The 56,642-nt window shown below is 66.3% G+C and carries 51 protein-coding genes and 1 pseudogene (1 of these 52 only partly in view); 29 read left to right on the plus strand and 23 right to left on the minus strand.

Annotated elements, in window-relative coordinates; translation table 11 throughout:
* Positions 1–258 precede the first annotated feature (258 nt).
* From ABD243_RS08815 to ABD243_RS08830, 4 genes are all read right to left on the minus strand, one after another.
* Positions 259–1,026, minus strand: a complete 768-nt coding sequence (locus ABD243_RS08815) for a YqjF family protein (protein WP_344364430.1) — start codon at positions 1,024–1,026, stop codon at positions 259–261.
* 102 nt (positions 1,027–1,128) lie between these two features.
* Positions 1,129–1,518, minus strand: coding sequence for a DUF1622 domain-containing protein (locus ABD243_RS08820; protein ID WP_344364432.1), 390 nt, complete (start codon positions 1,516–1,518; stop codon positions 1,129–1,131).
* Between the two features lie 51 nt (positions 1,519–1,569).
* A complete protein-coding gene (locus ABD243_RS08825; protein WP_344364435.1) occupies positions 1,570–2,481 on the minus strand; it encodes an SDR family oxidoreductase in 912 nt (303 codons plus the stop codon).
* 162 nt (positions 2,482–2,643) lie between these two features.
* Positions 2,644–3,537, minus strand: coding sequence for an MSMEG_6728 family protein (locus ABD243_RS08830; protein WP_344364438.1), 894 nt, complete (start codon positions 3,535–3,537; stop codon positions 2,644–2,646).
* Positions 3,538–3,682: 145 nt separating this feature from the next.
* On the opposite strand from ABD243_RS08830, the gene ABD243_RS08835 reads away from it, so the two are divergent.
* Positions 3,683–4,255, plus strand: coding sequence for a hypothetical protein (locus ABD243_RS08835; RefSeq protein ID WP_344364441.1), 573 nt, complete (start codon positions 3,683–3,685; stop codon positions 4,253–4,255).
* 114 nt (positions 4,256–4,369) lie between these two features.
* On the opposite strand, the gene ABD243_RS08840 is transcribed toward ABD243_RS08835, so the two are convergent.
* Entirely contained in the window at positions 4,370–5,023 is a 654-nt protein-coding gene (locus ABD243_RS08840) for a LysM peptidoglycan-binding domain-containing protein (RefSeq protein WP_344364443.1), read from the minus strand.
* Between the two features lie 256 nt (positions 5,024–5,279).
* Positions 5,280–7,910, minus strand: coding sequence for an excinuclease ABC subunit UvrA (locus ABD243_RS08845; RefSeq protein ID WP_344364445.1), 2,631 nt, complete (start codon positions 7,908–7,910; stop codon positions 5,280–5,282).
* 78 nt (positions 7,911–7,988) lie between these two features.
* On the opposite strand from ABD243_RS08845, the gene ABD243_RS08850 reads away from it, so the two are divergent.
* The gene (locus ABD243_RS08850; RefSeq protein ID WP_344364448.1) at positions 7,989–9,110 is read left to right on the plus strand and encodes an adenosine deaminase; all 1,122 of its coding nucleotides are present in this window, start codon (positions 7,989–7,991) and stop codon (positions 9,108–9,110) included.
* Between the two features lie 79 nt (positions 9,111–9,189).
* On the opposite strand, the gene ABD243_RS08855 is transcribed toward ABD243_RS08850, so the two are convergent.
* On the minus strand, positions 9,190–10,164 hold the full coding sequence (locus ABD243_RS08855; RefSeq protein ID WP_344364451.1) for an aldo/keto reductase: 975 nt from the start codon (positions 10,162–10,164) through the stop codon (positions 9,190–9,192).
* Between the two features lie 206 nt (positions 10,165–10,370).
* Between ABD243_RS08855 and ABD243_RS08860 the strand changes: the two genes are divergently transcribed.
* From ABD243_RS08860 to ABD243_RS08870, 3 genes are all read left to right on the plus strand, one after another.
* The gene (locus tag ABD243_RS08860) at positions 10,371–12,104 is read left to right on the plus strand and encodes a SulP family inorganic anion transporter (RefSeq protein WP_116768093.1); all 1,734 of its coding nucleotides are present in this window, start codon (positions 10,371–10,373) and stop codon (positions 12,102–12,104) included.
* Between the two features lie 177 nt (positions 12,105–12,281).
* Positions 12,282–13,211 (plus strand): pullulanase X25 domain-containing protein, encoded by a 930-nt coding sequence (locus tag ABD243_RS08865; protein WP_344364456.1) that lies wholly within the window; start codon positions 12,282–12,284, stop codon positions 13,209–13,211.
* Positions 13,212–13,354: 143 nt separating this feature from the next.
* Positions 13,355–14,149 (plus strand): alpha/beta fold hydrolase, encoded by a 795-nt coding sequence (locus ABD243_RS08870; RefSeq protein ID WP_344364458.1) that lies wholly within the window; start codon positions 13,355–13,357, stop codon positions 14,147–14,149.
* 366 nt (positions 14,150–14,515) lie between these two features.
* Here the strand turns inward: ABD243_RS08870 and ABD243_RS08875 are convergent, their stop codons facing one another.
* Complete coding sequence (locus ABD243_RS08875) at positions 14,516–16,315, minus strand: glycoside hydrolase family 13 protein (RefSeq protein WP_344364459.1); 1,800 nt, start codon at positions 16,313–16,315, stop codon at positions 14,516–14,518.
* A 124-nt stretch (positions 16,316–16,439) separates the two neighbouring features.
* Complete coding sequence (locus ABD243_RS08880; protein ID WP_344364461.1) at positions 16,440–17,708, minus strand: mechanosensitive ion channel family protein; 1,269 nt, start codon at positions 17,706–17,708, stop codon at positions 16,440–16,442.
* Between the two features lie 255 nt (positions 17,709–17,963).
* Between ABD243_RS08880 and ABD243_RS08885 the strand changes: the two genes are divergently transcribed.
* Positions 17,964–18,719 (plus strand): hypothetical protein, encoded by a 756-nt coding sequence (locus tag ABD243_RS08885; RefSeq protein WP_344364463.1) that lies wholly within the window; start codon positions 17,964–17,966, stop codon positions 18,717–18,719.
* 386 nt (positions 18,720–19,105) lie between these two features.
* Positions 19,106–19,705, plus strand: a complete 600-nt coding sequence (locus ABD243_RS08890; RefSeq protein ID WP_344364465.1) for a hypothetical protein — start codon at positions 19,106–19,108, stop codon at positions 19,703–19,705.
* 5 nt (positions 19,706–19,710) lie between these two features.
* Here ABD243_RS08890 and ABD243_RS08895 read toward each other — a convergent pair whose 3' ends face one another.
* A complete protein-coding gene (locus tag ABD243_RS08895) occupies positions 19,711–19,974 on the minus strand; it encodes a YegP family protein (RefSeq protein WP_344364467.1) in 264 nt (87 codons plus the stop codon).
* 222 nt (positions 19,975–20,196) lie between these two features.
* Here ABD243_RS08895 and ABD243_RS08900 point away from each other — a divergent pair, with 222 nt between their 5' ends.
* Complete coding sequence (locus ABD243_RS08900; RefSeq protein ID WP_344364469.1) at positions 20,197–20,514, plus strand: acylphosphatase; 318 nt, start codon at positions 20,197–20,199, stop codon at positions 20,512–20,514.
* Here the strand turns inward: ABD243_RS08900 and ABD243_RS08905 are convergent.
* On the minus strand, positions 20,492–22,312 hold the full coding sequence (locus ABD243_RS08905; protein ID WP_344364710.1) for a RecQ family ATP-dependent DNA helicase: 1,821 nt from the start codon (positions 22,310–22,312) through the stop codon (positions 20,492–20,494). The two genes, ABD243_RS08900 and ABD243_RS08905, sit on opposite strands and share 23 nt — an antisense overlap.
* A 270-nt stretch (positions 22,313–22,582) precedes the next feature.
* Here ABD243_RS08905 and ABD243_RS08910 point away from each other — a divergent pair, with 270 nt between their 5' ends.
* The 7 genes from ABD243_RS08910 (at position 22,583) to ABD243_RS08940 (ending at position 29,841) form a co-directional block, all read left to right on the plus strand.
* On the plus strand, positions 22,583–22,918 hold the full coding sequence (locus tag ABD243_RS08910) for a cupin domain-containing protein (protein ID WP_344364471.1): 336 nt from the start codon (positions 22,583–22,585) through the stop codon (positions 22,916–22,918).
* Between the two features lie 66 nt (positions 22,919–22,984).
* On the plus strand, positions 22,985–24,352 hold the full coding sequence (locus ABD243_RS08915) for a diacylglycerol/lipid kinase family protein (protein WP_344364473.1): 1,368 nt from the start codon (positions 22,985–22,987) through the stop codon (positions 24,350–24,352).
* A 74-nt stretch (positions 24,353–24,426) separates the two neighbouring features.
* Complete coding sequence (locus ABD243_RS08920) at positions 24,427–25,650, plus strand: alpha-hydroxy acid oxidase (RefSeq protein WP_344364475.1); 1,224 nt, start codon at positions 24,427–24,429, stop codon at positions 25,648–25,650.
* Between the two features lie 204 nt (positions 25,651–25,854).
* Positions 25,855–26,634 carry an ABC transporter substrate-binding protein gene (locus ABD243_RS08925; RefSeq protein ID WP_344364477.1) on the plus strand — a complete coding sequence of 260 codons (780 nt, stop codon included), beginning with the start codon at positions 25,855–25,857 and terminating at the stop codon, positions 26,632–26,634.
* Positions 26,635–26,640: 6 nt separating this feature from the next.
* Positions 26,641–27,663 (plus strand): amino acid ABC transporter permease, encoded by a 1,023-nt coding sequence (locus ABD243_RS08930; RefSeq protein WP_344364479.1) that lies wholly within the window; start codon positions 26,641–26,643, stop codon positions 27,661–27,663.
* Positions 27,660–28,427 carry an amino acid ABC transporter ATP-binding protein gene (locus ABD243_RS08935; protein ID WP_344364482.1) on the plus strand — a complete coding sequence of 256 codons (768 nt, stop codon included), beginning with the start codon at positions 27,660–27,662 and terminating at the stop codon, positions 28,425–28,427. The genes ABD243_RS08930 and ABD243_RS08935 overlap by 4 nt, the downstream gene beginning before the upstream one ends.
* Positions 28,428–28,476: 49 nt before the next feature.
* The gene (locus ABD243_RS08940) at positions 28,477–29,841 is read left to right on the plus strand and encodes an MFS transporter (RefSeq protein WP_344364485.1); all 1,365 of its coding nucleotides are present in this window, start codon (positions 28,477–28,479) and stop codon (positions 29,839–29,841) included.
* On the opposite strand, the gene ABD243_RS08945 is transcribed toward ABD243_RS08940, so the two are convergent.
* Complete coding sequence (locus ABD243_RS08945; protein WP_344364488.1) at positions 29,774–30,931, minus strand: sigma-70 family RNA polymerase sigma factor; 1,158 nt, start codon at positions 30,929–30,931, stop codon at positions 29,774–29,776. The genes ABD243_RS08940 and ABD243_RS08945 overlap by 68 nt on opposite strands.
* Positions 30,932–31,640: 709 nt before the next feature.
* On the opposite strand from ABD243_RS08945, the gene ABD243_RS08950 reads away from it, so the two are divergent.
* The 8 genes from ABD243_RS08950 (at position 31,641) to ABD243_RS08985 (ending at position 39,796) form a co-directional block, all read left to right on the plus strand.
* Entirely contained in the window at positions 31,641–33,164 is a 1,524-nt protein-coding gene (locus ABD243_RS08950; protein WP_344364490.1) for an APC family permease, read from the plus strand.
* 111 nt (positions 33,165–33,275) lie between these two features.
* The gene (locus ABD243_RS08955) at positions 33,276–34,472 is read left to right on the plus strand and encodes a cytochrome P450 (RefSeq protein ID WP_344364492.1); all 1,197 of its coding nucleotides are present in this window, start codon (positions 33,276–33,278) and stop codon (positions 34,470–34,472) included.
* Positions 34,473–34,542: 70 nt separating this feature from the next.
* The gene (locus tag ABD243_RS08960; protein ID WP_344364495.1) at positions 34,543–34,734 is read left to right on the plus strand and encodes a ferredoxin; all 192 of its coding nucleotides are present in this window, start codon (positions 34,543–34,545) and stop codon (positions 34,732–34,734) included.
* A gap of 2 nt (positions 34,735–34,736) precedes the next feature.
* Positions 34,737–36,002 carry an NAD(P)/FAD-dependent oxidoreductase gene (locus ABD243_RS08965; protein WP_344364498.1) on the plus strand — a complete coding sequence of 422 codons (1,266 nt, stop codon included), beginning with the start codon at positions 34,737–34,739 and terminating at the stop codon, positions 36,000–36,002.
* A 26-nt stretch (positions 36,003–36,028) separates the two neighbouring features.
* A complete protein-coding gene (locus ABD243_RS08970; protein ID WP_344364500.1) occupies positions 36,029–37,435 on the plus strand; it encodes a glutamine synthetase family protein in 1,407 nt (468 codons plus the stop codon).
* On the plus strand, positions 37,435–38,163 hold the full coding sequence (locus ABD243_RS08975) for an ABC transporter substrate-binding protein (protein WP_344364503.1): 729 nt from the start codon (positions 37,435–37,437) through the stop codon (positions 38,161–38,163). Before ABD243_RS08970 ends, ABD243_RS08975 begins: the two co-directional genes overlap by 1 nt.
* Positions 38,160–38,924 carry a gamma-glutamyl-gamma-aminobutyrate hydrolase family protein gene (locus ABD243_RS08980; RefSeq protein WP_344364505.1) on the plus strand — a complete coding sequence of 255 codons (765 nt, stop codon included), beginning with the start codon at positions 38,160–38,162 and terminating at the stop codon, positions 38,922–38,924. Before ABD243_RS08975 ends, ABD243_RS08980 begins: the two co-directional genes overlap by 4 nt.
* A complete protein-coding gene (locus ABD243_RS08985; RefSeq protein ID WP_344364507.1) occupies positions 38,924–39,796 on the plus strand; it encodes a gamma-glutamyl-gamma-aminobutyrate hydrolase family protein in 873 nt (290 codons plus the stop codon). The genes ABD243_RS08980 and ABD243_RS08985 overlap by 1 nt, the downstream gene beginning before the upstream one ends.
* Before the next feature lie 49 nt (positions 39,797–39,845).
* On the opposite strand, the gene ABD243_RS08990 is transcribed toward ABD243_RS08985, so the two are convergent.
* Both ABD243_RS08990 and ABD243_RS08995 read right to left on the minus strand, forming a co-directional pair.
* Entirely contained in the window at positions 39,846–40,547 is a 702-nt protein-coding gene (locus ABD243_RS08990) for a cache domain-containing protein (RefSeq protein WP_344364509.1), read from the minus strand.
* Positions 40,544–41,305 (minus strand): FadR/GntR family transcriptional regulator, encoded by a 762-nt coding sequence (locus tag ABD243_RS08995; protein ID WP_116768112.1) that lies wholly within the window; start codon positions 41,303–41,305, stop codon positions 40,544–40,546. Before ABD243_RS08995 ends, ABD243_RS08990 begins: the two co-directional genes overlap by 4 nt.
* 152 nt (positions 41,306–41,457) lie before the next feature.
* Here ABD243_RS08995 and ABD243_RS09000 point away from each other — a divergent pair, with 152 nt between their 5' ends.
* A complete protein-coding gene (locus ABD243_RS09000) occupies positions 41,458–42,831 on the plus strand; it encodes an NAD-dependent succinate-semialdehyde dehydrogenase (RefSeq protein ID WP_344364514.1) in 1,374 nt (457 codons plus the stop codon).
* A gap of 2 nt (positions 42,832–42,833) precedes the next feature.
* Here the strand turns inward: ABD243_RS09000 and ABD243_RS09005 are convergent, their stop codons facing one another.
* Together ABD243_RS09005 and ABD243_RS09010 are read right to left on the minus strand one after the other, a co-directional pair.
* Positions 42,834–43,577: a YoaK family protein gene (locus ABD243_RS09005; RefSeq protein ID WP_344364517.1), complete on the minus strand. Its 744-nt coding sequence runs from the start codon at positions 43,575–43,577 to the stop codon at positions 42,834–42,836.
* Positions 43,578–43,599: 22 nt separating this feature from the next.
* Positions 43,600–44,184 carry a histidine phosphatase family protein gene (locus ABD243_RS09010; protein ID WP_344364519.1) on the minus strand — a complete coding sequence of 195 codons (585 nt, stop codon included), beginning with the start codon at positions 44,182–44,184 and terminating at the stop codon, positions 43,600–43,602.
* Between the two features lie 538 nt (positions 44,185–44,722).
* Here ABD243_RS09010 and ABD243_RS09015 point away from each other — a divergent pair.
* Positions 44,723–45,142 carry an ester cyclase gene (locus tag ABD243_RS09015; RefSeq protein WP_344364522.1) on the plus strand — a complete coding sequence of 140 codons (420 nt, stop codon included), beginning with the start codon at positions 44,723–44,725 and terminating at the stop codon, positions 45,140–45,142.
* A 259-nt stretch (positions 45,143–45,401) separates the two neighbouring features.
* On the opposite strand, the gene ABD243_RS09020 is transcribed toward ABD243_RS09015, so the two are convergent.
* Positions 45,402–46,259 carry a PhzF family phenazine biosynthesis protein gene (locus ABD243_RS09020; RefSeq protein WP_344364524.1) on the minus strand — a complete coding sequence of 286 codons (858 nt, stop codon included), beginning with the start codon at positions 46,257–46,259 and terminating at the stop codon, positions 45,402–45,404.
* 65 nt (positions 46,260–46,324) lie between these two features.
* Positions 46,325–46,615 (minus strand): SRPBCC family protein, encoded by a 291-nt coding sequence (locus ABD243_RS09025; protein WP_344364526.1) that lies wholly within the window; start codon positions 46,613–46,615, stop codon positions 46,325–46,327.
* Positions 46,616–46,845: 230 nt separating this feature from the next.
* Here ABD243_RS09025 and ABD243_RS09030 point away from each other — a divergent pair, with 230 nt between their 5' ends.
* Positions 46,846–47,226 (plus strand): VOC family protein, encoded by a 381-nt coding sequence (locus ABD243_RS09030; RefSeq protein WP_344364528.1) that lies wholly within the window; start codon positions 46,846–46,848, stop codon positions 47,224–47,226.
* A gap of 185 nt (positions 47,227–47,411) precedes the next feature.
* Here ABD243_RS09030 and ABD243_RS09035 read toward each other — a convergent pair whose 3' ends face one another.
* A complete protein-coding gene (locus ABD243_RS09035) occupies positions 47,412–48,305 on the minus strand; it encodes a potassium channel family protein (protein WP_344364531.1) in 894 nt (297 codons plus the stop codon).
* A gap of 406 nt (positions 48,306–48,711) precedes the next feature.
* Here ABD243_RS09035 and ABD243_RS09040 point away from each other — a divergent pair, with 406 nt between their 5' ends.
* Complete coding sequence (locus ABD243_RS09040) at positions 48,712–49,788, plus strand: methyltransferase (protein ID WP_425547164.1); 1,077 nt, start codon at positions 48,712–48,714, stop codon at positions 49,786–49,788.
* On the opposite strand, the pseudogene ABD243_RS09045 reads toward ABD243_RS09040, so the two are convergent.
* Positions 49,785–51,463, minus strand: a pseudogene (locus tag ABD243_RS09045) (thiamine pyrophosphate-binding protein). The gene ABD243_RS09040 and the pseudogene ABD243_RS09045 overlap by 4 nt on opposite strands.
* A 120-nt stretch (positions 51,464–51,583) precedes the next feature.
* Positions 51,584–52,087, minus strand: a complete 504-nt coding sequence (locus ABD243_RS09050) for an Lrp/AsnC family transcriptional regulator (RefSeq protein WP_344364536.1) — start codon at positions 52,085–52,087, stop codon at positions 51,584–51,586.
* Positions 52,088–52,180: 93 nt separating this feature from the next.
* Between ABD243_RS09050 and hisC the strand changes: the two genes are divergently transcribed.
* Both hisC and ABD243_RS09060 read left to right on the plus strand, forming a co-directional pair.
* Positions 52,181–53,278: a histidinol-phosphate transaminase gene (gene hisC / locus ABD243_RS09055; RefSeq protein WP_344364538.1), complete on the plus strand. Its 1,098-nt coding sequence runs from the start codon at positions 52,181–52,183 to the stop codon at positions 53,276–53,278.
* A 55-nt stretch (positions 53,279–53,333) separates the two neighbouring features.
* Positions 53,334–54,746, plus strand: a complete 1,413-nt coding sequence (locus ABD243_RS09060) for an amino acid permease (protein ID WP_344364541.1) — start codon at positions 53,334–53,336, stop codon at positions 54,744–54,746.
* Positions 54,747–55,241: 495 nt separating this feature from the next.
* Here the strand turns inward: ABD243_RS09060 and ABD243_RS09065 are convergent, their stop codons facing one another.
* Positions 55,242–56,087: an HAD family hydrolase gene (locus tag ABD243_RS09065; protein WP_344364543.1), complete on the minus strand. Its 846-nt coding sequence runs from the start codon at positions 56,085–56,087 to the stop codon at positions 55,242–55,244.
* Positions 56,084–56,642 carry the 3' portion of a phosphoribosyltransferase domain-containing protein gene (locus ABD243_RS09070; protein ID WP_344364545.1) on the minus strand. Its footprint extends 2,093 nt past the window's final position, so 559 of the gene's 2,652 nt are visible here — the last part of the coding sequence; the start codon falls outside the window, past its right edge; it ends in the stop codon at positions 56,084–56,086. Before ABD243_RS09070 ends, ABD243_RS09065 begins: the two co-directional genes overlap by 4 nt.

The following is a 56,642-nucleotide window of genomic DNA, read 5'->3' on the forward strand; positions in this document are numbered from 1 at the left end:
CCGCCCGGCCAGGTCCATGCCGCCGCCTGCGCCGCGGCCGGTGCCGGGATCCGCGCCGCAGCCTGCAGCGCGACCGGTGCACCGATCCGTGCCCTGCCTGTCGTCCCCGAATGGAATGAAACCCCTGGCGGTTTCCATGACACCAGTCTCCTCCGGGGGTCTGACAGTTTTAGCGGGGGCCGTGTGCGAGCCCACTGCCGCCGCGGAGCGGTTGCCCGGCCGCCAGGATTTCAGGGCACTCGGGTCAAAGCGCGCGGGTCAGGGTGCGCGGGTCAGGACCCGCGGCCGGCCAAACTGCGTGCGCACTCCGGGCGAGAAGAGCACGGACTCCGGTGCCCCGGTGACTTCAATGCCGGCAGCGCGCACCAACTGATCCTCCAGCCGGGTCACGTGCGCCTGGTACAGCGGCCACGCGCTGTGCTCGTTGGGAACATAGAGGGTCTTGCCCCTAAACCGGGAATGCAGGCCGAACCGGGCCGTCAGGTGTACTGATAACGAGTCGGTCGCTTCGACGTCGAACTCCGGGACGACGGCGAAATCGCTCCGAGCGCCTCCCCGGAAACGCCGCACCAAGTAACCGCTCTGGGGCCCCGCCATGCCGGCGGCTCCAAGCTCCTCAGGTGGCACGGCATCCCCACCGGCGAAGCTCGCGCGAGACCAGACATAGGGAATCCCGGCGGCCCGCGCAGCGAGCACCACCGCCAACCGCGACGCATCCAGACTGAGGAAGACTACTCCCCGGGTGCCGTCCGGTTCCCGGGAGTAGAGGCGCACGTTGATCTCGGTGAAGCTTCCGAAATACGGGATACCGGGTCCGCGGCCCAGACCGGCGCCTTGCATTCGAAAACCGATGAGCCCCACCCAGGCGGATCCGTCAAAGCTGTCCGGGACAACTCCCGGAGGCATGAACGACGCCGCCACCGGCTCAGGAATTCGCCAGTGCAGGAAGACAGCATCGGTCCAGCGTTGATCCATGATGATCGGGCGCGGCAGCTCGGGTGCGGCGGGCCAAGGATCTATGTTCATGTGAATTTTCCTTCCTGCAAGCTCCGTAGTTCAGCGCCCCCACCTCGAACGTCGGCTCAGTTCAGATGTCGCCTCAGTTCGGCGGCGACGTCTGGAATGGCTTTAGCCGGTCACTGAGGAGGCCGATGGACCTCCGCGCTGGCTCTGCCAGGGCCAGCGTCCGGTGATTTCCAGCTCGAGCGAGAAGCTCAGGAAGGTCCGAATGAGCACAATAATGCCCAGCACGCCGACACCCTCGAAGGTCGGAGTGACGGCGACCGACCGGATGATGTCGGCGGCGACCAGCAGCTCCAGACCCAACAGGATGGACCGGCCCAGCAGTTGCCGGTAGGAACGGTAGACGGTCAGCGGCGCGGAGCCCGCCGGGCGCCGTTCCGGCTGATATCCCCGCAGCGCCAGGGGGATGGATATGACCGCGCCGATCACCATGACGGCCACTCCCGCGAAGTCCATGAAACTGCCGACCGTCTCAATAGTGTGCTGAAGATCCATGGGTCCCCTCAATGAAGGTGGTAGTGAAGTGTGCGGTGATCAAAGCAGGCCCTAAGGGTGTCGGACGCCGACCCCGGCAAGAATGGCCCGGTAGCCTTCGCGGAAACTCGGGTACTGAAACTCGAAGCCGGTGCTGCGGAGCAGGGCGTTGCTCGCCCGCTTGTTGCCACCCCGTGACGGTTCCCCGCCCGACGGCGAAGTCCCGCCCGACGGCGAAGCCGCGCCCGATGCGTCCGCCGACTCCGACGCCGGCTGGGGGAGTCCCAGCTCGGCCGCCAGGAAGCCCAGCACGTCACCGAGCTCGGCCGGTTCGTTGTCGACGCCTATGTACACGGGCCCGGGGACCGCATCCATGGTGCACAAGTGGACGATTGCCGCGGCGGCGTCGTCCCGGTGAATACGGTTGGTAAAGCGCGACGTCGCCGGAAAAACGGCCGTTCCGCCGCGCACCTGGTCGATCAGTCGGGTCCGGCCGGGACCGTAGATGCCGCCCAGCCGCAGCACGACGGGGGTGATGCCGGTGCCGCTCAAACGGCGGTAGAGGAGTTCCTCTGCTTCGCGGATGATGCGGCCAGAAAACCCGCCGGGTTCCGGCGTCGTGCGTTCATCGATCCAGCCGCCGCCGGCGTCACCGTAGACCGCGGTCGAGGACACAAACAGGACCCGGCGGACGGTGGCTCCGGACGCCAGCACTGCGTCCAGCACGTGTGCGAGACCATCTACATATGCACTCCGGTAGGCATCTTCCGTGGGGGAATCGGCGGCAATCGCGACGACGACGGCGGTAGTGTCCGTCGGGACGGCCGGCAGCTCGCTCGAACTCAGGTCCGCGGCGACCCCCTCAATCGCAGCCGGAAGCTTGCCCGGCGAGCGACGCCAGCCCACCACACGGTGTCCGGCGGCCGCGAAACGCAGCCCGGCCTCAGTGCCCAAATCGCCGCAACCGGCCAAAAGTACAGTCATAGGGCCAGTCTGCCAGCCTTCACGGAGCGCTGCGCACAGGCCCGGGCAAAACTTGAACTGAACTTGTGGCCCACTGAACCAGCGGACCCGACGCCAGACCCCGACGCCAGGCACCGCCCGACGTCGGACCCCGCCCGACGTCGTTCGGCTGCAGCCGCTCGGCTACCTCGCCGGAATCGGGAAGAAGGCCCGCGGGTCCTGCAGCAGGGCCGGGTAATCGAAGGCCGAGCGGTCCACGATCTCGTCGACCTGGAAGTTGCGCGCGAACTGGCCGTCCACGGTGATCGGACGGCCCAGGACCTTGCCGATGGCGAAGGAGGTGCCGCCGTTGACCGGGATGGCGACCACGGAGTTGCCCGGAAGGGTGGTGAACGCATCTTCTTGCTGCTGGCGCTTGCGGGTGGGCTTCTTGACGAGCTGCTTCGGCGGCAGTTTGCGTACCTTGGGGCGGCGGGAGCCCGAATCTGCGTAGACGAACTGGTAGTCGTCATCGGCCGCGGGCTTGGCGCGTCCCACGGGCGGCAGGCTGACAGTCTTCAGCTGCTCCGGTTCGGTGTCGCCGAGCGGCAGGCGCAGGACCCACATCCGCTCCCCGGCAGGATCCTCGGGCACGAGCTCGAGCCTGGGCTCCGGCCAGACATACTCCAGGTCCGGGTCCGCGCCCGGGAAGACCTTGGCATAGAACCGCGGATCCTTGGCGATCAGCCGGGACCGGTGGCTGAGGTGGAAATCCGGCTCGCCAAGCCACGGCGGCATCGGAATCTTGGCGGCGTAGTCGGGGTGGGCCGCCTGCGGGGCAAATTCCATGATCTTCTCGCGCGTGGTGTCCTCGCCGCCGCGGGCCGTCCATTCATCCACCACGGCCAGGCCGTACATCGTCAATGCGGGGACGTACCCCATCCACATCCGGATCGCCGGGTGCGACTGCCAGCCATACTCCGGGATCACCAGCGCACGCAGAATCTGCAGCGCTTCAACGCGCTGCTTGCCGAGCCGCTCGCGGTCCAAAACCGCGGCGCTCTGCTGGAAATCGGGGAAGGGGAGGAAAGTCTGCATCTCTCCAGTTTGAGGCCACGCGACGAATCCGCCAATTGCACAGGACCGCGCGTGCGCATGTTCACATTTTGGAATGAAGCAGACAGCTCATTACGAAGGGGCGTAATATAGCAGGACCCCATCAATGCCGCCCGGAGGACACGCCATGAATCCAGCCCCTGTTATGCCGTTTGTGCCGAAATACGGCCAGCTGCTCGACCCGGAAGCGAACGGCATTGTGGTGCTGGAGGAGGTCATTCTTGACCCCGTGGCAGCCCGTAAGGAACAGCATGGGTTCCGCGCCGCAATGGCATCGGTAGCGCTGACCATGCGGCGGATTCTGGCGCTTCGCCTCTTCATCGCCGTCGTGGCGATCGCCAACCTGCCCCTCTTCTTGCTCAACACGGGCTGGTGGATTTACGTCGTCTCACTAGCCCTGGTGGTTGGCGTCCACGCCGCAGTGTCCTGGCTGAACCGGAACGAGCCGCGGATCAAGCAGCGCCGCATGCTGGAACTGCACCTGCACCGCGAGCGGAGCGACAACTACCGCAAGGTCCGCGACGCTGTGAAGTACGTCATCGACGCCCCTGCGCGCGTGAACGAAAACCTCTACCTGGAACTGCTCGCCGCGAAGCGGGTGGCACTGCACCTGGCTATGGGCACCGTGGCCCTGCTGGACACGAGCGACGACGCCGCGTGGAAACTTCAGATTGTCCGCGAAATCCCGCAGGCCGCCTAGCCGGCACCGACCACCCGAGAAGCACGGGTCACTCACGCACCACGACGCCGGAGCGTTCCCTCGAGGGATTGCTCCGGCGTCGTGCTGTAACGGCGTCGTGCTGTAGCGGGTGGCCTATCCGGGAAGCTGCAGCACCTGGCCCGGGAACACCACATGGGGGTTGCTGATGGTCGCCGCGTTCGCGTCGGCCAGCAAGCGCCAGCCTCCGGCAATGTTGAGCTTCTCGGCGATCGTACTCAAGGTTTCGCCGCTCCGGATGGTGTAGGTCTGGCCACTGACTGATACCGGTGCAACGTGGCGGGGTGCCGGGACGGCTGCCTTGAGCGCTACATTCCGCACAGGCACCCTGGCTGGGGCTGCAACCGCGGCGGGCTGTCGTGACGTTGTTGCGCTCTGCGGAGCCCCGGCGCCTCCGTGCAGGCCCAGCTTCGCGGCGCAGGCGGGCCATGCGCTCCAACCCTGGGCGGCCTGCACTTTCTGGGCGACGGCGATCTGTTGCTCACGGCTGGCATTGGCCGCAGAGCCTGTTCCGCCGTAAGCGGCCCAGGTGCCGGGGCTGAACTGCAGCCCGCCCCCGTAACCGTTTCCGGTGTTGGTGCCCCAGTTGCCGCCACTTTCGCATTGGGCCAGGGAGTCCCACGTGGAGGCGGGGGCTGTGGCCGGGGCGGCCGCGTTGGCTGCCGAGGCCGACAATGCGACGCCTGCAATCGAGACAGCCGCCAGAGTGATGCCGCGGCGCGCGGCAGTGCCATAGGTGGATTTCTTCATGGTTCAGATGCTCCTGAGGGCCACCGGCGCTCGGTCCGTCCCCGGACGTTGTCGCGCCACTGCCCGCCCCTGACATTAGAGGTCATTACGGTGTCTACCGGTCGGGCAGTATCTGGTGGTGGCAGCACCGGGCATTCAATACCCGGTTGCCGGGCATGCAAACCACATTAAGGCAGGGCCCGTCCGTTATCAAGACGTTATTTTTCTCGCTTCTGCCGTTATCATCCCGCCGCTGGCTCACGCGAACATGTTCGCGTCAGCCCCCAAGCATGGTGGCCAGGTACGGCGCCGTCCGGCTCGTCCCGGAGCGCGCGACGGCGGCGGGCGTCCCGGTTGCCACGATCTGACCGCCGGCGTCGCCGCCAGCCGGGCCCAGATCGATCACCCAGTCCGCGGCGGCCACCACATCCATGTCGTGCTCGACCACGATGACGGTGTTGCCGGCGTCCACGAGCCGGTGAAGCTGGGCCATGAGGAGTTGGACATCGGCCGGGTGCAGGCCGGTGGTGGGCTCGTCCAGCAGGTAAAGGGAGTGGCCGCGCTGGGCCCGCTGCAGTTCGGTGGCGAGCTTGATGCGCTGGGCCTCACCGCCGGAGAGCTCGGTGGCCGGCTGGCCGAGGCGCAGATAGCCCAGCCCCACCTCGCGCAGCGTCTCCAGGCTGCGTGCCGCCGCAGGTACCCCGGCGAGGAACTCCGCGGCGGCGTTGACGGTCATGCCCAGGACCTCGGCGACGTTCTTGCCGCGGTAGGTGACCTCAAGGGTCTCCGGGTTGTAGCGCGAGCCGTGGCATTCCGGGCACGGGCCGTAACTGCCGGGCAGGAACAAGAGTTCCACGGCCACAAAGCCTTCACCCTGGCAGGTCTCGCAACGGCCCCCGGCAACGTTGAAGGAGAAGCGTCCGGCGCCGAAGCCCCGGGCCCTGGCCTGATCCGTGGCCGCAAATTCCTTGCGGACCGCGTCGAAGAGTCCGGTGTAGGTGGCGAGGTTCGAGCGCGGGGTACGGCCGATCGGCTTCTGGTCCACCTTGACCAGCCGGTCCAACCGGTCCAGCCCGGTGACCGGACCAACACTGAGCGGCTCGGCGGACTCGCCGGCCTCGGACTCCAGGTCCTCGGGGGCTTTCGCCGCTGCACCGGCCTCCGGATGGAGCCGGGCGCCTACGACGTCGGCGAGGACCTGGCTGACCAGCGTGGACTTGCCGGAACCGGAGACGCCCGTGACTGCGGTTAGCACGCCCAGCGGGAAGTTGGCGTCGAGGTCGCGCAGGTTGTGCCTGCTGATGTCCCGCAGTTCCAGCCAGCCCTCGGCTTCCCGGCGGGCGCCGCCAGCCGTGCCAGCGTCAGCCGAGCGGCCGCCGTCGTCGTCCCTCGTGTCAGGGCCGCCGGCGGAACCTGCCGAACCATCCGGGAACAGGAACGGCCGGGTGACCGACGCGTCCACCTCGGCGAGACCGGCCACGGGACCGCTGTAGAGCACTTCGCCGCCGCCCTCACCGGCGTGCGGACCCACATCCACCAGCCAGTCGGCGCGGCGAACAATGTCCATGTTGTGCTCCACTACGAACACCGAGTTGCCGGAAGACTTGAGCTGGTCCAGGACCGAGAGCAGGGGCTCGGCGTCGGCGGGGTGCAGCCCGGCGGAAGGCTCGTCCAGTACGTAAATCACGCCAAAAAGGCCGGAGCGGAGCTGGGTGGCGATCCGCAGCCGCTGCATTTCGCCGGGGGAGAGGGTGGGGGTGGAGCGGCCGAGGGCGAGGTAGCCCAGGCCGAGGTCCAGCAACACGGTGAAGCGCTGCAGGAGGTCCCGGGTGATCGCGACGGCCACCTCGTTGCCCTCGGCGGAGGACTGTTTGCCGGGGGTCTGTTTGCGTGAGGCGGTTCCGGCCTGTGTGAGCTCGGTGGTAGGGCGAATGATGTCTGCCAGCTCCGTCATCGGGACCGCGTTGAGCTCGGCAATCGTGCGGCCCGCGAAGGTCACGGCCAGGGCGGCGGGCGTCAGGCCGCTGCCGCCACATCGCGGGCACGGGCCGGTTTCCATGAAGCGCAGCACCCGGTCGCGCATCGTGGTGCTCTTGGAATCGGCCAGGGTGTGCAGCACGTAGCTCTTGGCGCTCCAGAACCGTCCCTTGTAGGGCTTGGCGACGCGGTCGCGCTGCGGCGTCACCTCCACCACGGGCTGTTCCTCGGTGAACAGGATCCAATCGCGGTCCTTCTTGGGCAGGTTCCGCCAGGGCGTGTCGACGTCGTAGCCCAGGTGGGTGAGGATGTCGCGCAGGTTCTTGCCCTGCCAAGCGCCGGGCCACGCGGCGATGGCGCCGTCGCGTATGGTGAGCGAGGTGTCCGGGACCAGGGAGGTTTCGGTCACGGTGTGCGCGATCCCCAGGCCGTGGCACTCCGGGCAGGCTCCGGCGGCGGTGTTCGGCGAGAACGCGTCCGAGTCCAGCGGTGCGGCGCCGTCCGGGTAGCTGCCGGCGCGGGAGAAGAGCATGCGCAGCGAGTTGGACAGCGTGGTGAGCGTGCCCACGGTGGAGCGCGAACTCGGGGTGCCGCGGCGTTGTTGAAGCGCGACGGCGGGCGGCAGCCCGGTGATCATCTCCACTTTGGGGTTGTGCCCCTGCTGGATGAGCCGGCGGGCGTAGGGGGCCACGGATTCGAAGTAGCGGCGCTGGGCCTCGGCGTAGATGGTGCCGAAGGCGAGGGACGACTTGCCGGAGCCGGAGACGCCGGTGAAGGCGACGATCGCGTCGCGGGGCACATCCACATCCACGTTGCGCAGGTTGTTCTCCCGTGCGCCGCGCACCCGCACAAAACCGTCCGTGGGGCTCCCCGGAGTCAGGTCCGGAACGGTGGGGCCGGGCAGTTCGGAAGCATGCTGTTTACTTTGCATTGATTCGACTCTATCGGTGTCGGAGGGGTGCGGGCGTATCGGTGCGGGCATATAGGAGCGCAGGCATATCCTTACCGAATGGAAACAAACGACGCCGGCACGGGCACCGGCACCGAAACCGCCGCCGGCACTGATGCGGCCGCGACTGGCCCTGACAGCGGCGAAGCCCCGGAACTCACCGAGGCGCCCGAACTTGCCGAGATCCCCGTGGAAGCCCACATACTGCCGGTCGCTGAACTGCACTTGCACATTGAGGGAACGCTCGAGCCGGAGCTGATCTTCGCGCTCGCCGAGCGCAACGGGATCAAGCTGCCGTATGCGGACCTGGACGAGTTGCGTTCCCGGTATGAGTTCACCGACCTGCAGTCCTTCCTGGACCTGTACTACGCCAACATGGCTGTGCTGCGGACCGAACAGGACTTCGCGGACATGACGCGGGCCTACTTGAGCCGGGCGGCGCTCGCCGGGGTGCGGCATGCCGAGATCATGCTGGACCCGCAGGCGCACCTGTCGCGCGGGGTATCGCTGGAGACATGTGTCAACGGCGTCGCCTCGGTACTGGCGGGATCCCAGGAGGAGTTCGGCATTTCCACCCTGCTGATCGCGGCCTTCCTCCGCGACCTCTCCGAGGACTCTGCCCTCGAGGTGCTGGAGCAACTGCTCGCTTTGGACGCCCCGATTGCCGGCATCGGCCTGGACTCCGCCGAGGTGGGGAACCCCCCGGCGAAGTTCCAGCGGCTCTTCGCCCGGGCCAAGGACGCTGGCCTGCACCGGATCGCGCACGCCGGCGAGGAGGGACCGCCGTCGTACATCATCGATGCGCTGGACCTGCTGGACGTGGAGCGAATCGATCACGGCATCCGGTGCATGGAAGATCCTGATCTCGTGGAACGGCTGGTTGACGAGCTCATGCCGCTGACCGTGTGCCCGCTGTCCAATGTCCGGCTCCGCGCGGTGGACACCCTAGCCGAGCACCCGCTGCCGGCGATGCTCGCGGCGGGCCTGAACGTCAGCGTGAACTCGGACGATCCCGCGTATTTCGGTGGCTACGTGGACGACAACTTCGCCCAGCTGAAGTCGGTGATCGGCCTGTCCGAGTTCGACTGCGTCAGGATGGCCGCGAACTCAATCCGCTCCTCTTTCGCCACCGACGAGCGCAAAGCCGAGCTGCTGGCCGAACTGGCGGCGTCCGGCGTCTAACACCACGGTTGCCCTATCACTTATGGTCGCTAAAACGGCCGGATAGGAGCCATAAGTGATAGGGCAACGGCGGTGGCGCTTAGACGTCGATCGTGCCCATGTTCGGGTAGCGTGCGCCGGCGGCGACGCCGGCCGGAGCGAGCTCATCCAGACGGTTGAGGTCTTCGGCGGAGAGTTCGACGTCGACGGCCCCCAGGTTCTCCCGCAGGCGGTCGCGCTTCTTGGTGCCCGGGATCGGAACGATATGCGCGCCCTGGGCCAGCAGCCAGGCCAGCGCCAGCTGCGCCGGGGTGCAGCCCTTCGCGTCGGCCAGTTCCTTGACCCGATCCACGAGCTGCAGGTTCCGGGCAAAGTTCTCGCCTTGGAAACGCGGGGAGTGCCGGCGGAAATCGTCCGCCGCAAAGTCATCGGGGCTGCGGAATTGTCCGCTCAGGAAGCCTCGGCCCAGCGGGCTGTACGGGACGAAGCCGATGCCCAGCTCGGCGAGCACCGGGAACACCTTCGTCTCCGGCTCGCGTTCCCAGAGCGAGTATTCGGTCTGCAAGGCGGTGATGGGGTGCACCGCATGGGCCCGGCGGACGGTGTCGGCGCTGGCCTCGGACAGGCCAAGGTGCCGGACCTTGCCGGCCTGGACCAGCTCTGCCATGGCTCCGACGGTGTCCTCGATGGGGACGGTCTTGTCCACCCGGTGCTGGTAGTACAGATCGATGTGGTCCACGCCCAGCCGCTGCAGGCTTGCGTCGCAGGCGGCGCGCACGTAATCGGGGGAGCCGTTGATGCCCACCCAGGATCCGTCGGCCCGGCGTTCGTTGCCGAATTTGGTGGCCAGGACGACGTCGTCCCGTCGGCCGGCGATGGCCCGGCCGACGAGGGTTTCGTTGGTGAAGGGGCCGTACATGTCCGCGGTGTCGAGCAGGCTTCCGCCGGCGTCGAGGAAGGCTTGGATGGTGGCGATGGACTCGTTGTCGTCGCCGTGGCCGTAGAACTCGCTCATGCCCATGCAGCCCAAACCCAGGGCTGAGACGGTGAGCGAACCGAGTGTGCGGGTTTCCATGGAAATCTCCTCAAAAAGAACGGCGGGGGCGGCCTCCGGCACCTGATCCGGCACCGATCGGGCATCTGACAGGGCGGCCGGACGGCGCGCAGTGGGCAGACCGCCACTCTAGGCCCATCGGGCGAGCGGCACAACGGAACAGCGGCCGGCCCGGTTCACCCTCGCCGGAGGATGCGCCGGGCGGCGCCGAACGGCAGAGTGCACGTATGACGAAGACTGGACAGCGGCGCGTCGGATGGCTGCGCGGGGTGATGCCTGGGCTCGACGTCCCCGCCACGTACCAGAGAGAGTGGTTCGGCAAGGACATCATCGCTGGAGTCGTCCTGGCGACGTTGCTCGTTCCCCAGGGCATGGCCTATGCGGAGCTGGCAGGACTGCCGACGATCACCGGCCTGTACACCACCATCCTCTGCCTGCTCGCTTATGCGGTCTTCGGCCCGTCCCGCATCCTGGTGCTGGGACCGGACTCTGCGCTCGGTCCAATGATTGCCGCGACAGTCCTGCCGCTCATCGCCTCCGACGGCGACCCGCAGAAGGCGGTGGCACTCGCGTCGATGCTCGCGCTCATGGTCGGCCTCATCATGGTCCTGGCGTCCGTGGCCAAGTTCGGCTTCATCGCCGACCTCATCTCCAAACCCACCATGATCGGCTACATGAACGGCCTCGCAATCACCATCCTGGTGGGCCAGCTTCCGAAGCTCTTCGGTTTCAAAGTGGACAGCGATACCTTCGTCGGTGACTTCGTGGGCTTTGTTCAGGGCGTGGCCAACGGCGAGACAGTGGTCGCGGCCGCAGCAGTCGGCATCGCCGGGATCGTGCTGATACTTGCCCTGCAGCAGTGGCTGCCCAAGGTCCCTGCCGTGCTCGTCATGGTGGTCCTTGCCATTGTGGCGACCACCGTCTTTGATCTGGCCAGCCGGGGCGTCTCCCTTGTCGGGGAACTCCCGCGAGGCTTCCCGCCGTTCACCATTCCCCGCGTGGAGCTCTCGGATATCGGACTGATGTTCGCCGGGGCCCTGGGCATTGCGCTGGTGTCCCTGACGGACACGATCTCGAATTCGTCGGCGTTCGCGGCACGCTCAGGCCAAGAAGTTCATGGCAACCAGGAGATGATCGGCATCGGTGCCGCGAACCTGGCCGCGGGCTTCTTCCAGGGCTTTCCGGTGAGCACGAGCGGCTCCCGGACAGCGGTCGCGGAACGTTCCGGGGCCAAGACCCAGCTCACGGGTGTGACGGGTGCCGTGCTGGTGCTCCTCATGCTGGTGCTGCTTCCCGGGCTGTTCCGGAACCTGCCACAGCCGGCTCTGGCGGCCGTGGTGATCACGGCGTCCGTGTCTCTGGCCGACATCCCCGGCACCGTGCGTCTGTGGCGCCAAAGCAAGGCCGAATTCAGCTTGTCGCTTGCTGCCTTCCTCGGGGTTGCGTTCCTGGGTGTGCTGCCCGGCATCGGCATCGCCGTCGGGCTGTCCATTCTCAACATCTTCCGCCGGGCATGGTGGCCCTATGAGACGGTGATCGGGCGGGTTCCGGGATACGAGGGATTTCACGATGTGAACTTCCACCCCGACGCGAAGCATCTGCCCGGACTGGTGATCTACCGCTGGGACGCGCCGGTGTTCTTCGCCAACGTCAAACCATTCCGCGACAACATCCGTCAGTTGGCCCGGACCGAACCCAAGCCGCGGTGGATCCTGCTCGCGGCCGAACCGATCACGGATGTGGACACCACCGCCGCGGACGTGCTGATCGAGCTGGACCGCGAACTCGACGCGCAGGGCACGTCCCTGGTGTTTGCCGAGCTCAAACACCGGGTCAAGGACAAGATCGAACTCTACGGGCTCAAACAGGAAATCGATCCGCACCACTTCTACCCCACCCTCGACGCTGCGGTGGCGGCTTACGTGGCTCTCACGGGGGCTACGTGGAGCACGGAGGACTGAGCGTGGACTGACCCGCATTGCTTTGCTACTGGCGGGTACTGGTGAGTTGATCCCCCGCGCGCCCCGGTTGGCGCTGTCATAGTGGGTCACGACACATAGAGTTAACAGATCCCGCTCGCAAAAACCAACGTTTCCTTGGCAAAATGCAGGTGGATCAATTGCTTCTAAAGGAGACCCATGGGCGCGAACACCGCGGAAAACACCAACCTTCGGCTAAAGGCCGTGCTGGATGTCCTGTCAGAGGAGGTATGGACCGGCGAAAAACTGAACGCCGGAGCCGTCCTGGGCGAGGCCATCGTGCGGGTGCCCCTCAATGACCACGAACGTGAACTGCTGAGCGGCGGCATTCCCCGCGGCCACAAGACGCTGACCTCTGCCACGGCCAAGCTGGTCAAGGCCGGCTGGCTGGTCAAGGGCCGCTCCGGCTGGTCCATCACTGACGACGGCCAGCGCGCCACGGTTGCTTTCGCCGAGCCCGGCGCCTTCGCCGAAGCGCTCGACGGCGGTACTCCGGTTCCGGCCGGCACCCCGCTGCCGTCTGCGCCGGCAGAAAAGCCCGCCGCGAAGTCTCCGGCCAAGACTGCTGCGAAGGCCACAGCAAAGACCGCAGCGAAGGCCGAGAAGGCGCCGTCGACAGCCGGTAAGGTCGCTGACAAGGCCGCCAAGCTCGTCGAGGAGGCCGTTGCGCCCGTCGCCAAGGCGGTGCGGAAGCGCAAGCCCGCTGCCAAGGCCCCTGCGGCAGAAGCCCCGACGGCCGTTTCGGCAGCCCCGGCGGCAGAAGCGCCGGCCGTCAGCACCGAAACCATCGAACAGCCGGAGGCCGTTGCGGTTGCCGGCGACTTCAACATCCTGCTGGGCGCCCCGGCCAACTGGGCGCCGCAGTATGACGAAGTACAGATGGAACTGGACCTGGTGGACCAGCTGTGGAAGATCGCCGCGGACATTCCCGCCGGCTTCTACACCTTCAAGATCGCCCTGAACCGCTCGTGGGACGAAAACTACGGCGCGTTCGGCACCTTCGACGGCCCCAACCACGAGGTCCACCACGACGGCGGCGTCCTGGTCATTCAGTACGACCACCGCACCCGGGACATCGTTCTGCCGTAGGCTCTGACACCCTATTTCCCGGCTGACGCGCAAATGACCCTTCGATGCCTGAATTCCGGCATCGAAGGGTCATTTGCGCGTCGCGGGCGGAATTGTGCATCCTGAGCCTGCCCCGGGACCCCGGACCGGCCTAGCATTGCCTCGTGGAGACCGTCGAGCTCGCGGGCCTGCGAATCCGGTACCAGCGTGCGGGCCAGGGGCCGCCGCTGGTCCTGCTGCACGGTGCTTACGAAGACAGCCGGATCTGGCGGCGGCAGCTCGACGCGCTCTCGGATGAATTCACGGTTTTCGCCTGGGACGCCCCCGGGTGCGGAGGCTCCGACGACCCGCCACCGGACTTCACCGGAAAGGACTTGGGCGACGCCCTGGCCGGATTTCTGCGCGAAGCAGTGCCCGGCAGGCCGCACGTCCTCGGACTGTCCATGGGCTCCGGCATTGCCCTGGAGCTCTACCGGACACACCCGTCAGCCCCTGCGTCGCTGCTGCTGGTCTCGGCGTACGCAGGCTGGGCGGGATCCCTGCCGCCCGAGGAAGTGGAGCGCCGCTACGCGCAGGTGCTGGCCGAACTTGAGCAGCCGCCGGAACAATTCATCCCCGTGTGGCTGCCCACGTTGTTCACCGACCGTGCCGATCCCGCGGTGGTGCAAGAAGTCAGCGCCATCATGGCCGACTTCCATCCCAGCGGCATGCGGGCACTCCTAAACGCGAACGCACACGCCGACTATCGCGATGTCCTGCCAACCATAGAGGTGCCCACGCTGCTGCTGTACGGCACGGAGGACGTCCGCTCGCCGCTCAGCGTGGCCCGCGAAATGAACCAGCGGATCCCGGGCTCGACGCTCGTGACGATTCCCGACGTCGGGCACATGGCCGCCGCCGAGGCGCCGGACGCCTTCAATAGGGAAGTGCGGAACTTCCTGCACGGGATTGCCGGGTGAGCCATGCCGAGGATTGACGCTAGAGCCCGGTGATGCCCATCAGAACCGGGTTGGGTCCGGCCGCGGCGGCATCGGGCCTGGATCCGGAATCGGGAGGGGATTGGGCGTCGGGAACGGACCCGGTGCCGGTGATGGCGTGGGCGCCGGTCCTGGCATCGGCTCGGGCCCCGGCTCAGGCCCAGGAACCGGCGGCGGCGTGATCGGACCGGGTTCGGGCGGGAACGGATCCCCGGGCTCCGGCGGCGGCGTCGTGGGTCCCGGTTCCGGCGGAAACGGATCGGGTTCTGGTGTCGGAGGAATTGTCATGTCAGGCTCCCTCAGTCTCTGCGGATGGTGTGTGTTGCGCCGGACTTCCGGTCCGGTGGTCTATCGAGCCGGCCGCCCTGCTCCGGCGCGCAGGACCTTCAGCTCCCAGGGCCGGAGATGCAGTAGGGGCGCCGCGGCATCTGCAGGGTAGTTTCCCAGGACCAGTTCCGCGCTGTCCCAACCAGCTGGAACATCACCAACCGCAACGTCGGCGTCGTCGAGCGTCACCTTCTGGTCCTGACCGGAAAAGTTGCCGAGCACCAGGAACGTGGTATCCGGCAGCGACCGCGTGAACGCGTAGACGTGGGGGTCATCCGGCAGGAGCATCGTGAAGGTCCCGTGCGAGACCACCGGCTCCGCATGCCGCAGCGCAATCACCTTGCGGTAGAAGCTGAAGACCGAGTCCGGGTCATCCACCTGGGCGGCGGCGTTGATGTGGTTGGCGTTCGGGTTCACCGCGATCCAGGGCGCGCCGGTGGTGAAGCCCGCGTGCCGGGAGGCGTCCCACTGGACCGGGGTGCGCGCGTTGTCCCGGTTGAGGGGCGCGAGGGCGGCGAGGACCTCGGCGTCGGTGTGGCCGAGGTGCGTGGTGGCCTCACGGTGGTGGTTGAGGACTTCGATGTCGCGGTAGTCGCTGATCGCACCGAAGGTCATATTGGTCATGCCGAGTTCTTCGCCCTGGTAAACGTAGGGCGTGCCGCGGTGCAGGTGCAGGATGCCCGCCAGCATCTTGGCGGACAGCTCACGGTACGTACCGTCGTCGCCGAAGCGGGACACGGCCCGGGCCTGGTCGTGGTTGCCCCAGTACAGGCTGTTCCAGCCGCGCTCGGCCAGGCCGTCCTGCCAGCGTCCCAGGGTCTGCTTCAGCTCGGTGAGCAGGAGCTTCTTGGGCCTCCACTTGTCGCCCTCTTCCTGATCCAGCGCCACGTGCTCGAACTGGAACACCATGTCCACCTCGGCCCGGGCCGGGTCGGTGTACAGGACGGCTTCCTCCACCGTCACACCGGGCATTTCGCCGACCGTGAGGAGTTCACCGGTGCGGCCGGCGAAGACTTCCCGGTGCATCTCCTGCAGGAACTCGTGCATGCGGGGGCCGTCGATGTAGAAGGGGGTGCCGTCGCCGTAGAGCTTGCCGTCGCCGCGGGGGCTGTCCGGGAGGGAGGTGTCCTTGGAGATGAAGTTGATGACGTCCATCCGGAAGCCGTCCACGCCCCGGTCCAGCCACCAGTTCATCATCTCGTAGACCGCCGCGCGGACCTCGGGGTTCTCCCAGTTCAGGTCCGGCTGCTTCTTCGAGAAGATGTGGAGATAGTACTCCCCGGTGGCCTGATCGAACTCCCACGCGGGCCCGGAGAACGCCGAGCCCCAGTTGTTCGGCTCCGAGCCCGTGCCCGGTGCGGAGCCAGCCCCGGCAGCAGCCGCCTCGCGCGGCGGCCGCCACCAGTACCAGTCCCGTTTCGGGTTGTCCTTCGAGGAGCGGGATTCAACAAACCAGGGGTGCTCGTCCGAGGTGTGGTTGACCACGAGGTCCATCACCAGCTTCATGCCCCGCGCGTGAAGCCCGTCGGTCAGGTCCCGGAGCTGCTCCAGCGTGCCGAAAAGCGGATCGACATTGCGGTAGTCGCTGATGTCGTAGCCGTTGTCGTCCTGCGGCGAGGTATAGATCGGGGACAGCCAGACGACGTCGACCCCCAGGCGCTTCAGGTAGTCCAGTTTGCTGATGATGCCGGGGAGGTCGCCGATGCCATCGCCGTTGGAGTCGGCGAAGCTGCGCGGATAGATCTGATAGACGACGGCGCGTTGGAACCAGTCGCTTGACGTCGCCTTAGGTTCTTCCGCAGGGGCTTGTTCGACCGTCATGGGACTCCTCAGCTGGTCCGGCAGGCGATGCGGGAGAGCGCTGTTGCTGCCCCCGCCAACGTCTGATTATTGACCAGTTGGCGGGGGCTGGGAAGACCTTGCCGGGTTTAGGGCCGGCCCGGCGCTAGTTCTGCGAGGCGATGGCGTTGTCGCGGTCCTCGAAGACATCCTCGCCGGGACCGGAGAAGGCCTTGGAACGCTGGATCGCCTCGATGGACCCGGTGAACAGCTGGGAGTCGTGGGGGTCCGCGTGCCGGTGGTGCTCGTCCGCGGCGGAGACAGTGCCCGGGCGCTGGGACCCCGGGCGCTGGGGACCTGTCCCGGCGTCGGAGGCGCTGGAAGCGGAGGAAGCAGTGGCGGCCGAAGGCAGCCGTTCGAGGCGCACATGGGGGAGCGCCGTCGGGTGGTCCTGCTGCAGGAAGAGCACGAGTTCTTCACGGATCAGGCAGCGGAGGTCGAAGAGGGAGGCGCTGTCCGCGGCGCTGACCAGGATGCGCACCCGGACGAAGCCGGCGGTGGCGTCGGTGATCTGCAGGATGCCCACGCGCTTGTCCCACAGCGGCGTGTCGGCCAGGACCTTCTTGAGCTCAGCGCGCATCGCCTCGACCGGTGCGCGCCAGTCGAGGTCGAACTCCACGGTGCCCATGACCTCGGACTGCCGGCGGGTCCAGTTCTCGAACGGGGTGGTGGTGAAGTAGGTCGAGGGCAGGATCAGGCGGCGGTCGTCCCAGATGTGGACCACCACGTAGGTCAGGGTGATTTCCTCGATCCGGCCCCATTCCTTCTGGACCACCACAACGTCGTCCACCCGGATCGCGTCCGTGAAGGCCAGCTGGATGCCGGCGAAGACGTTGACCAGCGAGGTCTGCGCGGCGAGGCCGGCGACGATCGAGATCACGCCCGCAGAGGCCAACAGCCCGGCGCCGAGGGCTTGGATCGCGGGGAACGTCAGCATCATGCTGCCCAGGGCCACCACCACGATCAGGGCGACGCCGATCCGCCGGGCCAGGATCACCTGGGTGCGCAGCCGGCGGGCGCGGCGGTTGTCCGCGACATCCACCCGGTAACGGGTCAGGACCATCGCCTCGACGATCAGCAGCATGGCGATGGCCAGCCATGCCAGGGAGGCGATGAGCGCAATGAGCAGCAGATGGTCCAAGGCGTGGCGCCATTCGAGGTCCCCGGTGGAAATGGCCAGCGCGATCCGCACGGCGATCAGGCACAGGGAAAAGCGCAGCGGCAGCCGGGCCACGCGGGAGGTCTCGCGTAGTTCGGGTTTGCTGCGGTTGAGCCGGAGCACAATCTTGCGCACCAGCCAGGACAGGACGAGTCCGGCAACCACGGCGAGGGCCATGGCCAGGAACGGCATTGCTTGTGTCAGGAACTCTTGCATTACTTAAGCTCTAGCAAGCTTCCGTGGCCAACTGAAATCGGCGGAATGTCAACGTGCGTCCCGTCACGCCGCTGCGGGCTGTGGCGTCACGCCGGGGCACTCGGCTTCGTTCGGCGGCGCCACGGCCGCACCGGGCCCGGTTCTGTGGCCGCCGCGGCGTGGAACGGCGTGGCCGCCGCGGGACTTTTGGCTCTGGTTTCTGCGGCCCGGCGATCGAGAATGGTCGAACCACTTGAATCCCAGGGGGAGGGTGACATGCGTCGACTTTCGGCACTCGGCACGGCAGCATCGGCCGGCGTCTTGGTTGCGGCGCTGCTCGGCGCCTGCAGTTCGCCCTCCGGTTCTGGTTCGCCGTCGCCAACCATGCCGACCGTGCCGCCTTTGACCTCCGCGCCCGCCAGCAGCGGCGCCGCCGATACCGCGCCGACTGAGCCGTCGGCGGCACCGGACACGCCCGCGCCGACGGCGGCGAACTGGCAGACCCTCAAGACGCCGGACGGGAAGTTGCAGTTCGACCACCCGGCCGAGTGGACCATCAAGGACCGCGGCGCCGAGGCCACTCCCGGCGGGGTGTTCCTGGAGGTCCTCAACCCGGGCGGCAAGTCGCTGGCCACGTTGCGGACCAATGTGGCCACCAGTGCCGAATGCACGCCAAGGATCCCGTACTCGGTACTCGACCTCGTGCCCGTGCCCGCTTTGGCCCAGCAAGGGGTCACCCCTCACTTCATCTTTGAACTGCGGCTCTATCCGGCGGAGAAGGACCCCACGAAGGCCAACGTCATGGCGTACGGCCTCAGCTCGGCACCCAAACCGGCCGGCCCCGACGCCTGCCCGATCTTCCACTACTTCACCTGGCCTCCCGGCGGAGCCTCGTTCGGCGGCGTCTACAACCCCTTCGACACCACCCCCGGCAACGAGCCCAATGTGGACACTCCGGAGGCGTACATGAACACCGCCGAATACCAGAACGTCAAGAGAATGATCACCTCGCTGCGGCCGGCGGGGCAGTAGAGGCGGCCGGGCTCGTGGCAATGGGGATGAAGGGACGGGCGGCGTCTTCCGCCGGTTCGGCAGCGGTTCCGGCAGCGGTTCCCGCTCCTGTACTGTCCGCGCTGACGGTCGCGGCTCTGCTGCTGGTCGGCTGCGGTTCGCCCGCTGGGCCGCCGGCGCCTTCCGGCGCTGCGACGACGGCAGGCTCGACATCGGACACGGCGACGCCCGGAAACTCCCCTGGAAATTCACAGGGAACTGAACAGGGAACAGAGCAGGGAACAGAGCCGGGGACAGCAGCCGGGACCGCGTCGCCGGGCGCTTCATCGGCAACGCCGGGAAGCTCTTCGGGAACAGCATCGGGAACATCGCCGGGAACCGCGCCGCCGGACGGCTCGGCGACGGCGGTGGGGCCGCCGTCGTCGGACTGGAAGACGTTCACGACGTCGGACGGGACGCTGAGTTTCGACTATCCGGCCACCTGGTCCGTCAAGGATCCCGCCGGGCAGGCGCCGCTGGGGGGCGAATTCGTGGACGTTGTGAACGCCGCCGGGAAGCAGATGGCCGCGCTGCGCACCAACGTGGTCACAGGCACCGAATGCGGCGATCAGCAGCCCTACCTGCTGATCGATTCGCAGCCGATGCAGGCACTCACCGAGCCCGGCTCCGCGGACCAGAACGGGCCCCGCTACGTCTTCGAGGCCCGCGGTGACTTCAGTGCGGCGCAAGCGTCGCCGCCAACCATCGCGTCGTACGGAATCACCATGATGCCGCCCGAGACGGGGCCTACGGCGTGCCCGATGTTCCAGCTCTTCCTCTGGCCGCCCAGCGGAGCGCTATTCGGCCAGGCCTACAATCCGGCGAATAACACGACGCCGGGGGACCCCGGGCTGCCATACCTCGCGAAGGCGAAACTCTATGCCACCACGGCCGAGTACCAGGACGTCCGGAAGATGATCACGTCGCTCCGTCCTGCAAAGGGTCCCGTGAGCGAGCCGGCGAAGTAGCCCGGCTACACGGCGGGCAGATGCCGCCGTCGACGGCTTATCGGCCCCGGCGAGGCGCTCCTGCTAGTGCGCGGCCCTGTCCACGGGTTGCTGCGGGCCTCACTGATCAGCCCGGTGCCTGCGCACTCGCGCACGGCCATGATGCCGTCCGCCGCCTGGCGCTTGTCGCCGAATGCTGTGGAAATGGCCAATACGGTCCCGTCGGCGGCGAGAAGCCGGAACCGGACGTTGGATTCCGAGTCAGTGAAGATTTCGAACTGTCCAGCCATCGTCTTGTCCTTTCGGGCAGTTGTTGCTGCCGGGGAGGTTAAGAGCACTTCCTTGTGCTGTTGCCGGTTTTCGACAAGCCGTAGTGCTGGCAGCCAGCCTTGCGCGGACTGCAGCCACGAATAAGAGGCTAAGGTCCCTTAGTGTCTGGTGGGTGAGACCAAATCCGTGAGGCCAAGCTGTAAGACCAATCCTCTGGCCGTGCCGGGCGCTACATTGGGAGCATGACTGACAAGCACCCTGGGCAGTTTTCCGCGGATGCCGGGGAGCCCGTGCGGCTGAACGCGCGGGTGTCCGGCGTGGTCCAGGCGGTCGGCTTCCGGTACTGGACGGTGCGGAAGGCCGAAGACCTCGGGCTGACCGGCACTGTCAGGAACAACGACGACGGCTCCGTGGGCATTGTGGCGGAGGGGCCCCAGCCTCTGGTGCTGGAGTTGCGGCGCTGGCTGCGCTCGTCGGAGGCGCCGGGCCGGGTGGAGGACGTCCAAGAGTCCGTGTCGGCGGCGACGGGGGCGTTTACTAGTTTCCGGGTGGTGTACTGAGCGTCAGCAACCCGTGGCCCAGGACGGCTTTGCGGGACAGCGTCCGGTAGCCCTCGCGGTCGAACAGCACCGTGATGAGATCGCCGTCGTGCCCCATCACCAGGCCCGGACCCCAGAGGGCATGCTCCACTCGGGAGTTCAGCGGGAACGCCTCAGCACCGCTGGCGGAAATGTTGGCGGAGATGCGGGCCGCGGAAACACCGACTGCGGAATCACCGACGGCGGCAGCCCCGCCGTCGTGCTGGCCGTTGTGCCCGTGCTCCAAGAGCAGCGCGGTGCCTTCGGTGCAGGTGTCGCAGTTCCTGCAAGGTTCGGGCAGGTCCTCACCGAAGTAGCCGAGGAGGAACTGGCGGCGGCAGCGGTGCGTCTCGGCATAGTTGCGGATCATCGCGATGCGGGACTTGTCCACGCGCTCGCGGGCTGCGGCGAGCTCGACGGCGCGTTCCACCACTCGGGCGGGGTCCGCCGCCGGGTCTAGCGCCACCTCGAGCCGGACGCCGTCGTGGTGTGCTGTGACGGCGCCGGTGTCCTGCAATTGGTTCAGCAGGCCGGTAATCCGTCGGGCGGGGAAGCCAGTCCACTCGGCCAGCGTCTGTGGCTGGAGCGGGCCGCCCGCCTCCCGCAGCACGGTGAGGACCGCCAGCAGCGAGGCCTCGTCCGGAGTGTGGGTGGCGAAGAAGCGCCGCAGGCCGAGGTCCTCGGAGCGGTAGTGGAGCACTGCGACGGCGGGCTGCCCGTCCCGTCCGGCGCGGCCGATCTGCTGGTAGTAGCTGTCCAACGATTCGGGGATGTCGGCGTGGATGACGAAACGGACGTCGGGCTTGTCGATCCCCATGCCGAACGCTGTGGTGGCAACCACGACGTCCAGGCGGCCGTCGAGGAACTGCTCATGGACGAGTTCCCGCTCGGCGGCCGTGCGGCCGGCGTGGTACGCCGCGGCGCGGAGGCCATTCCGGGCCAGCCTCGCGGCGTACTTCTCGGTGTCCTTCCGCTTGGCGGCGTACACCAGCCCGGGCCCGCGCCCGGGCTTCGCGGGGATCGGGCCGGGGACACCTTCTAGGAGGACTTCGGCGGCGTGCCCGGCGACCAGTTCGGTGACCTGGTTGACGACGGCGACGCGCTTCTCCTTGTCCTCATGGTGGCGGTGCACCTCCAAGCGGATGTTGGGCCGGTCGAAGCCGTGGACCAGGACCATCGGGCCGATCATGCCGAGGCGGGCCAGGATTTCCTCGCGCACCGGGGGAGAGGCAGTGGCCGTCAGCGCCGCGGTGGTCGGGTTGCCGAGGCGCTCGCGGACCTCCCCGAGCCGGAGGTAATCCGGCCGGAAATCGTGGCCCCAGGCGGAGACGCAATGGGCCTCGTCCACCACGAACAGGGCGATGTTGAGCGCCGCGATCCGCTCCACCGTACTGGTCTTGGCGAGCTGTTCCGGCGCGAGGAAGAGGAACGCCGCCTCGCCGGATTCCACCGCCTGCCAGGCGTGCTCCTGTTCCCCGGCGCTGTGTGAGGAGTTGACCGCGACGGCGACGGCCGGCCCCGCGGCGTCCCGCAACCCGTCCAGCTGGTCCTCCTGCAGGGAAATCAGCGGGGACACGACGACGGTGGGCCGCTGCTGCCGGCGGTGCAGCATGAGGGCGGGGACCTGGTAGATGGCCGACTTTCCGTAGCCGGTGGGCATGACGGCGAGGACGTCCCGGCCGGCGGCGAGGGCGCGCATCCCGGTGAGCTGGCCTTCGCGGAGGTGCGCCAGGCCAAAGGTGACGTCCGCGAGGTGGCGGAGGTCGGCGTCGTCGTTCACTGGAGGCTGGGGCGCCGGGAGCGCTGGAACCGGGGGCGCCGGGGCGTCCGGTACCGGCGGTTCCGCGCTGGAAGCGACGGCCTCGGTCATGATTGCAGCTCCGTTGCGACAGTTTGCGGTGAAGCGGGGCGGCCATGGTGCGGGCCGTTGGTTTCAGCGTAGGACGTGCCCGAAGAGTTACGAAACTCTTGCGCCCGGGATCGGTCCGGTCCGGGGCGTACGGGACAAAGGACCCTCGGCAGAGAACGTGTTTCTGAGTAGGGTGGCCCCATGCAGAAGATATCGCTTGATGCCCTTGCCCGGCAGCAGATTGCAGCTGCGGTGGCGGCCCCCAGCGGACGTGCGGCAGATACTGCGTTTGGCGGACATGAGAAAGTTCTTCGCCAGACCGTCATGGCATTCAGGGCGGGGACGCAGTTGAGCGAGCATCAGAACCCCGGCGAAGCGACCGTGTTTGTGCTCCGCGGCTGTGTCCGGCTTCGGGCCGGCAACGAATCCTGGCAGGGCAAGACCGGCGATCTGCTGATCGTGCCCGACGGGCTGCACAGCCTGGAAGCGGAAGAGGACTCGGCGATCCTGATGACCGTGGCCAAAATCAATACCTGACGGCACAGCCGCAGGCGGGGAGACCGGTCGATCGACCAGGGGCCGGATTACCGCAAGGAGCAGGATATGACTGTCATCCCTTTCGACGAAGTCCCACAGACCCGGCGGTGGTGGGCCAGGGCCGCTTACGTCGCGATCGTCTGCGCGGCGCTCGTTCCCCTGGCGGCTGCGGGTTTGGCAGGAACCATCGCACTGCTCCTGACGGGTGCCGGCGGTCTCGTGGTGACCGTGGCCGGGATCTACTGGTTCCTCATCAGCCGCGGAGTCCTGCGCTGGTGCGCACTGGGACTGGCGGTGCTCGCCCCGCTGGTCGTGTTGTTCTTGTTCGTTCAAGCCGGACTCCTGTGGGAGGTCATGGTCACGGTGGGGCTCGTGTTCGTGGCGTTGGTGTGTGCCCGCGCGGCCCTCCGGGAGAGCCGGGAAGGCTCAAAGATGCCCGAGTACCCCGCTCCCACCTGGCGGCATGCATTCCTGGTGATGAATCCGCGTTCCGGCGGGGGCAAGGTGGTGAAGTTCGACCTCCAACGGAAGGCGGAGGAACTCGGCGCCGAGGTGGCGCTCCTCGAGGGCCCGGGCCCGGTGGATGTCGATGCGCTGGCCCGGCAGGCGGTGGAGCGCGGGGCGGATCTGCTCGGCGTCGCCGGCGGTGACGGAACCCAGGCGCTCGTGGCCGGCATCGCGGCCGAGCACAACCTGCCGTTCCTGGTGATCAGTGCCGGCACCCGCAACCACTTCGCCCTCGATCTCGGGCTGGACCGGGAGGATCCGACCGGCTGCCTGGATGCCCTCCGCGACGGGGTCGAGCTAAACGTGGACCTCGGCAAGATCAACGGCCGCACCTTTGTCAACAACGCCTCCTTCGGCGTGTACGCGGAGGTGGTGCAGAGCCCGGAGTACCGCGATGACAAGGCCGGCACCGTGCTGCAGATGCTGCCGGACCTGATCAAGGGGGACAAAGGCACGCGGCTGCGAGCCCAGATGGACGGCGTGACGGTGGACGGACCGCAGGCGGTGCTGGTGAGCAACGGCCCCTACGGCAGCAACGACCTCGCGGGCCTGGGCCGGCGGACCCGGCTGGACCGCGGCGTGCTCGGCGCGGTGACGATTTCCGCCGCCACCACCCGTGAAGCCGTGGGCCTGCTGCGCCGCGCGACCAAGCACGGGCTGATCCAACGCGCCGCGGCGGAGGTGGTGGTTGACGCAGACGTGCCCGCAATCCCCGTCGGTGTGGACGGCGAGGCCCTGCAGATGAGCACGCCAGTGCGGTGCAGCATCGAACCCGGTGCCCTGCGGGTCCTGGTTCCGCGGAAACGTCCCGGCGTCCCGCCCGCCCAGCCGGCGCTGGATCTGGTCCGGCTCCGTGAGCTGGCGTGGGGGCACCGGGACGCAGGGTCCACGGCGTCCGCGTCTTCGGCCCCGCAGGCCGAACGATAACGCAAGCACGCAACGGGAGGCCCTCATTGAAATTCAGCGATGCCAGGCAGCTTATCCAGATCAAGGCTCCCGTATTGTCCCGCCAACGGCGTGTGCTGGCGGGCGCCTACAACGTCGAGGAATACCGGAAATCGGCAAAGAAGGTCTTGCCGGCAGGGATCTTCGACTACCTCGACGGCGGATCTGAAGACGAAGTGACTCTCCGCCGCAACCGGGCTGTCTTCGACGCCTGGGCACTCATGCCCACTTGGGGTCCGGTGTCCGGACCCGATACGACGACGACCCTGCTCGGAAAAGACAGTGCCCTGCCCCTCACCTTGACACCCACAGGGGCCACCCGGCTGTTCCATCCCGAGGGGGAGCTGGCCGTCGCTGCTGCCGCGGACCGGGCCCGCATCCCCTACGGGCTGGCCGGGCTGAGCACCGTGGCGATGGAAACGATCGCCGAGCGACACCCGTCTCTTGACCGCTGGTTCAACTTCGGGCTCACCTCCAACGCCCAGGCGTTGAAGGACAAACTGGCGCGCTGCGACGCCGCAGGGTTCAACACCCTGATTGTCGGCGTCGATACGCGGGCGCTGGGTTCCAGGGAACGGGACCTCCACAACGGCTTCACCGCGCCTCCCGCGCTGACGCTGTCAACCATTGCGGACATCGCCCGACGTCCGTCCTGGTGGATCAACTTCCTGAAGTCGGACGGAATCAGTTTTCCCAATTTGGATCCGCGCAGTGCCGCGGCCACCTCTGTTGTTACCCCGTCCATGTGGCAGGACATCCTTGGCCACTCGGATGCGACCAGCGGATGGACGGAACTGGAAGCCTTGCGGCAGGCCTGGCATGGCAAGATCGTGCTGAAAGGCTGCGTCAACCCGGCCGACGTGGCGAAGGCCTCCCGCATTGGCCTGGACGCCGTCCAGCTGAGCAATCATGGCGGACGCCAGCTCGACCACATGCTGAGCCCCATGGATGTCCTCCAGGAATCGCGGCAGCGGGTGGGCGATTCGATCGAGATCTATGTGGACTCAGGCATCCGCCGGGGGAACGACATCCTCAAGGCGTTGGCACTCGGAGCCGATGCCTGTGCGATCGGCAGGGCCTACCTTTACGGATTGGTGGCGGCCGGCTCACCGGGTGTCGGGCGCATCATTGAGATCCTCGCCGATGAACTCCGGCGTACGATGACGTTAGTGGGCGTTTCCAGCATTTCCGAGTTGAAAGTTCGAGGCGGGGAAATTCTTCGGGACATTCGTCATTCCGGAGAAATCCTCGAAACAAGAGCGCCAGGTGACACGAATTGATGAGTCCTGAACTAGCAGTCACGTAGTGCCCTTCCGCAGCTTTGCGGGAGCCTAGAGGATCTTTGAACAGCTAAGGAAACCATGCGCATCCGATACCTTCTTCCCGTTCTCACCATAGCTACGGCGATGTCCCTCTCCGGTTGTGTCAACAACAGTGAACCAACCCCCTCTGGTGGGGCATCCGGAACAGCTGACACGATCGACGTGAAAAAGAATGACGCCATTGCCGCGTCGCTTCCGGAGAAAATGAAGAGTTCCGGCGTGCTCAATGTCGGCATGGCTAACAACTACCCGCCCAACGAGTTCAAGGACGATAACGGTGCGCCCGCTGGCTGGTCTGTGGACCTCACCAATGCCTTGGGCAAGGTAATGGGCTTGAAGGTCAATTTCGACATCGGCACCTTTGACAACATTCTTCCTGCCGTCAAAGCAGGGAAGGATGACATGGGAATGTCCTCGTTCTCGGACACACTGGAACGCGAAAAGCAGGTGGATTTCGTGAACTACTACTCTGCCGGCATCCAATGGGCCGCTCCCAAGGGCAAGACCGTGGACCCGAACAACGCGTGCGGGCTCAAAGTCGCTGTCCAGGCAACCACCTATGAGGACACGCATGAGGTGCCAGCAAAATCGAAGGCCTGCACGGATGCAGGGAAGCCGGCGATCACCATCTTCAAGTACGACGCGCAGGACCAGGCGACCAACGCCCTCGTGGTGGGACAGGTCGACGCGATGAGCGCCGATTCGCCCGTGACTCTTTATGCCATCTCCAAGACCAAGGACAAGCTGCAGACCGCCGGCGACGCCTTTGAGGTGGCGCCGTACGGCATCCCTGTGGCCAAGGGCAGTGAATTCACGCCCGTCCTCCAGAAGGCCCTCCAGGCGCTGATCGACGACGGCACGTACAACAAGATCCTGACCAAGTGGGGAGTGGAAGCCGGCGGCATCAAGACGGCGGCACTCAACGTGGCAGCCAAAGGGTGATAGTAAATGAGCGAGCCGGAATCCGGCAGGATGCTTGAGTCGGAACCTGATGGGAAGCGGCGAGCCCGCGCAGGACAGGACACGGACGACGCGCCGGCGGAGGCGATCGTTGCGATCCCGCTGCGTCACCCGTGGCGGATCTTCATTGCCGTGGTCCTGGTGCTCGGGTTGGCGGTCTTTGTGCTCGACGCTGCCCAGCGCCCCGACTACGGCTGGCCGGACGTGGGAAAGTACATTTTCGACCGCCGGATCAGCCAGGCCGCGTGGGTGACGTTGTGGCTGACCATCTACGCGATGATCGGCGCGATCGTCATCGGCCTGCTGCTGGCCATCATGCGGCTCTCACCAAATCCGGTGCTGAAGAGTATTGCCTGGCTGTATATCTGGATTTTCCGGGGAACTCCCGTCTACGTGCAGCTCGTGTTCTGGGGCATCGTGTCCCTGATCTATCCGGTCTTCACGCTGGGGATTCCGTTCACTCCGCCGTGGGTCACCGTCCCGAACGATATCTTCACGAACTTGTTTATCACCGCCGTGATCGGCCTGGCCTTGAACGAGGCCGCCTACATGTCTGAAATCGTGCGTGCCGGCCTGCTGTCAGTGGACGAGGGCCAGGCAGAGGCTTCGACGGCCCTGGCGATGTCCTGGGGACAGACGATGCGGTACGTCGTGGTTCCTCAGGCCATGAAGATCATCATTCCGCCTACCGGCAACGAAGTGATTTCGATGCTTAAGACCACCTCCCTGGTGGCCGCGATTCCATTGAGCATTGACCTCTATGGGGTTTCCCGTGGCATTTCAGCCGTGACGTTCACTCCCGTACCGCTGCTGATTGTGGCTTCCCTTTGGTACCTGCTCTTCACCTCGATCCTGATGGTCGGCCAGCACTTCATTGAAAAGCGGTTCTCCCGGGGAACCGGACGGCTCAAGACGACTGGCAAGGAACCCGCGGGGCCAGAACCGGGACTGACGGCGGGGCCCGGCGAACCGGGTGCACCGCTCAGTACTGATGCTGGAGGTAAGGGATGACGGGCGTGCCAATGGTCCTTGCGGAGAAGGTTTCCAAGAATTTCGGCTCCAACCGGGTCTTGCGCGGAATCAGCCTGAAGGTAGACCCGGGGGAGGTCCTCTGCATGGTGGGGCCCAGCGGTTCGGGTAAGTCGACGTTCCTGCGGTGCATCAACCACCTGGAAGTGGTTGATGGCGGCCGTCTTTCGGTCGACGGACAGCTGGTCGGCTACCGGCAAAAAGGAGACAAGCTTTACGAGCTCAAGCTCAAGGAAGCGGCTTTCCAACGCCAGGAAATCGGGATGGTCTTCCAAAGATTCAACCTGTTTCCGCACCTGACGGCGTTGGAGAACATCACCCTTGCTCCCATGCGGGTGAAGAAGATTTCCAAGGCCGCGGCCACTGCCCGGGCCGTGGAACTTCTGGAGCGTGTCGGGCTGGCGGACAAGGGCGATGCCTATCCGGCGCACCTTTCGGGCGGGCAACAGCAGCGGGTGGCCATTGCCCGTGCCCTGGCCATGGACCCGAAGCTGATGCTCTTCGACGAGCCGACAAGTGCCCTGGACCCGGAGCTGGTGGGCGAGGTCCTGGACGTCATGAAGGGACTGGCCAAGAGCGGTATGACCATGATTGTGGTGACCCATGAGATGGGGTTTGCCCGCGAGGTGGCGGACACGCTCGTGTTCATGGATGAAGGCGTGGTGGTGGAGGCCGGGCCTCCCCGCCAGATCCTGAGCGACCCGCAGCATGACAGGACCAAGGCATTCCTTTCCAAGGTCCTCTGACGCGTCACAAGGTTTCCAGGCACCGCCGGGTATGGGACAGACTGTTGCCGTGAGCAACTCTCCCCGGACGGGCATCGCCGTCGCCGGACTCAGCCTCGGCACGGCACTGAACCCGCTGAACTCCTCGATGATCGCCGTCGCCCTTGTGGTGCTGCGCGCAGACTTCGGGCTCGACGTCGCCACGGTCACCTGGGTGATCACGGCGTTTTACCTCACCTCCGCGGCCGGCCAGCCGCTCATGGGACGGCTGGCGGACCGCTTCGGCCCGCGCCGGCTGTTCATGCTCGGCATGGGCCTGGTGGCAGTGACGTGCGCGCTCGCTCCCTTCGCGCCGAACTTTGCCCTGCTCTGCGTGGCCCGTGCCTTCATGGCGCTGGGTACCGCGACCGCCTTTCCGAGCGCCGTCGTCATGGTCGCGGCGCTGGCACGGCAGGCGAACGTGAAGTCCACGCGGCCGCTGGGCCGGATCCAGATGGCCAATACCTCGGCTGCCGCCGTCGGTCCGGTGGTGGGCGGACTGCTGGTGAGCCTGGTCGGGTGGCAGGCGTTGTTCCTGATCAATGTTCCGCTCTCGATCGCCGCGATCCTGCTGGTCCGGCGCTTCGCTCCCGCCGACGAAGGACGGGAACGCGGCCGGGCCTCCGAGCTGCTGCGGGACTCGGACATCCCCGGGATTCTGGCGTTCCTGGGCGCCATGGTGCTGGTGATGATGGCGCTCCTGAACGTGCTTCCTGCCTACCGCTGGTGGCTACTGGGCAGCGGGATGCTGCTCGCCGTGCTGTTTGTCTGGCGCGAGCTGCGGTTCAGTCCGCCGTTCCTGGACCTGCGGCTGCTGGGCCGCAACCGGCCGTTGCTGCTGGTGTACCTCGGCTTTGCACTGTTCAGCGGCGTCTACTACTTCGCGTTCTTCGGCCTGCCGCAGCTGCTGCAGGAAGCCGGCGGTTACGATCCCGGCATCGTTGGGCTTCTGATGCTGCCGCTCGCCGCGATGTCGGTGGTCGTGACGCCCCTCGCAGTCCGCGCGATCGACCGTTTCGGCGTGAAGCGGGTACTGATCGCCGGCGTCGTGCTGCTGATTGTGGCGTCGGGGGCGATGTGGCTGCTGACGGCGTCGTTCGCCATTCCGCTGGTGTTTGGGCTGACCGCACTGCTGGGCGTGCCCTACGGCGTGGTCGGCATCGCCTCCAGCCAGGGCATGTACCTGTCCACCCGGATGGAGGAGCGCGGGGTGGCCGCCGGGATCTACCAGACCTGCCGGTACCTGGGGGCAATCACTGCCACTGTGCTGATCGGCATCTTCTATGGCACCGGCGTCAACCAGGAGAACTGGGGGCTGATGGTTTTCGTCATGCTCGGGCTGGGTGCTGTGGTGTTCGTGGTGTCTCTGCTGTGGCGGGAGCGGGAGAAAACCTAGGGGCCGCCAGCGCGGACTCCGACGCCGTCTCCCCGCCGGATGGGCTCCAGCAGTCAAACTGATACTGCCGCAGGGCATTGGACCGGGACGGGTGTTTGAGCTTCTCCATCGCCGTAACCTCGATCTGGCGTACGCGGTGGCGGGTCATGCCGAACGCTTTCGCGACGGCGTCCAAGGTAGTCCCTGCACCGCCCGTCATGCCGAAGCGCATCGCAATGACCCGGGCTTCCCGGGCCTCGAGTGTGTTGAGTACGGCATGCACCTGCGCCTTCATCTGTTGGTGAAAGAGCAAATCAGCCGCCTCGGGGTCAGAAGGATCCAACAGCTGTTCGGCCATCGCTTCGGTGCCGCCCTTGCCGTCGGGCACTTGACCGTCCAGCGAATGGATCGGCTTGTCCCAGGTCAGCAGATATTCGACGTTCTCGACCGAATTGTTCGTCAGCCGGGCAAGATCTTCCCGGCTGCAAAGGGTCCCCGTCATTGCGGCCGTCCGTTGTGCCGACCTCACTTTCTGCAGCTGATCGACGACGTTCCCTGGCAGCCGGATAAGACGGGCCTGATTAACCAGCGCCCGGGTGATGGCGCTGCGGATGCACCACACGGCGAAGGTGGAAAATCTGAACCCCTTGGTGAAGTCGAACTTGCAGATGGCCCGGTGCAGTCCGATGTTTCCCTCCTGGATCAGGTCGAGAAAGTCGAGGCCCCGGTGGGTGTAGTGCTTGGCGATGGACACTACCAACCGGAGGTTGGCCTGGAGCAGCGCGTCGGCAGCCCGCTTCCCCAGAAGAACGATGGTCCGCAGCTCGGCTATGTCCTGGCCGACCCGCGATGTGCCGTCCGCCAAGAGCTGTTCCGCGAAAAGCCCTGCCTCGATCTCTTGTGCCAGTTCCACCTCCTGCTCGGCGGTGAGCAGGTCGTATTGGCTCAGCCGGCGCAGGTAGTCCGCGACGGCGTCGTCGGTGAAATCGCCGCCGGCTGCCAGTAGTTGCGGCCAGTCAGAGTCGTTCGGATCGAATGATTCCGGGACCGAGGCAACGGCTGCAGGCGGGGACGGCGTCCTGCCGTTTGCCTCGTGGATCAGGTCAGCCATGTCATCCCCTGCCGGACGGTTCAAGCTCGTGAAGGCAGACTACGTGGCCGGTGTGACAACATTCGGGGGCATGGACGGATCCTGCAAAGGCGGTAGCCGCAGGACTTTGACACTCCCGGAACCCCGGAATATCTTCGGCCTTAACGAGGCATTTTGCCCGTTTCCCAACAATTTCGGCGCTGAAGGCCAACCGCCGGCCGGACACCAGACGCTAGGGGTTCAACGGTTTGATGCCACCGATGCCGCCTCTCCACGGCGGCGGCATCATCCTGCGTCCGGTTCCGGGCGATGTCGCCGGCGAGGGCCGCGCCGGGCAGAGAGAGGCAGATAGAGAGCGGGCGGACCAAGCAGCAGCTGGTCCGCCCTCTCTCTACGTGTGTCAGGAGCAGCCTCATCGCCTCGGGTAGGTTGCCATCGGCCGTGATGGTGGAAGCCGGGCCGCCCGATCATCCATGGCAGGACAGCCGCTACGAGCTGGCGAACACGCCCTTCGTCCGATCTTTTCCTTCATTTTAGAAGTTTTTGCGAATGTTACGGATACTCTCGGAGCCCAGATTTCAGGCATTTAGCGGCGATTTCAAACCCGATCAACCAATCTCTTGCCATTTAATACATGCATAACTACAGTTTTAGCAGTGAACCGCATCACACGGCGGACCTTCACCCCTTGTACACCTTGGCACCCCCTGTGCCTCTCAAAGGAGCTTCGATGTCTGAAACAGCATCGCCCCAGCCGGCAACGACGCCGCTGGATGAAGACGCCGCGCACCTTGCGCGGCTCGGCTACACCTATGACAAGCAGTTCAAACGCGAAATGACGTTCTGGGGGAACGTCTCTCTCGGCTTCACGTATTTGTCGCCCGTCGTGGGCGTCTACACCTTGTTTTCCTCGTCGCTGGGCCTGGGCGGCCCGCCGATGCTCTGGTCATTCCTGATCGTGGGGGTGGGGCAACTCCTCGTTGCGTTGGTCTTCGGTGAAATCGTCTCCAACTACCCGGTCGCCGGCGGCATCTACCCCTGGGCGCGGCGCCTGTGGGGCCGCAAGTGGGGGTGGATGAGCGGCTGGGTGTACTTGACGGCCATGCTCGTGACCATTGCAGGCGTCGCGTTCGGTGCAGGCGCCTACATCGGTGCCGTTGCCGGGGTGGAATTGGGTTCGGACAGCACCAGAATGTGGGCCTTGATCCTGATCGCCTGCGCCACGGCGATCAATCTGGGCGGAACCAAAGTCCTCAACACCATCGCCATGCTCGGACTGATCGCCGAACTCGCCGGCGCGCTGGTGGTCGGCTTCTGGCTCCTCACCACCTCCCGCCACCATGACTTGAGCGTGCTTTTCGATTCCTTTGGGGCGGGCGACGGCGGGAACTACTTCACGGCGTTCGCCGCCGCCGGGCTGATTGGCATCTTCCAGTACTACGGGTTTGAAGCCTGCGGGGATGTCGCTGAAGAAATCGCCAACCCGGGCCGCCGCATTCCGAAAGCCATGCGCATGACCATCTACATCGGCGGATTCGCCGCAACCTTCGTCTGCCTTTCCCTGATCCTTGCGGTTCCGGACTTCGGTGCCGTGATCAGCGGCAAAGACGTTGACCCCGTCAGCTCGGTCCTCGAATCCAGCTTCGGCCCGGTCGGTTACAGGCTCGTGTTGGGCGTGGTTCTTGTCTCGTTCCTGTCCTGTGTCATGAGCCTCCAGGCCGCGGCCAGCCGGCTGGGCTATTCAATGGCACGCGATGAAATGCTGCCCGGAAGCGGGCTATTGGCCAGGTTCAACGAAAAGCGGCACGTCCCGCCCTACTCGCTGGTCCTGGCAGCCATTGTGCCCGCGCTGGTGGTGATGGCCTCCGCCATCCAGGAGAACGCACTCGTCGTCATCGTGTCCTTCGCCGCGCTGGGGATCTACGTCGCCTTCCAGATGGTGGTCCTGGCCGCACTGCGCGCCCGCCTCAAGGGCTGGCAGCCCGCAGGATCGTTCCGGCTCGGCAAATGGGGAGTCCCCGTCAACGTTGCTGCACTCACGTGGGGCGTCCTGGGCATCGCCAACATGATCTGGCCCCGCACGCCGGACGCCCCCTGGTACGAAAACTACCTCGTCCTGCTGTCGGCCGCCGTCGTGGTCGGCATCGGCCTGGCCTACATGCTCATAAAGAAGCCGTACCGCCACAGCAACGTGCCTGCAGCCGACGCAATTCCTTCCGGGGAGCCACGAATCACCGTCCCCTCTAACAGCTGAGAGTCCGATCTAGCTAAGGGCAGCACCGCCCCGCCTGCGGCGATCCGCAGGCATCCACCAAGAACACGCCGCATGCCCGTGCTGCGGCATGCCAGAAGAAAGGCTCCACCCATGAGCATCTCCCTGGAAACTCCATACCTGGATATTTCCGACCCCAGCTTCGCCATGCAGTCCGAACAGCTTCGCGAAGCCCGCGAACAGAGTTGGTACGCACGCACCAACTACGGCATTGCCGTCTTGCGCTATGACGAAGTGAGCAAGCTGCTCAAGAGCCCCAAGCTTTCACAGGGAAGCGGCAAATGGCCGGACCACAACGGCGTGCACGGCGGGCTGTTCTATGACTGGTGGACCAAGAACCTGCTCGTTCTCGAAGGCGAGGACCACCACCGCATCCGCCGGCTGCTCAACCCCGCGTTCTCTCCCCGGATGATCAAGGAGTTGACCCCGCGCTTCCAGGCGCTGGCCGAGGAACTGATTTCGAACTTCATCGACAACGGCGGGTGCGAGTTCATCCGTGACTTCGCGGAACCCTACGCCACCCGGGTGCTGGCCATCCTGCTGGGCATCGACGAAAGCGAATGGCCCACGATCGCCCGCCTGGCCTCCACGGTGGGGCTTGCCCTGGGTGTCACGTTCAAGCGTGACCTCGAGAAGGTGGACGCCGCCGTCGGGGAACTTTATGAGTACGCCGAAGCCTTGATCAAGGACCGCCAACAGCAGCCCGGTGACGACTTTGTCAGCCGGCTGGTCCTCGCCAGCCGCGACGGCGACCGGCTCAGCGACGAAGAACTGCGAAACGCCCTGGTCCTGCTGATCTTCGGCGGCATGGACACCACCCGCAACCAGCTCGGCCTGGCCATGCAATCCTTCATGCGCAACCCGGAGCAGTGGGAGCTGCTCGCCGAACGGCCCGAACTCGGCGGCAAAGCGGTTGAGGAAGTCATGCGCACCAACCCGACCGTCACATGGGTGACCCGCGAGGCAGTCGAAGACTTCACCTACCAGGACCTCTTCATTGAAAAGGGCACCACAGTGCACCTCTTCACCCAGTCCTCGGGCACGGATCCGAAGGCATTCCCCAACCCCGAAATGGACCTGCTGGCCGAGAACCCGCCGCATTACGGCTTCGGCGGCGGCGTGCACCACTGCCTGGGCCACTTCGTTGCACGCGCCGACATGAGTGAAGCCCTTCCCCTGCTGGCCAGGCGCATCGCCAACCCCCACCTGACCGGCGGAGATGAGTGGCTGCCCGACTCCGGCAACACGGGCCCCATCCGCCTGCCGATCGGCTTCACCAAGCGCACCTAGCCCGCCTGGCTCGCCGGGCAGCCAGCGCCGAACCGCCAAGAACCAACCGCATCACGAATTAAGGAACATCATGGGAAACATCCACGTCGACCGGAAACTCTGCGACAACCACGGCCAGTGCGCCATCGCCGCCCCGGACGTCTTCCGAATGAACGACGACGGCATCCTCGAGTTCGAAGAGGGGTTTGCCGACACCCTTCTGGACGAGGTGGAAGAAGCCATCGACGTCTGCCCCGTCCAGGCAATCTTCCTGAAGGACTAGGCATGTCCGCCAGGATCGTCGTTGCCGGGGCTTCGATGGGCGGCCTCCGGGCCGCCGAACAGCTCCGCGCCGCCGGGTGGGAGGGGGAGATCGTCGTCGTCGGCGAGGAAGCCCACCCGCCGTACAACCGGCCGCCACTGTCCAAAGCGCTCCTCGCCGCGCCGGGCACCCCGGAGGAAGCCCTCGCTGCGGTGCAGTTCAGGCCCCGGGCCAGCGCCACCGGCATCGAATGGCGCCTGGGCACCAAAATTGTCGCTGCAGACCTCGCCGCCCGGACCGTAACGCTGGGCAGCGGCGAAAGCATCAGCTATGACGGGCTCGTCATTGCCACAGGCCTTCGCCCGGCGCGGATCGTCGCGCCCGGGCCGCTGGGTGGCCGCCATGTGGTCCGCTCTCTGGAGGACACGCTCGCCCTGCACAAAGAACTCGTGCCAGGGGCCCGCGTGCTGGTGGTGGGAGCGGGCTTCATCGGCTGCGAAGTGGCAGCCACCGCCAGCGAGCTCGGTTGCAGCACCGTCCTCGTGGAAGGCGCGAGCGGCCCCATGGAACGCTCCCTGGGCAAGGAACTGGCCGATGGCGTCCGTGGCTTCCTCAATGCCCGCGGCGTGGAGACCCATTCCGGGGCGCGCGTCACGGAATTCCTCACCAAGGAAAACGACGACGACGACGCCGGCACGTGCGGCGGAGTTGTCCTCAGCGACGGGACGAGCCTGGCGGCCGACGTCGTGGTGGAGGCCGTGGGCTCCCACCCGAACACCGAGTGGCTGCAGGGGAACGGCCTGGACCTCAGCGACGGGGTGCTCTGCGACGAACATCTTCGCGTCGTGAACGCGGGACCCGTGGTGGCGGTAGGCGATGTTGCCCGCTTCCCGGACCTTCGCACGGGTGCCGGCGCCCGACGCGTGGAGCATTGGGCCATCCCGACGGACACCGCCAAGATCGCCGCCCCCGCGCTCCTCGCGTACCTCGCCGGCGAGGAACCGGCCGAAGCCTCCGCCCCGCTGCCGTCTTTCTGGACGGACCTGTTCAAGATCCGAATCCAGGGCGTCGGCAGCCCGGCGCTCGCCGACTCCATCGAGGTTTTCGAGGGTGACACCTCCGCCCCGGAGGCGGGGGTCGCTGTCGGCTATTTCAAGGAGGGCCGCCTGATCGGAGCAGTCACCGCGGGCCTGCCGGCCGGCACCCAGTTGCGCTACCGCAATGCCGTCCTCAACCAAGAGCCGCCCTGCGCCCTTGCCGTTGCGCACGGCGCAGCTTCCCGAACTTAACAACAAACGAAAAGAGCTCGATCCACATGACTTTGGAAGCATTGACTACTGTTCACGATCTTCTTCAAGACCGCGGCGCATTCGCCCAACACCAGGAACGGAACCTGCGGGCCGAAACCGTGCGGGAGCTCGGCCGCAAGATCGAGGCGGCCGGCGTCGAGTACATCTACTACGCGCTGCCGACCCTCGGCTCACGGATGGTGGCCAAAATGGTCCCCGCAAACCACTTCCGCCGGAACCTCGAGAAGGGTATCTGTTTCCACCGGACAGCCCTTTCCGACCTGCAGACGGACCGGTACGGCGCACTGATCGGCGGCGGCGTCGAGGCCCACGAGTTCTGGGCGCTTCCGGAACCGGACACCTTTGTGGTGCTGCCGTGGGACACCAAGGTGGCGCGGATCTTCTGCACCGCCTATGAGCCGCCGCACCTGCCGGAAGTCGGAGGCCGGCCCCTCGCCATCGACAGCCGTGCGCTGCTCATCCGCGCCCACCAGGCCTTCACGTCCCGCACCGGGTTTGAGGTCCGCTCCGGCACTGAGCCGGAGATGACCTGGGAGGGCCCGGGCATGGAAGTCGTCAAGAAGCCCGGTTCCAGCCCGGCCTACCAGGTTGAAAATCTCGAGCGTATGCGGCCCATCTACAAGCAGCTGGTCAGCTACGGCAAGGCCATGGGGCTGGACATGATCGAGGGGGACTACGAGGACGACGGCCAGCTCGAGCTGAACTGGATGTACGACCGCGTGGAAAACACCGCCGACCGCCTGGTGACCTACCGTCAGATCTGCAAGCAGGTGGCGAGGGAATTCGGCGTCACCGCCAGCTTCATGCCCAAGCCCTACAACGGCCAGATGGGCAACGGCTGCCACCACAACCTCAGCCTGTGGGCCGGCGACACCAACGTCATCGAAGACCAGGGACGAGTGGAGCTGCACGTCACCGAGACCGCAAAACACGCCATCGGGGGCCTGCTCGAACACGCACCCGGCTCCATGGCCGTGATGGCCTCCACCGTCAACTCCTACAAGCGCTTCTGGGACGCCGGACAGTTCGCCCCGAGCCTCGCCAACTGGGGCCTCGACAGCCGCGCCTGCCTGGTCCGCATCTCCGCGAACGGCCGGATGGAATACCGCGTTCCCGACGCCGCGGTCAACCCCTACCTGTCCCACACGCTGATCATCGCGGCCATGGAGGACGGACTGAACCGCAAGATCAACCCCGGTCTGCCGGATGAGACCGGAGCCTCCAGCCAGGGACAGCTTCCGCTGACGCTGGGCGACGCCGTCGACGCCTTCGCCCGGGACACTTACCTGACCGGCCAGCTGCCGGCCGACCTCGTGGGCATCTACACCCAGCTCAAGCAGGAGGAGTGGGCCCGCTACTGCGGCGCCATCACCGAATGGGACCGCGAGATGTACTGGGAGACGATCCCGTAATGAGCCTCCTGAAACTTGCCTGCATCGATTCGAAGGCACTGCCGCTGTTTGACCTGAAGGACGACGCCGGGCGCCGGCGCGGCTACGAGCCGGAGGCCGCGGAGCTGGTGGTGTCTGCCATGGGCCACGAGGTTGAGTGGACGTTCCTGGCCTGGGACGACATGCTGCCGGCCGTGCGCGATGGACTGGTCGATGCCGTCTGGTGCGGCCAGGGCATCATTCCGGAACGGAAAGTCGTGGTGGCCTTCACCGATCCGTACGCCATCTTCGATGAGACCGTGCTGGTCCGCAAAGGCGATCCCGCGCGTGCTCCGGAGGACCTGGCCGGCTACCGCGTGGCCGCGATCGAAGGCAGCGCCAACATGAAACTCGCCGTGACGCTCCCGGATACCGTTCCCGTCGCCTTCACCGGCGAGGACGTCTTCGGCGACATGCTCGCAGCGCTGCGGAACGGCGACGTGGACGCCATGGTGGATGACGACGTCGTCACCGTCCCGTTGGGGGACGAACCGGAGTACGACGTCGCCTTTACCGTCGCCACCCGCAACCGCTGGGGCATCGGCGTCGCCTATTCGAACCCCGGGCTGCTGGACGAGTTCAACCGTGCGCTCCGCGACGTGATCGCCGACGGCCGGCTGGAGGAGATCTGGACGAAGTGGATGCCGCACCTGGACTTCCCACTCGCGCCCGCTGCTGAGGGTACCGAGAGCCGGCAGGTGCCCGCATGAGCCGGCCCCTCATCGGTGTCCCGGGGATGTGGTCCGACTCCGTCCACGGGCTGCGCTTCGCGGGCGCCGCCGTCGCCGTCGCCGTGCTGGAAGCGATCGACCGTGCCGGGGGAGAACCGGCCATCATCTTCCCGGGCAGCTCCCAGGACACACGGGACCTGCTGGGCCGCTTCGACGCGGTGCTCGTTCCCGGAGGATCGGACATCGATCCGGCACGGTACGGCCAGGAACCGGATGCCAACCATGCGCCCGCGGACTACGCCGGCCAGGACGAGTTCGAGGCCGGCGTCATCAGCGCATGCCTGGACTCCGGGGTTCCCCTGCTGGCCATCTGCCGTGGCATGCAGCTACTCAATGTCACGCTGGGAGGCAGCCTGGTCCAACACCTTGAGGGCAGCCCGGTCGGACACCGCGGGGAGCTCCACGACGTCGCCGTTGCCGAGAACTCCCTGTTGCATCAGGTGACGGGGGAGCGGAGCATCGTCGTCTCGTCCTATCATCACCAGGCCGTTGGCCGGCTCGGCAGCGGGCTCCGCGTGACAGCCAGCGCGGCTGACGGCGTGGTGGAGGCCCTGGAAGTACCGGGATCTGCGGCGCTGGCGGTGCAGTGGCATCCGGAGGACGACGCCGGTGCCCGGCTTAGCGACCAACTCCTGTTTGAGTGGCTGGTGAGCCAGGCCGAACAGCGGTGCGCCGGACGGCGCCAGCTTGGAGCGGCGATCCACCAACCCGAACCAGCCAGCGCGGGAGCCGTTCTCTGATGGGCGCCGAGGAACGTGAACAGCTGCGGGTCGATCCCGCAGCGGTGGTGCCGCCCGGTTTTGACGCCCTTCCCGACGACGCGCCGGAGGTGGCCGTCGTCGTCTCGCTGACGTTTCCCGGGATGGGGGCTGAAAGCCAGCGGTTGATGGAGGACTTCACGAGGGGTGCTTTTCAGGAACTGCTCGACGTCGGAGCCCGCGCGGTGCTGGTGGACAGCGCCGCTGCTCAGCTTCCGCCGCCGGAGATCGTCGCGAACGCGGATGCCGTGCTGTTTCTCGGCGGCGGGGATGTCGACGCAACGCTCTACGGGCACGAGGGGCCGGTGCCCAACTCCTACGGGGTGGACAGCCGGGCAGACCACTATTGCCTTGCCCTCATCCACCAGACACTGGCTGCCGATCAGCCCCTGCTGGCCATCTGCCGCGGCTCCCAGCTGCTCAACGTTGCCTGCGGCGGGACACTCATCCCGGATCTGGTTCCTTCGGAGCTTCACAAGGGCGGTCCCGGGCAACCCCTCTTCCTGGACGAGGAGGTCACGCTCCAGCCGGCCTCCAAGGTTGCCGCGATCTTTGGCAGGGACAGGCTGGTTGTCCGTTCCGGCCACCATCAGGCCGTGGGCGAAGTGGCCCCAGTGCTCAGGGTCGCCGCGCTCGCCCACGACGGCGTGGTGGAGGGAACCGAGCATCCCGGCCGGACGTGGGTTGTTGGGGTGCAGTGGCACCCGGAAGACCCGGCTGCTTCGGCTGTGGACCGGCGGGCGCTCTTTACCGAGTTCGTGGCCCAGACCGTTCAGCGCCGCCGGCTGGGGGTTGACGGCACGGAAGGGCTGGACGCCGCGGAGGGGCTGGTGACCTCTTTCAGCGTTTCCTGATAAAACCGGTGCGTCCGGAGCAGCCAGCAGCCGCTCCGGACGCACTTTTTTATTTCTGGCAGAGCAGGGACAGGCCCAAGTGCGGCACGTTGAGGCCAAGGCGGAGCTCGCCGGCCGAGTCCAGCTTGACGCGTTCACCCACCAGATACTTGCCGGAGTTGCCGACAATCACGCGGCCGCTGGCATTCACGACGGCAGCATCGCCGGGGATGGAGCGGAGAATCGGCATGAACGCCGTCTCCAGCTCCTGGACCTTGATGTCGCAACCTGCCACACCCATGAAGCGACCCCCCACGAAGAACGGGTTGGTGTGCGTCAGGATGTAGTCGTCGGCGCCGAGGTAGTCCAAATACGGGCCCCAGATCGTCTGGTGCCCCGTCGCGGCCGCCGTCGTGAAGAACGGGAGCTTTTCGTAGTCGTAAAAGCGCTCGCCGCCGGGCGCGAGGTCAAACTCCAGCTTCTCTACGACGCCAGGCTTGGTCCGGGACCACCATTCAAGAACACCCTGCTGTTTTTCAATGACCGCGGAAGAGAAAATTGCCCCTGCGCCGACGGCAAACGGGTGCCCCGCGAGGAACTCCCTGGAGAGCTGTTCCAAACCCAGCAGCGAGTCCTGGTCCACCTTGTCCCGGCCGCCAAGGTTCCGGGCGAGCAGCTCGGTGACGTCGCCTGTGAAGGCGGCGACGTCGGATGCCACGGTGTTCATCCAGCGTGAAAGGGCGTCGGCGGCCTCGACCGGTTGGGGTGTCATTTGCCCTCCTGCTTTTCTTCGGCGTAGCCGAGGGTCAATTTGGTATCGATCAGATGGTGGACATTGCGTCGAATGTGGTCCAGGGCGAGTTGCTGTGCTTCGCTCGACCGGTCCTCCGCGATGGCTCGAACCAGGGCGAGGTGCTCGGCCGCGGCACGTTCCGGATCGAATTTCGTCGCCAGCGGTGCCCACAGGAGGTGGCCGGTTTCGGCCTGCAGCCGGATCTCCGCATTGGTGAGGCGGGGAGATTGAGCCGTGACGGCCACTTCGATATGGAAGCGGCTGTCCGCCCGGGCGCAGACTTCAGGAGAGGGGGCAAGTGCCGTGCCCCTCGCCAGGTCCTGGAGCCGCTCGATGTCATGGGCCTCTGCCCGTTCGCAAGCCAGCCGCGCTGCGGCCGCGGCGATGGCGGAATGTTCGTCGCCGATGTCGCGGATTTCCGCGATCGACGTCGCCAGGAACCAAGCGCGCATCGCGCCGTCCGGCGTCGAGGGCTGTTTGACGATGAACGTTCCGCCGCTCCTGCCCCGGCGGGTCTCGACAATGCCCTGTTCCCGCAAGTCGGCCAACGCTTCCCGGAGGGTGGCGCCTGCGACGCCGAACATCTCGGAGAGGGCGGCCTCAGTGGGCAGGCGCTCGCCGACCTTGAGCATTCCCAAGGCGATGGCTTTGGTAATCCGGTTGACTATGGCGTCTGCGCGTTCGACTTCCGGCAGTGATCTGTAGATCTGCAGTTGGAAGGACGTGGGCGTTTCCAAGGTGTCTGCGCTCCACTGGTTGGTCGACGGGTTCCTTCATGTTAGCGGTCCCGGACGGAGCGGGTTGCGCTCCGCCCGAAACTGACAACATCCTAACAAAAAATAATCCTTCAATACTAGATTATTTAGCGGCTTTCCCGTACTTTGCTTCTATGACCTACTACCGCACAATCAACCCGGCCACTGGCGAAGTCGTGGCCGAATTCCCCGCCGCCACCGCGGAAGAAATCTCCCAGGCCCTGGACTCTGCCCAGTCGGCATACCTCTCCTGGCGGCAGCTCGATTTGGCCGAACGCAGCCGCCTTCTGCGCAATGTGGCGTCGTTGTACCGGGAGCGGGCGCAGGAGCTTGCCCGGATCATCAGCGTCGAGATGGGGAAACCCGTGTCGCAGGGTGCCGGCGAGGTGGGGCTCGTGGCCGACATCTTTGACTACTACGCCAATGAAGGCCCTGGATTCATGGAGGATCAGCAGCTCACCGTCCGCGGAGGCGGCGAAGCCATTGTCCGTTCGGCGCCCGTGGGCGTGCTCCTGGGGATCATGCCGTGGAACTACCCCTACTACCAGGTGGCGCGCTTTGCCGCTCCGAACCTGATGCTGGGCAATACGATCGTGCTGAAGCATGCCCGGAACTGTCCGCAGTCGGCGCTTGCCATCCGGCAGATCTTCGACGACGCCGGCCTGCCGGCCGGCGCCTATGTCAACGTCTTCGCCACCAACGAGCAAGTCGCGGAAATCATCGCAGACCCCCGCGTGCAGGGCGTCTCCCTGACGGGCTCCGAGCGGGCCGGCTCCGCCGTTGCGGAGGTAGCGGGCCGTCACCTGAAGAAGTATGTCCTGGAACTCGGAGGTTCCGATCCGTTCATTGTCCTCGACGGCGAAGACCTGGATGCGACGGTCAAGGCCGCTGTGGGCGGTCGCATGAGCAATGCCGGGCAGGCCTGTACCGCATCCAAGCGCTTCATGGTGGTCGAGGACATCTACGACGCCTTCGTGGAGAAATTCACGGACCGGATGGCCGCCATTAAACATGGAGATCCATTGGATTCGGCCACCAAATTCGGCCCGATTGCCTCGCGGCAGGCCGCCTCTGAACTGATCGAGCAGGTTCAGGATGCGGTCCAGAAGGGCGCCACCCTGCGTACCGGCGGAAGCCTTGTTGAGGGCGCCGGCTCATTCATGGAGCCCACCGTGCTGACCGACGTCGTTCCGCAGATGCGCGCCTACCACGAGGAACTGTTCGGGCCCGTGGCGGTCATCTACAAGGTGAAGGACGCCGACGAGGCCATCGAGCTGGCCAACAGCTCGCCATACGGCCTGGGCGGCTCGGTATTCAGCGCGGACATCGCCAGGGCCAAGTCCGTGGCTGACCGGCTGGACACGGGCATGGTCTTCATCAACAGCACTGCTGACTCCCAGGAGGACCTGCCGTTCGGCGGGGTCAAACGATCGGGCGTGGGGCGCGAACTGGCGCGCTCGGGAATGGAAGAATTCGTCAACAAGAAGCTGATCCGCACGCCTGCATAACGTTAGAGGACCGCTTCTTCCTCGAGGGACGCGGCAGACCCGGCGGGCGCGGGACCGCCATCCTGTGCCCGCTTCCGGGCGATGCCGCCGGCGAGGGCCACACCCGTGGTGAGAAGTGCGGTGAGCAGCACGCCGAAGCCCGGATGCACGTGCAGCAGGGCCGCTCCGACGGCGGCACCGGCCAGGATGAGCACGACGGCGCCAAACCGGCGGCCTGCGTGGGCGCCCTTGCCGCCGCCGAGGCGGGAATCGGCGGCCAGCCCGGTCAGCGTCGAGGTCACCACTACGGTGGTGACATCCTTGACGCTCAGGTGCCGGGCCGTGGCCGCCTGGATCCCCATAGCGACCGCCAGCGCACCGGTGATTGCCAGAGTGACGGGGTCGCCGGCGTGCGGGGCGTGGAAGAGCAGGACGACGGCGACGGCCGCCATCGTGAGGCCGACGGCGGTCAGCAGGGCCGTGGTCCGCCGGCTCCAGCCGGCGGCTTCGGGTCGAAGGGCACGGCCGGCGATCACGGCGCCAAGCATGAAACAGGCCAAGGCAATAGAGGGTCCGACGACGGGCAGGTTGTCGGCGCCGAGCAGGGCCATGCCCAGGATGACGACGTTGCCGGTCATGTTGCCGGTGAAGACCCGGTCCAGGCCCAGATAGCCGACGGCGTCGATGACCCCGGTGGAGAACGTCAGCACGAGCATGAGGAACAGGTGCAGCCGGGCCGGTTCGGCGGACTTCAATCGTCCAATCATGGGTTCACTCTTTCCGGGCCGGTCAGCTGATGGCGGCCGCGGTCAGCGGCTCGCCGTTGAGGTATTCGAGCTGCCAGCCGTCGACGGGGTGGTGGTGGACCAGGTTCAGCGCGGCGTTGTCGATGCTCTGCAGCGTGCGGCTGATCGCGCGGCCGAGGCTCAAGCGGATGAGTGTGCCGTGGGCGACCACCAGGACGCGGCGGCCGCGGAACTCCTCGGCCAGGGCTTCCAGCGCACCCAGCCCGCGGGTGGCTGCGTCGTCGTCGCTTTCGGCGCCGCGGAAACCGTCGGGCGTGCGCAGGGCCTCCAGCTCGGGGCCGCCCTGCAGGCCTTCGGCGGGTCCGAAGTGACGCTCGGTGAGCTCCGGGACGCGCTTCGCCACGCTGAGTCCGAGCCCTGCGGCGATCAGGTCGGCGGTTTCCGCGGCCCGGCTTAGCGGCGAGGACACGACCGCGTCCCACTCGTAAGCGGACAGCGTGGCGACGGCGTCCCTTGCCTGGCCGCGGCCGACGTCGTTCAGCGGAATGTCGGTGGATCCCTGCAGCCGGCGCTGCGCATTCCAGTCGGTCTGGCCATGACGGATGAGCGCAAAAGTCGTAAGGGTCATGCGTCCATTCTGCCCTGAGCGGGGATCGGCCCGGGAAACCGGGGTGTCACGACGCCGGCTGCAGCGGGCCGGGACACGTGCCGCCTTCGAGTATTTTCCGGGCCTGTGAGTAGGTGATGGCGAGCCGTTCGGCTTCTCCGCACTCAAGCACGACGGCGGGGATCTAGCCTGGCTGCCAGGAACCACGGCGAACACCTATGAGGGAGACATCGCGGCATCTTGACACGCCTAAGATCCCGGAATACCTTCGGCCTTAACGAGGCACTTCGCCCGTTTCTCACTGGTTTTTTTCACAGTATTACTCGGCGGTCTAAGCGGGCTGCTGACCCTGGCCGCGAAGCCAGGAAAGGAGAGACCCTCCTGTGCCGGCTCGGGGAAGTTGGGGACCACAGCAAACTGTGGCACCCGGCAGCGCCCCGGGAACGGCCGGAAACGACGGCCTGACCGGGCGACCCGACGGCGTGTGGGTCTGCGCGTCCGGCCGAGGCACGACGCCGGGGGAATCCAATTTCGGTCTCTCGCCAACAAGGAGTCGGAAATGTCTGAAGGTGTTGGATTGATTGAGCGGTTTTACAAGGACGTCATCGAGAGCGGTAACCTCGCCCTCATTGATGAGCTGGCCGCGGATAGCTACGTGGATCACGAAATGGCCCTCCCCGGGCAGCCGTCCGGAAAAGATGGCGTCAAATTCTTTGTGAACACGATGCGGTCGGCCTTCCCGGATATCAAGGTCAAGGAGATCGAGCCCTCGGTGACGGCCGGAAACATGGAAGCGTGCCACGTGGTTCTCGCGGGTACGCATCGTGGCGACCTGGCCGGCATCCCCGCAACGGGAAAGAGTGTCGAGTTCGACTGCACTGACATCATCCGTGTCGAGGGAGGCAAGGTGGCCGAGCATTGGGGCACCACGGACAACCTGAGCCTCATGCAGCAGATTGGCGCCGTGGCCGTTGGCTGAACTAGGCGACGAACAACAGGGCCGACGCCCCGCAAAGAAAAAGTGGCTGTCCACGTTCCCTACAGGGAAACGCGGACAGCCTTTCGACGTCGACGTCGTTCGACGGCGGCTCTGTTCGACGGCGGCGCCGCTAGCCTGTAGCCCACAGGACGGACGTCACGCCCGCCGCTGCCAGGTTCAGCGGCGGCGGCTCTGAGGGAAGCCAGTCGTCGGCCGGCCGGAGTCCTGAGGAGCTCGACCCACGACCGGCTCGTACGATTCAACTGATCTCGACGGCTTCACCGCTCACGATAATCCCGCCGGTCGGGGGAATGTCGACGGTGAGCACGCTCGGGCGGCCGACATGGCTGCCCTGGTGCACCACCACGCGGGCGGGCGGCGCCACGAATGAAAGCAGGCGGAGGTATGCGCCGAAGGCAGCGGCGGCCGAACCGGTCGCCGGATCTTCGGTGATGGTGCCCACCGGGAAGAGGTTGCGCGAGTCGAACTCGCCCGGCCCCATCTCGTAGAGGGTCGTGACGGTGCCGGCCCAGTTCTGGGCATCCATCAGCGTGCGCATGGAAGCCGGGTCGAAAACGAAGGAGTCAAAGGCCTTGCGTTCCGCGAAGACGAGAATGGGGTGCCAGTTCCCGGCAAAGGCGATCATCGGAGGGTACGCCTGGTGCAGCTCATCCCGGCCCACGCCGAGCAACCCGAGCAGGGTGGTCAGGACACCGTCGGGGAACTCGGCCACTCGAGGCTCCACGCTCGTGAAGCTTGCCGTCACCGCTGAGCCCTGGCCTGCAGTCTCGATCGCGACCGGCCCCACAGGGGTCTCGAAAACAAAGGTCCCGGCACCATCACGCCCTGACAGCGCTACGGCCAAGGCAATCGTGGCATGGCCGCAGAACGGCACCTCCGCAATCGGGGAGAAGTACCGCACACGGTTTCGGCGGGAGTCCCCCTCAACCGCCACCTCCGTAAGAAAGACCGTTTCGGCATACCCGACGTCGGCCGCGATGGCCTGCATTCGGGTGTCATCGAGCCGGGTTGCGTCCAGGACTACTCCCGCCGGATTTCCGCCGTCGGGGGTGGTGGTGAAGGCGGCATAGCGCAGGACTTCCGTGGTCTGTTCCATTCGGACATCGTCGCACAGCGGTCCAGGTGGCGGAGAGCGCCATGCGCCTTGCTGGCCGTACTTTGCTAGGTGTCGGCGTCGGCGTCGGCGTCTGTAACTATGCGCAGCTTCTCAAACGAATCAGTCCAGCCTCTGCGGTGCAGCTCAAGCCGTTCGTCCGTCAGGAACGGTCCCTGCGAGAGCACCGGGCGCGAGGCATTCTCTGCCTCCCCGGGCGAGAGATCGACGACGGTTTCACGGTCATCGGGTGTGGGCTCCTCCCACGTGAAGGTGTAGACAAGGCGCCACGGCGGATCGATTTCCAGGAACTTGCCGGCGAGGTGGAAGGTCTCGCCGTCGGGCGGCGCTGCGCGCAAGCCGGATACCAGGCGGCCCTATTTCCGCAGACCCAAATCGGTCCATAATGGCCACATAACTTCGGGGATCCCTCACGCTGACGATGGGTGTCGCTGCGTTGAAGAGTCCCAGGTGGCTGCCCCGGCTTTGCGCAAGGGACGGTCACGGGCCCCGGACAAGGATTCCGGGGACCAAAACCGGGGGGAGCAACGCCGTCGCTGCGATCATCAACGCACTGAAGGGAATCATCATGCTCAAGGATTCAAACATCATGGCTGTCCTACCCGCGAAGGACATCAACAGGGCTAAGGAGTTTTACCGGGAGAAGCTGGGAATCGAACCCTCCGAATCCATGGAGGAGGGCAGCGTGATGTACAGCTGCGGCCAAGGAACCCGCTTCCTCCTTTACCAGACAGACAATGCCGGGACCGCCAAGAACACCCAGATGGGCTGGGAGACGGACAATCTCGAGCGCGAGATGGAGGAACTGCGAGGCCGCGGCGTCGTCTTTGAAGACTACAATTTTCCCGGTCTGAAGACGGAGAACGGCATTGCCACCGCTTCCTGGGGAAAGGCAGCCTGGTTCCTGGACAGCGAGGGGAACATCATCAACATCGCCCAGCGCTCGTAGGCCGGAGTCTGACACCGATCAGCGACTCCATCTCTACCGCCGGCAATGGAGCCGGAGGGAACCGGACCGCGCCTTGAGGGCGGGAGCCGGTCTCGGGCCTGACGTCGCCGCTGGACAGGGCAACTGGACAGGGCAACGAGCGCGTTCAGAACAGCAGGGTTCGCAACAGTGGCTACCCGCACACCCTAGGTCGTGTCCGGTTTCCCACCCCGGAGGTGCCGGTGGTGGAGTTCGTAGCTGTCGAACACATCGGAAGATGTGGCTCCGGAATGGCCGAATTTGCCGCGAAGGACCTCCGCGAGTCCGTCGAGCGCCGCGTGGAGCATCCGTCCAGCGAACTGCAGTTCAGAGCTCTCGCTGCGCTGGGCCTGGGATGCCAGCTCGTGGGCGTAGGCCACCGTGGCGGGCAAGGAGCCGCGCTGCTCAATTTCACGGAAGTAGTACGTTTCATGGAAGGCAAGCAGGTCTATGGTCACCGTGGCCACGTTTCCGGCAATTGCCTCCAGCAATCCGGTAGCGTGACTGGGCTCCATGTCCAATACACCGGCCGGACCGGCAGCCTCCCTGAAAAGAGTCAGCTGGTGGGCAAGGGCCCGGCGGCGGTTCAGGGCCGGGAACGTCTGCAGGATCCAAGTGACCGTTGCTGTCAGCAAGCCGAAACCGGTGACGGCCTGGAGGGCGACAACCAGCCTGAGCACCGGATCCGTTGCCACGATATCGCCAAACCCCACGGTGGAAAGAGTGACCATGGAGATGTAGAGGGCTTCGGCAAAGTCGGCCCGCAGTGGAACCCCGGCTCCGTAAACAAAACCGTCCGTCAGATGGGGCAGGTATAGCAGAGCCCAGCCGATCGCCGCCAAGCCTGCCCAGGCTCCAATGACAGCGGCCATCGCCAAGGGGGCTGCTATGAAGGAGCCCCGGCCCCGCAGTTTTCTCGATACAAGCCAGAACCCGCGCATGATCGCCCGGCCCAGAGGACCGGAACCATGCGGATAAAGGAGTGTACGAAAGACGTCAACGAGCATCAGCAGAACCAGCCCGGTCCCCAAAACCGTCCAGAGCATGTCCTCGAAGTCCATGCCTCATCTTATGGGCGGTGCTCTTTGAGGAGCAGCCGGCGTGCGACCATCAAAGTGCCGGGAGCCCGTGGCAACTGAACGGTTGACCACCTAAAGCGTGTGGTCCCGCAGCGCGGCCGCGGCACCCCTGTATCCTGAGAATGTAGTTCAAGGGCCCCAGCGGCCATCGACCAAGCCCGGTGCGCAGCCGGATGAGGGGTCTGGAAGCTGGGCCGCAGCCTTGGACGTCGTCGAATCGCCACCGCAATCGTCAGTCTGCGATCGGCACCCGAATGCTCGGAATGGATCCTCTATCAGCATTGAAACACCAGTCCCCGTGGGAATCCCGACGCCGGTCCCCAATCCCGTGCGCGCAGCTGCGGGGGATGAGCCAGTTGTTGTGACCTGGGCCGAGGCCGGGATCAGCATGACCGCGCGATGGCGTTCGGCGAACGGCAGACCGGCGCCGACGCGCGTCGAGGTGGTCTCCGACTCCCTCACGGCCGATGATGCGAACCGGATGGCGTCACAGGGGATCGCGATGCTCTGGCACGGTGACTTCCACAACGCACGGCAGATCCTCAACGCCCTGGACCGGCGGATAGGCGTCGGAAAGAAAGAGATCGCAGCAACTCCGGCCGACAAGTTCTATCGGCACCGCCAGTCCCGCTCGCACCGTGCACGGGTTCTCGGCCTGCTGCTGATTCCTCTTGATCCAGGCCCGGTGGTGCCGCTGCGCCGCGCACCGGACATCCGGCAGGCCGCCGCTGAAGCGTACGGTGATATCGGCGAACCTTCCATTGTGTCCCTGCATGAGCTTGTCGGGGCCATAGGCGCCCACGAGTGGCGACGGAACGGCGTGTACGTCGATGCCCTCCAAGGCCGCATCCACCCGCACTATGGCACGTTCTTCCCCACCCGGAGTGAGTATGTGGATCTCCTGGCCGCCGCTGAGCTGCCCTCTGACACACTGGCGTTCGACGTCGGAACCGGCACGGGTGTGCTCGCTGCCGTCCTCGCGCGCCGTGGGGTCCACCGCGTGGTGGCGACGGACAATGAACCGCGTGCAATCGCCTGCGCCTCTGAGAATTTCCGGAACCTCGGTGTCCAGGACCGTGCTGAGGCCGTCCTGACCGACATGTTCCCGCCCGGGCGGGCACCCCTGATCGTGTGCAACCCGCCCTGGATTCCGGCAACGCCGCACTCCACCCTGGATAACGCCGTCTACGACCCCGGGAGCAGGATGCTCTTCCGCTTCCTGAACGGACTCTCCGACCATCTGGAGCCGGGCGGTGAGGCCTGGCTTGTCCTCTCCGACCTGGCCGAGCACCTTGGCCTGCGGACACGTCAGGATCTGCTGACCGCCATCACGGCGGCCGGGCTGAAGGTGGTGGAACGGCTGGACACCAAGCCAACGCATCCAAAGGCATCGGACCGCGACGATCCTCTGTTCGAGGCGCGCGCCGCGGAGGTCACGTCGCTGTGGCGGCTTGTTCTCCGCTAGCCCGCCACCACCACCGCCGCCTTCGCGGCCTGCGTGGCCTCCATCCATTCGCTCATCCACGGTGCCCGGACGCTCGACGTGATCCGGCAGTCGGCTACGAAGGTTCCCCTGGCGCCGGCGTCGATCCAGTCTTGGAGCGCCTCAAGGTCTGCGAGTGATCGGATGATCGCCGACTCGGCACCGAGCGCGCGGGCGACGCCGCTGAAGTCTACTTCGGGGATCAGCATTGGCTTTTCAGTCAGGCCTTGGGAACCGTACTGGTGGATTTCGGCTCCGTAGGAGGCATCGTTGTAGATCACGACGACGGCGCTGTCCGCCGCCCCGATCAGCGATTCGAGGTCGGACAGACCCATCAGGAAACCGCCGTCCCCGGAGGCCAGCACCAGTGTGCGGCCGTCCTCCACCGCGCGGGCTGCCCCGACGGCGCTGGCGAGGCCGAGCCCGATGGTCTGGTAGGCGGTCCCCACCATGACCAGGTCCTGGGGCCTGGGGATGTGCCAGTACATGGGTGCCCATCCGAGGAAGTGCCCGCCGTCCTGGACCACCGTGCGTCGCTCCGGCAGCACGGCGTCCAAAGCGGTTGCGAGGGAGCGCGGGTCCAGCCGGCCATCCGCGGTTTCGTCGGAGCCGGGGTGGTGGGCTGGTCCTTCGGCCACTCGTTTGCGGGCTTCTGCGCGCCACGCTCCTGCGCGGCTGGCGTCCGGCGAGGCCGCGCCATCCAGCATCCCCAGGATGTGTCCCGCAGCAGACTTCACGTCCGCGCTGACGAAGGTGTCCACCCGGGGGTGCGTCGGCTGCAGGGCGGTGTCGATCTGGATGACGGTGCTGTCCGGGCCGAGCAGGTGCCCGAACCGCATGGTGAAGGGGCTCAGGCTTGCCCCGGCCACGAGGACCACATCGGCCTCACCCATGAGCCCGGCCGCGGTGTCCGTGCCGAAGCCGCCCGCGACGCCGAGATACCCGTCGCCCTGGAGGAGGTTGAGCGCCAGGGCGGTTCCGGCGGTCAGGGCGCCCAGACGGTCGGCGAGCTCCCGGAGCTCCGGGGCGGCGCCGGCGAGATGCGCACCGCGGCCGGCGAGGATCAGCGGCCGCTTCGCCCCGGCGAGCAGGCGGGCTACCTGCCCAAGGCCGCCGTCGACGTCGTCACTCACCGCCGGTGCCAGCGGCGCCGGAAGTTCCTCGTCCGCAGCCTCGAGGGCCGCGAGGTCGTAGGGAATGGCAATGACGACGGCGGTCCGCTTGGTGAGCGCATATTCCACCGCCTGCTGCGTGATGGAGCCCGCGGCATCGCGGGTGACGGTGAAGGTGGCCGCGCCGAGTGCTGCGGCGATTGCCGCCTGGTCCACGTCCCAGGGCCGGGCGCCACTGGTCGGAGCGTCGCCGGTGACCAGCACGACGGGGATTTGTGCCTGGACCGCCTCTGCGAGGGCGGTGAGTGCGTTGGTGTAGCCGGGGCCGTAGGTGGTGGTGCCGGCTGCGAGACGTCCTGACGTCCGGTAGTAGGCGTCGGCCGCGGCGATGGCGGCGCCTTCATGGCGGACGGCGGAGAAGCGGAGGCCCAGCTTTTCCGCGGCGTCCAGGAAGTAGACGTTTCGTTGCCCATGACGCCGAAGACATCGCTGAGGTAGCTGCTGAGAACCTGCGCCACGCGGCCGGACACGGTAAGTGAAGTCATGCAGAAATCTTGTGGGCTGGTTCACAGATAGGCAAGACAGTCGGATTTAATTGGGATTCTTGGCAGTAAGTAGGAGTATTAACTGAAAATATGCCCACTTGTGGCCTGCATCACCTGGATTTACGCCGAAGGGCGGGATTCCTGCTCGGAGAGCCGGTTCAGGAGGCCGTCGTAGCGGGGCGGAATGAGTTCCAGTACGGAAATGGCCGTGCTGGTCCGTTGGATCCCCTCGATTTCCAAGATCTCGTTGGTGATGCGGTAGAGATCTGCCGTACTGCGGGCCACCACCTTGGCCATGAGGTCCGCATCCCCGGTGGTGGCGTGCACCTCGATGACCTCCGGGATCGCGGCGAGTCCGTTTTCCACCGCGCCTGTTCGCGTCTGGCTGATGGACAGTGAGAGGAAGGCCATAAGGTCATAGCCAAGTGCGGCGGGATCCAGCCTCCGGCTGAAGGAGCGGAGGGCGCCGCTGCGCTCGAGCCGTGCCAGCCGGGCGTGGACCGTGTTCCGTGCGACGCCGAGCGTCCGCGAGAGTGCCAAGGCGCTTGCTTCGGGATCCTTGTCGAGGGCCAGGATGATCCTGCCGTCGAGAGAATCCACGGTGCGAGGATTCGGGATGGTCATATTTTCACCACAGACAGTAGATGTTGAGCAGAAGTCCCAATGGTTTGAGGGTATCTTGCAATGTGGGAGGGGTCACAATCATGATCGATCCTCATGACCCGTGATCAGCTCCTGACCGCACCGGACACCGCGCTTCCCACCCTTCGTGGCGCGGTGGCCGGACTTCCGCCCTACGTCCCGGGCCGGCGCAGCGCCGGCACAGACATCGCAGCCCTCGCCAGCAACGAAAGCCACTACGAGCCACTGCCCGCTGCCGCCGCTGCGGTGGCCGCAGCGGCCGGTACGATGAACCGATACCCTGACAGTGCCGCCGTCGAACTCCGCGAACGGATTGCCCGCCACCTCGGCGTAACGGCCGGAGAGGTGGCGGTGGGACCCGGCAGCGTCGGCGTCCTCCAGCAGATCATCACCGGCCTGTGCGACGCCGGGGATGAAGTGATCTTCGCGTGGCGTTCCTTCGAGGCCTACCCCATCCTGGTGGAGCTGGCAGGCGCCCAGCCGGTCCGCATCCCGCTGGACGGCGCTGAGGGCCACGACCTCGATGCCATGGCCGCGGCTGTCACTGCCCGCACGAAGGTCATCCTGCTCTGCACCCCCAACAACCCGACCGGCGTGCCGATCAGCCACGACCGCATCGAGGCCTTCCTGCGGTCCGTCCGCTCGGACATCCTCGTGGTGATCGACGAGGCCTATGTGGAATACGCCGAAGCGGGCAGCGGCCCCGATTCCCTGGCGCTCTACCGCCAGTACCCCAACGTCTGCATCCTGCGCACCTTCTCGAAGGCCTACGGACTCGCCGGCCTGCGCGTGGGATACGCCGTGGCCGCGCCGGACATCGCTGAGGGACTGCGCCGGACCGCCCTTCCCTTCTCCGTGAGCGCGCTGGCCCAGAAGGCGGCCATCGCGTCGCTGGACGCCGGAGACGAGATGGAAGCCCGGGTGGCCGCCGTCAAGCAGGAGCGCACCCGAATGGCCGCGCAGCTGGAAGCCCAAGGCTGGAACCTGCAGGCGAGCCAGGGCAACTTCCTGTGGATCCGTACGGACGACTCCCTCCAGGCGAGGCTGGTGGACGCGTTTGACCGCGCGGGCATCATGGTCCGGGGATACCAGGGGGACGGTGTGCGGATTACCGTTGCCGGCCCCGCCTCCAACGATCGCGTGCTCCGGGTCTTGGAAGCCCACGCAGCCTGAGAAACCGACTGACCTGAAACCCCATCCGTTCCACCAACAAACCAGAGGACTCCTCATGGAACAACAGACAATGACGTCTGGCCGCCCACTGGGCGCCGCACTCAAACCCCGCCAGCTCACCATGATGGGGCTCGGGAGCGCCATCGGCGCGGGCCTCTTTATTGGCTCCGGCGCCGGCATCCAGGCCGCGGGCCCGGCCGTGCTGATCTCCTACCTCGTGGCCGGCACCCTCATCATCCTGGTGATGTGGGCGCTCGGCGAGATGGCCGCCGCCAATCCGGACAGCGGCGCCTTCTCCGTCTACACGGCCAAGGCCTACGGGCCGGTGGCCGGTGCCACGGTGGGCTGGCTGTGGTGGCTGCAGCTCGTGGTGGTCATCGCGGCCGAAGCGCTGGGTGCGGCAGGCCTGCTGGCCACCATCTTCCCGGCCCTTCCGGTGTGGCTGACGGCCTTCGTGTTCATCGTGGTGCTCACCGCCGTGAACCTCACCAGTGTGAAGAACTTTGGCGAGTTCGAGTTCTGGTTCGCCCTGCTCAAGGTGGCAGCAATCGTCGGGTTCCTGCTGGTGGGAGCTGCTCTGCTCTTCGGCTGGCTGCCGGGCGTCCCGTCGCCGGGCCTGGCCAACTTCACCGGAGCCGGATTCGCTCCCAGCGGTTTCGCCGGTATTGCCACGGCACTCTTCGTGGTGGCGTTCGCATTCGGCGGCACCGAGATTGTTTCCGTGGCGGCAGCTGAGACTGCCGAGCCTGCCCGCAGCGTGAAGAAAGCGGTCCGCACGGTGCTGTGGCGCATCCTGGTCTTCTACATCGGCGCCATCTTTGTCATTGCTGCCGTGGTTCCGGTCGGTTCGGCGGGGCTGAAGAGCCCGTTCGCCGCTGTGCTGGACGCCGCCGGCATGCCCGGCGCGGCCACCGCCATCACCCTGGTAGCCGTGGCAGCACTGCTCTCCGCCCTCAACGCCAACCTCTACGGTGCATCGCGGATGGCGTACTCCCTCGCGGAGCGGGGTGAGGCACCACGTCTGCTTGCCTCGGTGTCTAAGGCGCGTGTCCCGGTTGTCGCAGTCCTGGCCAGCGTCGCTTTTGGCGTTGTCACGGTGGTGCTGGAGCTGGCCTTTCCCGAGAAGGTCCTTCCCGTCCTGCTCAACATCGTTGGTTCGACGTGCCTGCTGGTGTGGACGTCCGCGCTCCTCGCCCAGCTCGCGCTGCGCCTCCGCGCCGACCGCGAGGGGATGGAGCTTCCCCTGCGGATGCCCGGCTTCCCGTGGCTCACGTGCTTTGGCTTGGTCATCCTCGCAGCGATCTTCACCGTGGGCTTCATCGGCGAGGATTCCCGTCCCCAGCTCCTGAGCACGTTCGGACTCGTGGCGCTTCTGGCGGTGGCGAACTGGTTGCACCACCGGAAGGGCAAGGTTTCGCCGGTTGTGGAATCTGCGGATAGTGCCAAGCAGCCGGTGCTCGTCGACTGAATCAGGTGCTGTGAACCCACATCGCGGTGCACGCGGAGGGCGCGTCCGGTCTGGCCGGGCGCGCCCTTCGTCATGGATGCCGGTCGGCCAAGGTCGACGACAGGCGACAGGCGACAGGCGACAGGCGACGGGCGGCCGCGCCGGCTGCTCCCGGTGTCGCTCTCCGTGAGTCGGGATTTCCGTGTCGGCTGTCCGACGCGAGACTAGTGAGCCGGTCCCGGCATGGACTCCTCAGCCAGCCGAGGTTTGACGCGCCGCCGCGCTCTACTTCGGGGCTTTCCTTTCATCACCCACCAGTTTCCGGCCTTCCTAGGGAGCACGGATGGACTGACGTGTGCGGGATCAGGACGTCGTGTGCGCGCCGGGACAGTGTTCTAGCTCAACTTTGTGCAGTTGCACTTGAGGAGGAAGTGACTTCAGGGTGCCGTTCCTAGCGCTCCCCGACGCCATACGGATAAGAACGTGGTTGGGTCACGGCCTCTGCTCGGCGACAAACTAGGGGAGCGGAGCCAGAGTTTCCGCCAGGACGCCGCTGACGAAACTCAGGATCTCCTCGCCGGCCAGGACTCCGGAAGCCGAAGTCACCGTCAGGTTCGGCAGGCTGAACGAGTCGCTGTCGAGTTCGCCGTGCGATGGACGGATCGCGATGTCCGCCAGTTCGAGGATGCCCGCATCCAGCCGTGAGTCGCCCGCGGCTACAAGAAGACCTGATCCGCTCCGCCGCCGGACCTCGTCCACAGCGGCTTCCTTGGTGATCGGGGCCGGGACACAGTAGAGCTTCCGCCCCTGCAACGACGTCATCCAGCCGCGGGCCTCGCACCAGGCGCCGAGCTCGTCCAGGTACCCGTCAGGCAGCGCCTGCCGGTCCACGATCGAGTACACAAAGTATTCTTCGGCCGTCCGGACCCTCAAGACGGCGGGGACTGCCGCGCCGCCCCTGAGGTGGCACAACACGTCGTCCAGGGGCGCACACTCTGACCCCAGTGACCGCTGGATGTGCCGCGACCAGTCGCCGTCCGGCTCGCCGTCGTGGAGCAGCACGGCGCCGTTCGTCGTCACGGCATACCCGTGGCCCGAGCCGGGCAGCCGCACCCGGGAGAACTGCGCCCGGGTGCGGGTGGTGACGGGCACGAAGATGCTCCTCTCCACGATCCCTTCCAGCAGCTCCTCCGCTGTCCGGGTCATGAAAGACAGCGGAGCTGCGTCATACACCTCGGCGACCACCATCCGGGGCGCCAGATGATCGCTTCCCACGAGCGCCATAGAGTTGACCGAATAGATCAAAGTGCGGTCCAGATCGCTGGCCACCATGACCGGCGCGCCGCTTGAGTGAATGCTCATACGTCCGCCACTGCCTTGCCGTCGGCGCCGGTTGCTCCCGGCGTGTGCAGCGGATGGATCAGTCCGACGCAGCTGTAGGCCAGGTCAGGGACCTCCAGCACCTCGACGCCGCGTTGTTCGGCCAGGTGGAGCACGTGGGCGAGGTCCGGCACAGCCTCGGGCCGCACCAGCACCTTCCAAGGCACGCGCCGCAGGAGGACCCTGGTGGTTTCGCCGACACCTGGTTTGACCAGGTTCACGTTGTTGATTCCGAAGCTGCGGCTGATCTGCTCGACGGCGGACCATCCGGACCAGTCTGCTTCCGGGAGCCCGACGATGTCTGCGGGGGCGTGCGCTGCTGCCCGCAGGACGTCGTCCCGGACGCCGGGGAACTGGGCTGTGACGGCCGACAGGAAGTCGTGGGAGACGTCGCTGCCGGCCAGCTCCGAGTAGAACTTGGCCCCGTGGAAATCGCCGGGGCTGATGAGCGACTTGTTGAAGACAGTGCGCGAGACGAGACCGGAGACGGTCGAGTTCAGGCAGGCCGAGGGGACGAGATAGTCCTCCCGCGTGCCG

Source organism: Arthrobacter humicola (assembly GCF_039531445.1).
In the GTDB taxonomy this organism is placed as follows: Bacteria; Actinomycetota; Actinomycetes; order Actinomycetales; family Micrococcaceae; genus Arthrobacter; species Arthrobacter humicola.

Excerpts from the sequence above, each read along its gene's own strand:
- ABD243_RS08950 (WP_344364490.1), top strand. The coding sequence starts at position 31,641 with ATGTCTGAAACAGCATCGCCCCAGCCGGCAACGACGCCGCTGGATGAA.
- ABD243_RS09050 (WP_344364536.1), bottom strand. The coding sequence starts at position 52,087 with ATGACCATCCCGAATCCTCGCACCGTGGATTCTCTCGACGGCAGGATC.
- ABD243_RS09010 (WP_344364519.1), bottom strand. The coding sequence starts at position 44,184 with ATGACCCTTACGACTTTTGCGCTCATCCGTCATGGCCAGACCGACTGG.
- ABD243_RS09005 (WP_344364517.1), bottom strand. The coding sequence starts at position 43,577 with ATGATTGGACGATTGAAGTCCGCCGAACCGGCCCGGCTGCACCTGTTC.
- ABD243_RS08985 (WP_344364507.1), top strand. The coding sequence starts at position 38,924 with ATGGGCGCCGAGGAACGTGAACAGCTGCGGGTCGATCCCGCAGCGGTG.
- ABD243_RS08845 (WP_344364445.1), bottom strand. The coding sequence starts at position 7,910 with ATGCAAAGTAAACAGCATGCTTCCGAACTGCCCGGCCCCACCGTTCCG.
- ABD243_RS09065 (WP_344364543.1), bottom strand. The coding sequence starts at position 56,087 with ATGAGCATTCACTCAAGCGGCGCGCCGGTCATGGTGGCCAGCGATCTG.
- ABD243_RS08960 (WP_344364495.1), top strand. The coding sequence starts at position 34,543 with ATGGGAAACATCCACGTCGACCGGAAACTCTGCGACAACCACGGCCAG.
- ABD243_RS08850 (WP_344364448.1), top strand. The coding sequence starts at position 7,989 with ATGGAAACAAACGACGCCGGCACGGGCACCGGCACCGAAACCGCCGCC.
- ABD243_RS08895 (WP_344364467.1), bottom strand. The coding sequence starts at position 19,974 with ATGGCTGGACAGTTCGAAATCTTCACTGACTCGGAATCCAACGTCCGG.
- ABD243_RS08980 (WP_344364505.1), top strand. The coding sequence starts at position 38,160 with ATGAGCCGGCCCCTCATCGGTGTCCCGGGGATGTGGTCCGACTCCGTC.
- ABD243_RS08880 (WP_344364461.1), bottom strand. The coding sequence starts at position 17,708 with ATGCAAGAGTTCCTGACACAAGCAATGCCGTTCCTGGCCATGGCCCTC.
- ABD243_RS08815 (WP_344364430.1), bottom strand. The coding sequence starts at position 1,026 with ATGAACATAGATCCTTGGCCCGCCGCACCCGAGCTGCCGCGCCCGATC.
- ABD243_RS08855 (WP_344364451.1), bottom strand. The coding sequence starts at position 10,164 with ATGGAAACCCGCACACTCGGTTCGCTCACCGTCTCAGCCCTGGGTTTG.
- ABD243_RS08975 (WP_344364503.1), top strand. The coding sequence starts at position 37,435 with ATGAGCCTCCTGAAACTTGCCTGCATCGATTCGAAGGCACTGCCGCTG.
- ABD243_RS09000 (WP_344364514.1), top strand. The coding sequence starts at position 41,458 with ATGACCTACTACCGCACAATCAACCCGGCCACTGGCGAAGTCGTGGCC.
- ABD243_RS09015 (WP_344364522.1), top strand. The coding sequence starts at position 44,723 with ATGTCTGAAGGTGTTGGATTGATTGAGCGGTTTTACAAGGACGTCATC.
- ABD243_RS09060 (WP_344364541.1), top strand. The coding sequence starts at position 53,334 with ATGGAACAACAGACAATGACGTCTGGCCGCCCACTGGGCGCCGCACTC.
- ABD243_RS08930 (WP_344364479.1), top strand. The coding sequence starts at position 26,641 with ATGAGCGAGCCGGAATCCGGCAGGATGCTTGAGTCGGAACCTGATGGG.
- ABD243_RS08835 (WP_344364441.1), top strand. The coding sequence starts at position 3,683 with ATGAATCCAGCCCCTGTTATGCCGTTTGTGCCGAAATACGGCCAGCTG.
- ABD243_RS08885 (WP_344364463.1), top strand. The coding sequence starts at position 17,964 with ATGCGTCGACTTTCGGCACTCGGCACGGCAGCATCGGCCGGCGTCTTG.
- ABD243_RS08825 (WP_344364435.1), bottom strand. The coding sequence starts at position 2,481 with ATGACTGTACTTTTGGCCGGTTGCGGCGATTTGGGCACTGAGGCCGGG.
- ABD243_RS08865 (WP_344364456.1), top strand. The coding sequence starts at position 12,282 with ATGGGCGCGAACACCGCGGAAAACACCAACCTTCGGCTAAAGGCCGTG.
- ABD243_RS08990 (WP_344364509.1), bottom strand. The coding sequence starts at position 40,547 with ATGACACCCCAACCGGTCGAGGCCGCCGACGCCCTTTCACGCTGGATG.
- ABD243_RS08900 (WP_344364469.1), top strand. The coding sequence starts at position 20,197 with ATGACTGACAAGCACCCTGGGCAGTTTTCCGCGGATGCCGGGGAGCCC.
- ABD243_RS08840 (WP_344364443.1), bottom strand. The coding sequence starts at position 5,023 with ATGAAGAAATCCACCTATGGCACTGCCGCGCGCCGCGGCATCACTCTG.
- ABD243_RS08935 (WP_344364482.1), top strand. The coding sequence starts at position 27,660 with ATGACGGGCGTGCCAATGGTCCTTGCGGAGAAGGTTTCCAAGAATTTC.
- ABD243_RS08915 (WP_344364473.1), top strand. The coding sequence starts at position 22,985 with ATGACTGTCATCCCTTTCGACGAAGTCCCACAGACCCGGCGGTGGTGG.
- ABD243_RS08965 (WP_344364498.1), top strand. The coding sequence starts at position 34,737 with ATGTCCGCCAGGATCGTCGTTGCCGGGGCTTCGATGGGCGGCCTCCGG.
- ABD243_RS08830 (WP_344364438.1), bottom strand. The coding sequence starts at position 3,537 with ATGCAGACTTTCCTCCCCTTCCCCGATTTCCAGCAGAGCGCCGCGGTT.
- ABD243_RS08820 (WP_344364432.1), bottom strand. The coding sequence starts at position 1,518 with ATGGATCTTCAGCACACTATTGAGACGGTCGGCAGTTTCATGGACTTC.
- ABD243_RS09020 (WP_344364524.1), bottom strand. The coding sequence starts at position 46,259 with ATGGAACAGACCACGGAAGTCCTGCGCTATGCCGCCTTCACCACCACC.
- ABD243_RS09035 (WP_344364531.1), bottom strand. The coding sequence starts at position 48,305 with ATGGACTTCGAGGACATGCTCTGGACGGTTTTGGGGACCGGGCTGGTT.
- ABD243_RS09040 (WP_425547164.1), top strand. The coding sequence starts at position 48,712 with ATGACCGCGCGATGGCGTTCGGCGAACGGCAGACCGGCGCCGACGCGC.
- hisC (WP_344364538.1), top strand. The coding sequence starts at position 52,181 with ATGACCCGTGATCAGCTCCTGACCGCACCGGACACCGCGCTTCCCACC.
- ABD243_RS08955 (WP_344364492.1), top strand. The coding sequence starts at position 33,276 with ATGAGCATCTCCCTGGAAACTCCATACCTGGATATTTCCGACCCCAGC.
- ABD243_RS08875 (WP_344364459.1), bottom strand. The coding sequence starts at position 16,315 with ATGACGGTCGAACAAGCCCCTGCGGAAGAACCTAAGGCGACGTCAAGC.
- ABD243_RS08910 (WP_344364471.1), top strand. The coding sequence starts at position 22,583 with ATGCAGAAGATATCGCTTGATGCCCTTGCCCGGCAGCAGATTGCAGCT.
- ABD243_RS09030 (WP_344364528.1), top strand. The coding sequence starts at position 46,846 with ATGCTCAAGGATTCAAACATCATGGCTGTCCTACCCGCGAAGGACATC.
- ABD243_RS08860 (WP_116768093.1), top strand. The coding sequence starts at position 10,371 with ATGACGAAGACTGGACAGCGGCGCGTCGGATGGCTGCGCGGGGTGATG.
- ABD243_RS08970 (WP_344364500.1), top strand. The coding sequence starts at position 36,029 with ATGACTTTGGAAGCATTGACTACTGTTCACGATCTTCTTCAAGACCGC.
- ABD243_RS08945 (WP_344364488.1), bottom strand. The coding sequence starts at position 30,931 with ATGGCTGACCTGATCCACGAGGCAAACGGCAGGACGCCGTCCCCGCCT.